The following is a 57,671-nucleotide window of genomic DNA, read 5'->3' on the forward strand; positions in this document are numbered from 1 at the left end:
CCGCTTTCTAACTTCTTTTCCAACTTCAAGAGCTGATCTTGATATTTTCCCAGTGAAATTTGAACGCGAATAGAAAGTAACCCGTCCTTCATTCGATAATAGATTTTGGGAAAGTAACTAATACTCTCCTTGGTTCGACTCCTATTCAAATCTTTGAAAAAACCTTCACTTTGAGTTTGTTTCACTTCATACCAATGGTTTTCTAGAATCATCCGAGCTAGCTTTTGTCGATGCCATAAACTTCGCCAATGATCAGGAAAAAAATGAATATAAAGTAACATCATACTTCCTGACAAAACAAAACTCCCAAGCAGACATACTAAATCTTTCATGGACCAAACGATTTCACTAGTGGAAAATGATAGCTTGGAAAGATCAATTTTTCTAAGCTCTTGAAAATAAAAGACGCTCATCCAACCGATGAACAAAGCAATGAGCCCTCCAAGAACAAAGTGATAAACCAAGTGCTGATCTCCTGCACGTATGCGATGCCCTTTATACATTTTGATGGTTTCCACCCCCAATCAAAAAAGCCCAATAGGATTTCATTGGGCAATTTCAAACCGTTATACTAGTCATTTAATGCTATAGGAAGTTGCTTTGTTTCAACTAATTGTTTTAAAAAGCTTTCAATGGCATCAGGCATCTCCACACCGATTTCTTCTAAGACAGATTCTGCTTCTCGACATAAGTTTTCTTTTGCTTCCACAACCATAAAGAAGGACTCTTCCTCCCCTAACCAATTCAGTACATCAAAGTCTTCTTCGGCATCATTACCTACTTCCAGTAATCCTTGATGCATAATCAGAAACATTTTTTCATCATAGGTTAATGCTTTAGTGAGTTGTTCCTCGGTTAGCTCGCCTTTGCCATATTGATCGAGACAATCTAAAATATGTTCCACATTAATTTCCATATTCTTCACCTATTTCTTTCCTTCATTTTGGTTCGTAGAATTTCCTTGATTCGGTTGTCGTTTTAAGACTAAATCATCCGCCTTAATGAACCAATTGACGGTAGTTCCTTCTCGAAAAACATAATTGGCGACCGTATCCACGATTGGATTGACCAACTCTACCTCTGCATCATAAGCAAACTCGCGTAAGGGTACATTTGCTGGAATACTAACTTGGATCATTCGACCTTGTGCAGAGGATTTCAAATTATAGGTCCGTTCTTTTACCTCATTACTAACCGTTCCGTCCTCATTTTGCTTGCGTACTTCCCGACGTAATGCGGAAAAACGTAATTTCCCAAACGTTAGTCCTGAATCTACGACAATACCTTCTGTTAATCTCATCTTCTTTTCCTCCTATGCTTTCACTAAATCATCAACATACAACACGTAGTCGGTAAACCCACGATTCTCAATCTCATAGCCTTTGGCAACCAAATGGGGATTCACGGCTTTTAGCGGTTGGTCTTGATCAAAATCCTTTTCACCGGCTTCCGCAGCTACTACCACCTCAATATCATCGGCTCGTTGCTTACTGGAATACAAATGGTAACTACGACCAATTATTGTGGTATTCCGTCCATATCCTTCTGTCAAAATTTCGCCTTCTCCGGCATAACTCAACTTTCCAAAGGTTTCGGCCATATCCGGCACAACAAATTTCAATTCCATTTTCTTTTCCTCTTTTCATTGTTAGTTTTGGGTACAAAAATAGCGCGACCACTTTTTTAGGAGGCAGTCGCGCACGTTGCTTCTTCTTATTTACTTGTTTCATCTCATCACCTTAGTTCCGGCGATTCCAGAAATAATAACCCGCCGTCGCAAAGATCAAAGTAAAGCCAACGAACAGTAACACACTGGAAGTTTTCTCCCCCGTTTGTGGGAATGCCTTCACTGCAGGACTAGATTCTTGAGAGTCGCTTGGAACAGTTGGTGTTTCTGGTTTTTCTGGCATACTTGGTGTTGTCGGAACTTTTTTGGGAGTTAAGGTTTGGGATTTTTCTTTCAAATCTTCATTGTGTTTCCCATTGATGTTTCCATCTTTGTCATAGTTAATTTCTTTGAAGGTAAAACTTGTGCCTTCTGGATATTTGCTTGTATCCACTTTTTCTGCAAGCACAGTTTTGGTAAATTCTTTGTCATTCACTTCGTAATCAATTTTGCCAGATTTCCAAATCTCTTTGTTCGTACCATCTGGCAGTAAAACATACAAAATTGTTTCGAAGGCTTCTTTTGAGCCATCCAGTACATCATGGGTAATGGATACATCATCAAACATATCTACCACGTCACCATGAGTGAAAGTTTGCGAACCGTCTTCTAAGTGCGCTTTTGTTTGGATGGAAACATAGCGTTCCACCGTACAATTAACAGTTTGGGCTTGGTTATTCAAACTAGCATCCTTCGCTACTGGCTCATCGCCTGCTTCAAAGGCTTCCTTGTTTTCATACACATAGTTGAACAAGACGATGGTTTTATCCAAAACTTGTTCGGCGGTTAATTTATGCAGAATTTTCCAAGTCCCTGTTTTATCCTTGTTCGCCAAGGTAGCCGTTGTTTCGGCAATTACCACTGGTTTGGCTTTTTCATCTTTTTCTTGGGCAGCTTTTGTGGCTTCCACATCAATGGCTTGTGCTACCACATACCAGTCTTCTTTAATTTCATGCAAGTTATAGCTCAACTTATCAACTAGCTCGGTAGAATCAAGAGAAGTTAATTCTTTGTCCCCGTCTTTCCAAGTCGCAAGGGAAGTCAAGCTATCTTCTTCCTCAGGCAAATCATAGAGCATCAAACGATTCAAACTGACAGAAAATTCTTTATTCGTCAGTTTCTCGTAAGGAACGGTCACCGTCTTAATCGGTTGTTTTTGTCCCTTTTCGGTAATGGTGAAGACATACTCACTCTTGGCGTAATCCTCTTTATTTTCTTTAAAAGTAGAATGGATTTCTAATGGCGTAATCTTTTGAAATCCTTCTGGGGCTTCTACTTCTTCAAGTAAATAATCCCCATAAGGAAGATTTTCAAACTTGCCATAGCCATCAAAGCCTAATTGCTCGTTATAAGCTGTGGTCGCTTCATCCTCAGTACCTGTGATCTCATTGGTTCCTTCCAATGGAGACACTTTAAAGGTCAAATCATTGAAGCCAGTTTCGGCAGTTCCCGCAGCTGATCCGGCGAATTTGAAGAAATCAAACCCAAAGCGAATCACTTGTTCTTTTGCCGTAACATCTCGGGTAATCACAGCATTTTTTTCATTAACATCCACCTTTTTGATGGATACAGGATACTTCGTTTCATCCAAGGTATATCCTTCAGGTGCTTTGGTTTCTTGCCAGTAATACTCGTTGATGGCTAAGTGTTTAACGGCAGCTTGATTCTTTTCATCTAAAGTCAAAGTCACCGTTTCATCAGAAGCTTTCGTTCCTTTCACTAATTCTGGCTTAAAAGCCTCACCCCATTTAACCGCTTTTCCATCCTTAGCAGTAAACAAGGTGTATTCAGCCCCCTCAAAGACTGCCTTGCCTTGTGTTTTATCTCCAGTGTCTTTGTCTTCTTTCATCAAAGTGGTTTCTCCAGTAATTTCTTGGTTTTGCCCTTTTACATTACTGGTAACGAGGGCCACGGTTTGATTGGCATACTTCAATTCGACTTTTACGGGTTTAAAGGTATTTATAAATCCATTACTAGCTTTGGTTTCTGTCACGTAGTAAGTTCCCAATTCCAACGCATTGGCAATTTCTTTTGGTGTTTCCGCATGACCGTTTTCATCCGTGGTCATTTCTTGGACGATTTCACCAGTTGGGCTATCCTTGCGAATGGCAAACGTATTGCCAGCTAAGGAATAATTATCGTTCCAAAGATCATTTCCTGTTTCAACTCCGGTTTTATCCAGAATGATTTGACCTTTTTCTCGCGTATTTTTTGAAGTCACAGAAATGGTTTCACCTGCTTTAATCGTAGCAGTCATGGGTGTGGTATCAATCGTATAAGGCGCTGGCACTGATTTTTCAGTAATGGTTACTTTTGTACCGTGAGGAATCCCATCTAAGGTAGCAATTCCTTCTTTGTCAGTAGTCACGTCTTTTGCAGGCAAAGTTTTTCCAAAGTCTAAATGGAAAACCGTTTCTGGTACAACTTCACCTGATTCTTTATCAACTTTTTTAATCTTTAAAGAACCCTTAGTTTCCACATCAATTTTGATCGTGTAAGTATTCGGTTTATCAATTGCCCCGGCCATTAAAGTTTGTTGGCCAGCCATCTTATAGGCAACCGGTGTTCCCGTACCCGCAGATTTCTTAAGCGTCAATACACCACTTTCTTTTGAATTGGCATTTGGTGTGATTACTAATTGATTGCCATTTACCCGATAATCAATATTTGCGGTATTTTCCACAACCTCATCAAATTCTGACAAGTTCAGATTATTTGTATCTGTCAATGTGGCTGATTGACCTAACACTGTTTTTACTGTGGAATTATGGAAGCTTGGTTTCTTCTGATAATCGGCAATTGCTTGATTAATCTTTGCTTCAATGGCTGCGATATTTACGGCACTACCATCTGATCGTTTGATTGAGTGAAGGGTATAACCGTTAACTTCTTGCCAGATCATCTTCTGTGCCACAATATGAGTATCTACATCTGTACCGGCTTTCTTCCATAAAACGGAAACTAATTTCGCTTTCTCCGGCATATCAGGCAATGGATTTTTCTCATACCCAGGAGTGAACTCATTGTAAATTGGCACCCCTGGTTCAATACAGAAAATATCTTGTTTCACGTCATTGTACACAGCATAATGTGGAACAGTAACTTCTGACATTGGACGGCCGTCACTGAAAGTTCCTTCGACAGCATACTGATGGGCTAAATCAAGTTCCACGGTTACCGTTTGTGGATGTGTGATTTCATCGGCTAAAACAATCGTAGGACCAATCGCTCCACCAATGGTTTGACCTAATAGAGCCAAAGTCGCAAATAATCGCCAATTTTTAAATTTCAGCTTTTTCATAAAATAAAATCTCCTTTCATTTTTGGGTAATAAAAAAAGACGTTCAAATTTTTAGTTTTGAACGCCTTTTTAAGCTTGATACTATTAACTTTTCTTTCGAGATAAATTGTCTCTTTGTTTATAAATTTTGATTTTCCGATAATCAAATCCAATTTCTTCCATTAATTCCTCCCAAGATTTGTTTGTTCTTCTCAATATTGTGATCGCTGACGGAAGTTTATCTGACCTTGATAGCTTACGGAATTTTGTCATTGATAAATCTTCTTCAAGTCCTAATCGAATAATTTCTTCTCTCAGCTCCATCAACAACTGAAAGTCAGTTAATAGATTTTTCTCTTCCTTTTTTCTAAACAGTGACCGTACATCACCAACTAATTTTTTCAACGTACTTAGAGAAGGGACATCTCTACCAACTGATTTTGTTTCGTAATTTCGCTGCGAACGAATTTTTTCATCACTTATAAAACTTTCTACTATTTCCATCAATTTGTCTTCTGGCATCTTAGCCCATTTTCCATAATCATTTTTTTCAAGGCCAATACTCTCTAGCAAGTTATCCCATGACCCATATTTCTGATTGATGAACCAAATACTTGGTGATTCATTGGGATATTCTGCTAACTTTTTCTGATATTGTCTCGTAGATGTAATTCCGTGTTTTTCGATAAAATTATTAATTGTTAAAATCAATTTTAAGTCACTTTGATTCTTCCAAATGATTCGACCATCAATCTTATCCATCAATAAATCTCCTAAATAATATTTAGAGAATATCTATCACACTAACTTTTTATCATCAAAGTATATGTTTTGCCTTTTTTTGAAAACTGGTACCTTTTTATCTTAAGGGGTTAAAAATATGATAAATTCGGTAAATGTTTTGGTATTTCTCGTATTAAATTTGTCGTCAGACTGACTACTAAATTTTGCCCAATTTTGACGATACTGTTAGTCAATATCGGACAATTTAGGACATTCTGGGGGAATATAAGTAAAAAATGGTCCAAAACAGCCAATTCAGGCTTAAAACTGTGATAGAGAAAAAAGAAAAAGCCCTTGATATACAAGGACTTTTCACAGATTTTAGAGATTTTAGGATTTTTCCGTTATTATCTTCTAATTTCTTTGATACGAGCTGCTTTTCCGTGTAATGCACGCAAGTAGTACAATTTTGCACGACGTACTTTACCGTAACGAACAACTTCGATTTGTGCAACACGTGGTGTGTGCAATGGGAAGGTACGTTCAACACCTACACCGTTTGATACTTTACGAACTGTATAAGTTTCGCTAATACCAGCTCCGCGGCGTTTGATAACAACACCTTCAAATAACTGGATACGTTCGCGAGTTCCTTCGACAACTTTCGCATGAACGCGAACAGTGTCCCCAGGACGGAAAGCTGGGATGTCAGTACGTAATTGTTCTTGAGTTAATTCTTGAATCAATGGATTCATCTTTATCATTCTCCTTATTCCCAAACATTCTTAAAGCAATTTGCTCCAGCGGAATATCGTAATAGTTGAGTTTACACTCACTAAAATATCTTACCATAACTTTCCAGCTCATGTAAAGACAAATTTCTTGTCACCAGTGTTTTTTTCCGACATTTATTTTGGCTTTATAAAAAAAGACAACGGACTAGAATGGTTCCCCTAGTATCCGCTGTCGTGGTTTCATTTGATTGCAGTTGTGATTCCCGGAACTGAGATTCTTTACTTTGATTCATCCTCTGACGAAGATTCTTCGGCGATCTCTTGCAGCATTTTTTTCATTTCTGCTGTTAGGGGATAATCCGCCAACATATCAGGTCGTCGCTGATAGGTTCGTCTCAAGGATTCTTTTAAGCGCCATTCTTCGATCAATTTGTGATTGCCGTTCATCAAGACTGATGGGACCGTCATCCCTTGAAATTCTGCTGGTCGCGTGTACTGCGGGTGTTCAAGCAATCCAGTGGAGTGAGAATCCGTCTGGGCAGACGTCTCGTTTCCTAGCACTTCGGGCAACAGACGAACCGTCGCGTCAATCATCACCATTGCGCCTAATTCCCCGCCTGTCAGTACGTAATCCCCCAGAGAAACTTCATCTGTCACAAGCGAACGGATTCGTTCATCATAGCCTTCATAGTGGCCGCAGATAAATACTAAATGCTCTTCTTGTGAAAAGGACTCGGCCATTTTTTGATCAAATTTCTTGCCGGCAGGGTCTAACAAAATAATACGTTTCTTGGTTTGCGGGGTGGCAGTTTCGATCGCTTTTAAATTATCATAGATTGGTTGAACTTTCAGCAACATCCCTGCCCCTCCGCCATAAGGGTAGTCATCGACTGTTTGGTGTTTATTGTCCGAAAATTCGCGAAAGTTTGAGACATTGATTTCTAGAAGCTCTTTTTCCCGAGCTTTTCCAATGATCGATTCCCCCATAGGACCCTCAAACATTCTTGGAAACAGGGTTAAGACATCAATCCTCATCGTCCAACAACCCTTCTGGAATTTCGATAGAAACTTCGCCTTTTTCTAAATCAATTTGTTTTACCACTGATTCAATATAGGGAATCAACGCATCTTTTTTCCCTTTGCGTTGGACTACCCAAACATCATTGGCTCCGGGAGATAAAATCTCTTTGATTTTGCCTAGTTCTCTGGCTTGTTCATCAATGACGGTCAAGCCGATGATTTCATGATAGTAATATTCATTTTCTGCAAGTTGTCCCAACTCATCTTTTGTCACCTTTAAGATACCATCTCGCAAAGGTTCGACATCATTGATCGTGGGGTAACCCTCAAATGTTAATAAATCAAAATTTTTGTGTTTGCGATGACCAGAAACGGTTAGTTCCAGCGGTGCTTTATTTTCTCGAAACAGTGTTAATCGTTGCCCTTTACGGTAGCGTTCTTCTGGGAAATCGGTTTGCGAGATCACTCGTACTTCTCCCCGGATTCCGTGGGTATTGACAATTTTTCCTACATTTAAAAATTCAGTCACGATTGGTCCTCATTTCCTTTATAATCCTTCTCATTTTAGCATGGGCAGTTAAGGAATTCTAGTGTTTTCCCGAGGTGGAACTGCTTGGATCATCAACAAGCATGGATTTTCCGCTCCCCAAAGGGTGGGAAATGTTTCGACAGGCAAAAACCCCATCGCCTGATAAAAACTTCGTGTACGTTGGTAGTTTGGGTCTGGATGCGTCTCTGCCAATGTCTTAACCTGTAAAAAGGCCATCCTTTCTCGTTGGCACCAACGGATGGCTTCTAGAATCAATTGGCTGCCGATTCCTTGATGGTGATTGGCTTTCAATACGCCCATAACATAAATCTCAGCCGTTACTGGGCTTGTTTTAACTAATGTCAAAAAGCCTTTTTCTTCCTTAACGATCATGGTTTGATCTGCACTTTTTTCAATATAATCAGCGGTGCTTTCGGGCAGACCGAACCACTCCGGCAAGTCAGCCAGAATGGTTTGTACGATCTGTTTCTTTTTCTGAGAGTCAGATAAATAGGTAAGCTGCATGACTTCCTCCTACACGTTAGATTGGCTTTTTTATTGATTCATTGAGACCGCCATTTTCAATGCGGATAAAGGATCTTGATGTTGCAAGGTATAAGTGATCTTACCGTCTTGCCAAGAAACGGTGGTAGCCGTGTAATCTGATTTGCCCATATCAACAGTGATTTGCCCAAGATCTGGAGCAGGTAACATGGCTTCTTCTAAGTAGGCCACGATTTTTTTTGCTACTGGTACGGGGTCTTGATTCTCTTGATTGACTGCTCGTACCGTCAAGTTCCAATTGCCTTCTTGCCAACTTAGATAACTGGAACCAGCTGCACCTTGCATATGACCGGTGATAGCATGACCAAGGTCGACGGCTTGTCCACCGTCATCAGGGGTCGCATGCACGGCTTCAGCTGCTTGATTCTTCTCTTCGTAAGTGACTTTTTGATAACTGGCGATTGGCGTTTCGTTGTTCAAAGATGAATCATCCAATTTTCGTTGATCATTTAGCTGATAATACAGAATAGAAAGCTGATTCGTTCCTTGGTGGGTTGCTGCATTCAATGTCTTTTGCTCCGTCATCGGTACCTCTGATGGCAAGCGATCCTGCGGAAAAGCCGCTGACAACTGATCCAGTGTTCCTGCTTGGGTAACTGTCTCACTTGACTCAGTTTGCGCGGCACTGCTGGAGGTTGCCTCACTACTGCTGCTACTGCTTTCAGAAGAAATGGTTGTACTGGTATGAGTGCTTGAATGGGTTGACTCAGACGTATCCGTATTATTTTTCGTGTCACATCCTGCTAACGCCCCAATGGCCAATACTGTCACTAGGAGCCCTATTTCTTTTTTCATGATGATTTCCCCCTTTTTATTGAGCATACCCTTTCCAAAATAAAAAGACAAACAACTTTGCTTGTCTTTAAATACTAGCTGATTACGCTCGAAATCCAATTTTGTAAAGCCTGCCAACCGTCTTTCAGCCATTGAATTCCTTGATCCAGATAGGTTGATAACTGATCCCAGCGGAAATCTCGTGTCCATTGACTAACTTGAGTAAAAATCACATCCCGATAGATCCATAATAAAAAGAGCAAAAACAGCACACCTAGCGTGCGCCAGATAAATGAGCCTATTTTATAGATAAAAACTAAGACTAAAATAAAGATGATCCATGCGACTATTTGTGACATTTTCCCGCCTCCTTTTTTCTTATTATCTCAAAAACCAGCTGTTCTGTCATAGGTCTTGAGCATGAAAGAACAAAAAAGCACCACTCAGCGAGTGATGCTATCCATTACTTTCCATCAATGATATTTAAACGAATCTTTTTAGGACCGTTGGTACGAACCCCATAAACGATCGTCCGGATTGCTTTCGCCACCCGACCTTGTTTACCAATGATTCGTCCGATATCATCTGGTGCAACTGTAAGGTTATATTCAAAGAAATCTTCTGATTCGACCACTTCAAGCTGGATCTCCTCAGGTTTGGTCACTAATGGTGAAACGATCGTTAAGACTAATTCTTGCAAATCATTCATCCGTCGTCACCTTATTTCTTAGTGAATTTAGCTTCGTGATGTTTTTTCATTACGCCTTCTTTAGAAAGAATGTTGCGTACTGTATCAGAAGGTTGTGCACCTTTTGATAACCAATCAAGAATCAAATCTTCTTTGATTGTCACTTCAGCTGGGTCTTGCAAAGGATTGTAAGTACCTACTGTTTCGATGAAACGTCCGTCACGAGGAGAACGTGAATCTGCTACGACAATACGGTAAAAAGGTTTCTTTTTAGAACCCATGCGTTTTAAACGAATTTTAACTGCCATTTTATTTACACCTCCATTGTTTTAATCACAAGAGCTAGTTTAACAGGTTTTACTGATGGTGTAAAGAGTTTTTTCTTTACAGTCTCTTTTTTTACGTTTCTTTTTTCTATAGGTTATCTTTTGCCATATTTTCTTACAACGCGTATCATTAAAGACAGAGACAGCCATTATGAGCGGAACAGCGCTTTTTGACTGAAGTTGATCGACAAATGCATTTTATTTGTCAGCTTTACTTACTTTTGGTAAGATAAAAAATGTAAAAGATATGAGGAGGAATTCAACATGACAAAAAAAATTGGTTTTATCGTTGGTAGTTTACGCGAGGGCTCTTATAACAAGCTAGTAGCGAAAAAATTTGCAGAATTATTACCGGAAGGTTTTGAAGCGGTCTTCTTAGAAATCGGTAACCTACCATTTTACAATGAAGACTTGGAAGTAGAAGGCAAAGTCCCTGCTGAATGGACTGCATTCCGTAATGAATTACAAAGTGTGGACGGCGTTTTCTTCTTTACACCAGAATACAATCGTTCTGTACCAGCAGCATTGAAAAATGCTTTGGATGTCGGCTCACGTCCTTATGGTGCTAGCCTTTGGGGTGGCAAACCTGCTTTAGTCGTAAGTGTTTCCCCTGGTGCAATTGCTGGTTTTGGTGCCAACCATCACCTACGTCAATCATTGGTATTCTTAGACATGCCAACCTTGCAACAACCAGAAGCTTATATTGGGGGTATCATGAACTTGATCGATGAAAACAATACGATCAAAGAAGATACTGTCAACTTCTTCCAAACAATCATTGATCAATACATCGAATTGTTCAACCGTTACAACTAAAAACCTGTCGCGATTTTGTGACAGTCAGATAAGAAACGCACAATCTCTGATCTCTCCCATAAGGGAAACCAGTGATTGTGCGTTTTTTTAGTTAGATGGTTCAATGTAAACTCTGAGTGAATCATAAGGAAGTCTCTGGAACACTGGCAAAAAGAAACTCAGAAAGCCACCCATCTATTTACGCTGATAGTGGATCTCTACGAGTTCACCCATTTGCGTCATATCCACAAATTGTAAACGTGTTTCATAATCTCCTGGTTCAAACAAGCGCTTGCCTTTTCCTAGTAATACAGGAGCAATCTGCACATACCACTCATCAATCAAATCTGCTTCCAGCAAAGGATGCAAGAGATTGCCGCCACCAACTAACCAAACCGCTTTCTCTTTTTTTAACTGTGACAAAAAGACAACCGGGTCTTGATTCACAACCACTGCATCCTTTGGATTGGTCTGCATCTGACGAGAAAATACATAATTTTCTTTTTCCGGATAGAGCATTTCGGTTGCCAGCATTTTTTTGCTTCTTCATACGTCTTGCGGCCCATCGCGATTGCATCAATCGTTTCAAAAAATTTCTCATACGTGGTGCTTGCTCCTGTATCAGTCGCCAACAGCCAATCCAGCTGATCCTCTGCTCCTGCTAAATAGCCATCCAAACTGATCGCTCCATAAAAAACCAGTTTTCCCATATCTGACTCCTCCTCAATGTTTCTCGTCTTCCTTCTAAAGTTCCTCGTAACAGAGACAGCTTGTCAGGTGATCGTTAACCATTCCCACAGCTTCCATGAATGCATAGATCGTTGTCGTTCCTATAAACTTAAAGCCACGAGCTTTTAAATCCTTCGCCAAGCGATCAGAAATTGGTGAATGAGTCGGTACCTCTGCTTGTGATTGAAAATGATTGATCATTGGCTGGTGATCGACATAACGCCATAAAAATTCAGAAAAACTGCCAAATTCTTGCTGGATCTCTAGCACAAGTCGGGCATTATGAATCGCTGCTTCTATTTTTCTGCGATTCCGAATAATACCAGGATCATCCATCAGTGCGAGGATTTTCTCTTCCGAATAATTGGCCACTGTCTCAATATCAAAGTGATCATATGCTTGATCAAAATTTGCCATCTTGTTCAAAATCGTTTGCCAACTCAGTCCTGCTTGATTCATATCTAAAACCAACTTACGAAACAACTGCTGATCATCATACTCAGGTTTCCCCCAAACATGATCATGGTACTCTTGCATTGCGGGACTACTTGTTGCCCAATCACAACGGATCATTGTCACTCCTCCTTTTTGTTTTATTTTAGCAAAAGTTCTTTACTTTTGATAGTGTACTACGTATACTAGTACACATAAACGAAAGGGGCTGAGTATATGGTCATGATCAACAAGACAAGCAGCAAACCTTATTACGAGCAGCTGATATTGAGCATCAAAGAAGACATCTTGCATGGTGTTTTGAGACCGGGTGATCAAATTCCTTCGGTTCGTGAGATGGCCAAACGCTTGTTGATGAACCCAAATACCGTCAGCAAGGCCTACAAAGTATTGGAAAGTGAGCAGGTCTTGATCACCATCAAAGGCAAAGGAACATTTGTCAAAGCACTGGAGAGTGTTCCCCGCGACGAGCGGCGGATCCAGCAATTAAAAGAACGATTGAAAGAATTAGTGATCGAGGCAGGACATTTGCAGATCAGCATCCAAGAAATCACTGCTTGGGTCACTGCATTTGAAGAAGAACTGGGAGGGATCGATAAATGAACCTAGAAGGCGTTACAAAGAAAATTGAAGGGACTACTATTCTAGAAGATGTTACCTTTTCATTGTGCAAAAATGAAATCGTCGGTTTGATTGGGCGCAACGGCTCTGGAAAAACCACGCTTTTCCGTACACTCTCAGGACAGTACGCTTTAGACGGCGGCGAAATCATGATTGATGGTCAATCATTGGCTCAGAAGCCGCAACTAAAGGAAAACTTATTTTATATCGATGAAAAAGAGAATTTTTTAGCGGCGTATTCATTGAAAAAAATCAATGCCTTTTATCGGCTCGCTTACCCCAAATTTGATCAAGATCTTTATCTTGAGATGATGCAGAGCAACGGATTGCCACTTGGCCATTCGTATCGGCGAATGTCTAAAGGCATGCAAGGACTGTATAAGATGATTTTAGCCATTGCTTCCAATGCCGATTATCTATTATTGGACGAACCTTTTGACGGTTTAGATATTATTGTACGCAAAAAGGTCATTGGCCTTTTGTTAGAAAACTTGAGTGAATCTAATCGCACAGCCATCATCGCTTCTCATAATCTAAATGAGCTTGAGAACATTATCGACCGAGCCCTTTTAATCAAAGGAAGAACAATCGCTAAAGATTATCGGTTAGAAACGATGCGGGAAAATGCCCGTAAAATTCAATTCGTCTTTCGTGGGAAACAGGTACCGCCACTAATCAAACAGCATTCAAAATTGATCAATCGTCAAGGTCGGGTGATTGTTGCTTTGTTCGAAGAATACGATGCGGCATTAGAAGAACAGATCCGGCAATTAGAGCCGTTGCTCTTTGAAGAACTCCCATTGACCTTGGAAGATTTATTTGAAGCCAATTTGAGTCAAGAATCCTTGTTGAAAGGTTAGAGGTGAAAGAAAATGTTAAAACAAATTTATCGTCAACGATACGGCAAACTGTTGCTTGGTTTTTGTCTAGTCTTGGTTTTGATTTATGCAGGATTGGGCTGGAACACCCAACGTTCTTGGCACAATCAGAAAACCTATTTTGATTCTGAAACCTTCAAGAAGGATTTCCAAGAGCATCCTGACTACTATATAAAGGACTATCAAGGAGAAAAACCAATCTATTATTCAATCGATGAATACACGGATGAAAACTTGCTTATTTTTAATAAGCCTGTACCAGAGAGTGATGGCGATTATAGGTATCCCTCGAATTTCGCTGACACAGGTGCCTCTTTTATTCTTCCGCTATTACTGGTTTTTGGGTTTCTTAGCTTTTTCATTGACCAAAAGACAAATTTCAATCGCTTTTTATTTTCATTGCCGTTTAAAAAACGACAGATTTTCCGTCAAAAAGCTGTTTTCTTATTGGCTCCGGTCAGTTTCGCTTTAATCATTGGTATTTTGAGCAATATTTGCATTCGCTACTTGATGATTCCCTCCGAATACTTCCAAATTCCGCTATCAGATTTATTCGCATCTGGTGTTGGTACGTTTGTTGGAAATCTGGCAGTAACAGCCATCGGATGCTTTTTAGGGGTGCTTTTAGGTAATCTCTTTTTCGGCCTATTATCAATCGTTTTGATCTTTTTCTTGCTGAGCGGTTTTTACAGCTTTTATTATAATCTACAGGAATATCTGAGCTTTCTTTTCTATGGAAAAGGGGGACACTTAGTTTTGAACAATCTTTGGAATGACTGGCCCAATGGCTTGCCAGTCAATTGGTGGGCAGTTCTTGTCACACTGCTTCTGTCTTTCGTATTGATTGCAGCTGCTCAAGAAGTGTTCGCTCGCATCTCCTTAGAAAACGATGGCGATTACTTAACCGTTCCTGCCTTTCGCTTGCCAGTCTTTTTAGCGATGGCCATTGGGACTTGGTTCTACTTGATCAATATGAATTGGATGCTGGTCCAATTCTATTATGATGACTTTTCTCAAAGGAGAACCATCCTTTCGATATGTATTTATTTAGTGGTCTGCCTTGTTGTCAGCTTCCTCTTGGTTTATCCGAAAGCAATCAAAAAGTGGTGGCATGCTCGTCACTTTTTGAATGATCGGTCCAGCAACTAACATTATTAAGAACGGCGATTTGAAAGCTACGAGTTGACAGAGCTAAGTCGTGATTCGCTCGTTGTTTGACTGTCTTCCTTTTCAAAAGAAAAACAACCGTTAACGAAATCGTTAACGGTTGTTTGAGTTAAATTAGCGGTTAGGCTTGTCTTTATCGTCATGTTTATCAAAGAAATTGTTCACTTTGCGAGAAACATCATCCGCAAAATCTTCTACTTTGTCTTTCACTTTGCCGTACTCGTTTTGGGTTTTGCCTTTTAATTCTTCGGAGTCATCGCCCGTAACTTTCCCTTTTGTTTCAGTAATTTTACCTTCAACTCGATCTTTGTTTGTCATGGTAACTTGCTCCTTTCAATTGCTATAAATAAGCTATAAATAAATAGTAGCACCTATCCGAAAAAAGCACGAATAATTTGCCTTGCCTCGTGTTCAATGAACGAATTCATTGGATTAGCTAGTGGAACACGCTACTCCTACTCAGCCACTATCTAATTAAAGAGCACTGCATCACGTTTCAACAATCGCTCCAACAGATAGGTATTCCCTTACAAATCAAGCAACAGTTGAATAAAAGACTGCAAAAGAAAAAGCAACCCTTGGCCAAACCATCTTCTAGTAGAAATGATCGTGAGATCCTTTCAATACCTTTTCATGGCGAGCAGCAAAACGGTTGCTTGATTATTTTAATTACTTACGTTTTTTCTTTTTCTTCTTTTGTTTTTTGACCATTCGGTTCATGGCCATTTTGCCTAGTTTTCCTTTAACACCGCCGCCAAACATTTGATCCATACCGGGAATATTCATATTTCCTTTGGACATTTGTTGCATCATTTTCCGAGACTCTTTGAATTGCTTGATCATGCGATTGACTTCGACCACGCTATTACCAGATCCCGCTGCGATCCGGCGACGACGACTTGGGTTCAACAAATCAGGATTTTCCCGTTCTGCTGGCGTCATGGAATAAACCATGGCTTTTTGCCGCTCAATCTGTTTCGGATCGACTTTGACGTTTTCGATACCTGGCATTTGACTCATTCCCGGAATCATTTTTAAAAGATCCTCGATAGGGCCCATGCCCATCACTTGATCGATTTGCTCCACAAAATCGTTAAAGTCAAAGGAATTTTCCTTCATTTTTTGGGCTAATTCTTCTGCTTTTTTCTCGTCATAATCTTGTTGCGCTTTTTCAATCAGCGTCAACATGTCCCCCATACCTAAAATACGGCTAGACATCCGATCCGGGTGAAAGACTTCTAAATCTGTCAGTTTTTCCCCAGTACCGGTAAATTTAATTGGTGCACCTGTCACTTGTCGAATCGAAAGCGCAGCACCACCACGAGTGTCCCCATCTAGTTTCGTAATAACGACCCCAGTGATACCCAGCTGTTGATTGAAACTGTCGGCAACATTGACAGCGTCTTGTCCAGTCATCGCATCAACGACTAAGAGGATTTCATTTGGTTGTGCCAACTCTTTGATCTGCTTCAATTCATCCATCAATGTTTCATCGATGTGCAAGCGACCAGCAGTATCGATTAAGACATAATCATTTTTCTTTTCTCTTGCCAATGCCATCCCTTGACGAACGATCTCAACAGGGCTGACATCGGTTCCCATATCAAAGACAGGAACATCTAATTGTTGGCCTAAAACTTTCAACTGATCGATCGCAGCTGGACGATACACGTCTCCTGCGATCATCAAAGGCCGTGCATTTTCCGTTTTGATCAAATGATTGGCTAATTTCCCAGCGAATGTCGTTTTACCGGCCCCTTGTAGACCAGCCATCATAATGACCGTTGGGATTTTTGGTGATTTCTCAATACCGACCGTTTCAGAACCCAATGTTTTGGTTAGTTCTTCATCAACGATCTTGACGATTTGTTGCGCGGGAGACAAGCTGTCTAAAACCTCGGCACCAACTGCCCGTTCCCGAACATTTTTGGTAAATTCCTTGACTACTTGTAAATTAACGTCGGCTTCCAATAAAGCCAAACGAATTTCTCGCATCATTTCTTTTACATCTGCTTCAGAAACTTTTCCTTTCTTACGCAGTTTGCTCATCGCCTGCTGCAGGCGTTCTGTTAAACTTTCAAATGCCATCTTTTTTTCATTCCTTTATTCTTCGATTTCTTGGATCTCTTCAATTAACGAGCGCAATGTCTCATCTTTAGGGTAGTGCGTCTTGGTATATTCAGACAATTGTTCCAACAAGTCTTCTCGCATGATATAGTCCGAAAACATGTGTAGTTTTTTTTCATAGTCTTCAAGAATTTTTTCCGTACGCTTGATATTATCATACACTGCTTGACGACTCACGTGGTATTCTTCTGCAATCTCACCTAATGAGAAGTCATCTGCATAATACAATTCCATATAATTCATCTGTTTTTCAGTCAACAGTGTGGAATAAAATTCAAACAACGCATTCATTCGATTGGTTTTTTCAATCTCCATCATTTTCCTCCTGCTCAGCAAGCCATTCGACATCTGACAGCACAGTCATTCCTTGTTGCTGAAAATACGCACTGGCAACACCGACACCTTCTTTTTTGACTCCTGAAAAATTGCCGTCGTATATGACGCGACTGCCGCAAGAAGGACTTTTTTCTTTTAAAATCAACTGCGTGACTCCAAGCTCTCGTAACTTTTGATAGGCTAGCTTCGCTCCAGCCATAAACTGTTCGGAAACATCTTCTCCAGTGGCAGTCATAACTTTAGCTTTTTGTGCCCAAACTGCATAACCATCCCCGCCAACAATTTCTGCTGGCTCACGAGGAATTGGCAATCCCCCAAGGACTTCCGGACAAACCATCACAGCTTGACCGGTTTGAACAAGTTGGACCAGTTGCGCAACCGCCTGATGCTGCCCATCATAACGGCATAAGACTCCGCCTAAACATGCACTGATTCCAATCATCCCATACCCTCAGCTTTCTTATCAAATCGTCCTTTATTATAGCATTTATTTGTGGCTGACAATAGTACCAATTCTTTATTCATGCTAAAATATAGTAGAACAACCTAAAATGATTGTTCCTTTGTGAAGGAAGGAGTTCATGATGAAAAAAATTCTCGTGGTAGATGACGAACCATCTATCGTTACTTTACTTACATTCAATTTAGAAAAAGAAGGATACCAAGTTGTTTCGGCGGTCGACGGTAAAATGGGGTTTGACCTGGCACTATCTGAAGATTTTGACTTCATTATCTTAGATGTGATGCTGCCGCAAATGGATGGTATCGAAATCACCAAGAAACTACGACAAGAAAAGGTTGAAACCCCTATTTTAGTTTTGACGGCAAAAGATGATCCTATCGATCGAATTTTGGGACTTGAAATCGGTGCGGATGATTATTTGACTAAACCCTTTAGTCCTAGAGAAGTGCTTGCTCGGATGAAAGCAATTTTTAGACGGTTGGAACCACGAGGCACGAGTGATCTTTCGGATCAGCCAGCAGAAATGTTGCAAATTGGCGATATTTTAGCTGACTTAACCAACTATCAAGTCAGTGTCAAAGGGGAAAAGATTTTTCTGACACCAAAAGAGTTTGAACTGCTCGTCTACTTTATGAAACGCAAAGGCCGTGTGATCGATCGCGATACCCTTCTGAACCGCATTTGGAATTTTGACTTTGATGGTCAAAGTCGGATCGTTGATGTGCATATCAGTCATTTACGCGAAAAATTGGAGCGTGATCCGAAACATCCGGAGTACTTAGTGACGGTTCGGGGATTTGGTTATAAATTTCAGGAACCTCAGGCATGAAACGTTTTGGCTATGGACTTTGGAGTCTGCTATTAGCCCTGCTCTTCATCATTTGCTGGCAGTTTCTCAGCAGTTTCTACCACCAGCAAGTGATCGCCCAGCAAGTAGACTTCCTCGAAGAAAAAGCGACGATCTTTTTGAATCTGTCTGATAATCAATCAGCAACATTACAACAATTTGCGAATTCGTATGTACAAGATAGTTCCAGTCGTATCACTTTGTTAGATAAAGAAGGACGGATCGTCTATGATACCTATGACTCCTCCTTGCAAGAAAGTCGAGCAAACCGGCCGGAAGTACAGGCTGTTTTAAAAGGCAGTAATCTAGGCCAGTCTATACGGAAAAGCGCTACTCTTCATGAAGAACTGCTCTATGTTGCAATTCCTGTCAAAGAAGATGGCAATTTGCAGCAGATTTTGCGGATCGCTGAACCTACCGCGCCTTTTTTTGCCAAAAGCCAAACCATTCAACGCTCGATCTTTTTGGTTTATCTTCTGTTTTGTTTATTTGTCAGTTTGCTGACGTTTCATGCGTTGCGTCAAAGAAATCGTCCTGTGCAGACTATTTTACCTGTTCTAAAAAAAATGATCTCTTCACCTGAGCAACAGGCGATCATTATGCAAGAAACCCCTGAACACGATGACCTATACCAAACGATCAACCAATTGAGCGAACAAATGAGTCAAACGTATCAAGCCTATGCTGCTTCCGAACAACAATTATACGGTCTGCTCAATGAACTGATGATTGGCGTTTTCATCATTGATCAAGAAGATCGGTTGTTATTGTTGAATCCTACCATGCAAGAACAATTAGGAATCGAAACGTTGCCTCAGCTGCCTCAACCCTTTACTGAGGTCATTCATGACACACAATTGATCCAACTTATCTATCATATGAACGAACAAATTCCTGCTCTACACGAGGAAATCACATTAAGTGATGACCATCCACGAGTCCTTGATCTGACTTTGCGTTTATTTAATGAAAATGAATTACTGGGCATCTCCTATGACCTGACTCGAGTCCGACAATTAGAAAAAATGCAAAAGGATTTCGTCGGGAATGTTTCTCATGAATTGAAAACCCCAGTTACTTCTTTGATCGGCTTTACGGAAACGTTGCTGGATGGCGCTTTAGAAGATCGGGAAACATTGGTTTCCTTTCTTAACATCATTCAAAAAGATGCCTATCGGTTAGAGAATTTGATCCAAGAAATCATTCTCTTATCCAAAGACAGTCACTCATTTGATTATACTGCGCAAGAAATCGAGCTCCGGGTATTGATTGAGCAGATCATCCGCTCCTACGAGCCAATCGCACAAGAAAAACAGTTGAACTTTACTATCAGTGGTCCTGAAGATTTGGTTTTCATCTCAAAAAGAGAGTTATTGCAGCCCATCTTAAAAAATCTGATCGAAAATGCGGTCAATTATTCCAAATCACAAGGTACCATTCAGATTGATTATTCTTATCGTGCCAATCAATTGCAGCTCTCCGTTCGTGACCAAGGCATCGGCATTGATCGAGAAGATCAAGCCCGTATCTTTGAACGTTTTTATCGAGTGGATAAAGCCCGTACGCGCAATTCAGGAGGCACCGGCTTAGGACTAGCCATCGTTAAAGATTATACAAAACTGTTAGGCGGCACTATCACAGTCGACAGTTTTCCAGGGGCTGGCTCAACATTTACGATCACACTTCCTCTTGAAACAAAAAAAAGTTCAGGACCCGCGTAATCTATACGCAAGTCCTGAGCTTTTTAGTTTACTTGGCGAGTAGCAGATTGATTGATGTAACCTTGCCAGACACCTTTTTTGTCGTAGATAGATAAGTAGCTACTCCCATTAAAGTGACGATAGATATATCTTGCTTCGTATGTTTCTTTTTTCATTGCATCTGTTACAGTGTTTTTCTTTTTCCAGCTAAAGTTTTGCCATAAAGGATAATTTTGCGTAAACTTTATCTTCTTATGATAACTTTGTGTGCTTCCCGCCGCATTACTCGCAACTTTCATTCCATTTGCATTGATGTAACCAACCCAATTATCTTTATTGTCATACAGCGAAAAATAAACGCTGCCGTTTAAATGCTCATAGCGGTACTTAATTTTTAATGTCTGATGCAAATACTTACTGCTAGGTGCGCGTAATTTCCAAGAAAAATTTTGCCATATAGAGTAATTTGCACTAGTAATGGTTGCATACCGTCCATCACTAATTGCTGGCCCTTGATCTCCTTCTGCACTAAGTTTTGAAGATTCGATATAGCCGATCCATTTTCCCTTGAGATCATAGACTGAATCATATACAACACCATTAAAATGATGATATTTTCCCGTAACTTTATAAGTATTCTTCAACATAGCAGCTGTTACTGGTGCGGTTGAATTAAAAGTAAAGTTACGATAGACAGTTCCAGTTGCTTGAAATTTCACATACTTCTGTTTTGACTGCCAAGCACCTTGTGCACCATCGACTGTTTTTGTACCTGTTGAATTGAGATAGCCAATCCATACGCCTGACTGATCGTATAAAGAATAATACGTACTACCGTTACTATGTTCGTAACGATATCTTATTTGAAAAGTTTGACCTAAATAATCTTTTGAATTTCCTTTTTTCTTCCAAGAAAAATTTTGCCAAAGCGAATAATTGTCTTTCGTGATCGTGGCATACCGATTATCTTTGATTGCACTTCCTTGACCTTGACCAATAAAATACCGTTTGTAATCAGAAGACATATCAAATGTTCCACTAAACTCTGGGAAATACAAATTATCCGACCATTGCCAAGCGCTATATTCCGTGAATTTTTGATCTGTAGGAACATAAGGATAGTTTGCGATCCAAACATTGCTGTAACCAAGTGCTGCAGGATCAATCGCTTTTTCTGTGACCCAGCGAACACCTGTATAATGATGTGTATTACTATAACCTAGCTCTTTGATTCGATTAACAAACACTTTTGAAAGCTTCGTATGGTCTGCTTTCCCTATTATTTGGTTATCCTCGATATCATTAACCATTAATGCTGAGATCGGCAGCTTTAATTCTTTGGCATACTTAACAAAATACTCGGCCTCGGCCTTGGCTTGTGCTTCGGTTGTGAACCAACTGTAATGATAAGCATGAACGACTAAACCAGCTGCTTGCGCATTTGCAATTTGAGAAGCAGCTAATGGATTGCGATACGAAGTGGCTTCTGTCAATTTCACAACGACGGAAGTGATCCCGTAGCTTTTCATAATTTTGTATTGATCCACACTAATGATGCCATTGTGAGAAGAAACATCAATAAAATCTTGACTAGGCGTGGAAGGATCTCCTGCTTTGATACGAGCAACACTTACGGAACGAGTGGAACGCTGAAGACTGCCTACCTGTTCTTTCAAATCAGATCGGTTACGCTCTGAGGGATCAATTCCAATTTGAACATCATAAATTTTTTCTGGTTCTTCTTGACGTTCTTCTTTGGATTCTTCGGAAATTTGTACTTCTTCTGAGCTTTCTTGACTGCTTGCTTCTAAACTAGAACTTGAAGACAGTTCTGAATCAGATTGTTCTAGTGAACTGGACTGTACGATTGAGCTATCAAGTATTGAGCTACTTGAATAGCTCGTTTCTTCCTTCTTATCAGTAGTGAGTGGTTGCTTGTTACTTTCAGTTTCTGTCCCCAAAACAGTTCCTGTTCCTAAAGCTAGAACTGTTAAAAATGTAGACACAGATACCAAAAAATTTGTCTTTTTTGACATTTTTTTCCCCTTTCAATCTTACTCCTTTTCATTTTATAGTAAAAAAACAGAAAAATACAGAAAAAAAAGGGTAATCATCTACCCTTTTTTTTGCTATTCGCTTTTGAATTTCGATCTCAGCTTACTTTGTATTCGTAACTTCGCCTTCCACACTGCGTTCAACTTTCATATCTGTAATTGGTAAGTAACCCAATTCTTTCACGACACCTTGTTGGATATCATCACTTAAAATGTAATCAAGGAATTTTTTGACATTTGCATCTGGCTCACCATTGGTATACATATGTTCATAAGACCAGATTTTCCAGTCATTTGTGGCAATGTTTTCTGGAGTTGCTTCGACACCATCAATCGTTAATGCTTGTAATGAATCATCAAGATAAGAAAGAGCGAGATAGCTAATGGCTCCTGGTGTTTCTGCGACAATTTTACGTACGGTACCAGAAGAGTCTTGTTCTTGGGTTTGAATCGTTTCTGCCCCATCAAGTCCCCATTTTTCAAAAGTTGCCCGTGTACCACTTCCAGAAGCGCGGTTGATTACCGCGATTTCTTGGTCTTTTCCACCTAGTTCAGACCAATTTTTGATTTTACCAGTGAAGATACCAATCAAGTCCTGTTTGCTGATATCTTTAACACCAACCTCTTTATTGACTACCGGTGCCATTCCGACAACGGCGACTTTATGGTCTACCAGTTTACTGGCATCTACCCCATCTTTTTCTTCAGCAAAAACGTCAGAATTACCGATCGTTACAGCACCAGATTCTACTTGACTCAATCCTGTGCCACTACCGCCACCTTGAACCGTAATCATATAGTTTGAATTTTCGGATGTAAAGCTTTCTTGTGCAGCTTGAACTAATGGTTGCAGTGCAGTTGATCCAACAGCCAAAATTTCTACATTTCCTGATGCTGCCCCTGAAGCACTTGATTCATTTGATGCTTGACCGCTATCAGCAGATTTGGATCCGCTGTTGCCGCAGCCAGCTAGTAATAGTCCTGTTGCTAAGATTAAAAAGCCCAATTTTTTCATTTGTTAAATCTCCTTTCGTTATATGCTTAGTTTATCAACTCCTTGTAAACCCATGATTGATTTAAAGTAAAGAATAGATAAAGCCATGTAAATCTTTGGTAAACATCAACACATTTTTAGTACGAGGTATTAATAATGTTTCCTTGAATGAATTTGCTTGTTCGCTTCCTTTCTTTAAAAAAGGAAGGATTTGTTTCAAGCTACTTCGCCTACAATTGCTTCTAAGCGCAGTGCGGTAGAACTTGCATGCCACTCTTCCAGGCTCAGTCGCTGTGATTCATTTTAAGGTTACTACACTCTCCTTGTTCGCTCCTGCTCATCATCTGCTCTACCACTCTTTGAGTGTCAGTCGCAGTGATTCATTTCAAGGTTACTATGCTCTCCTTGTTCGCTCCTGCTCATCATCTGCTCTGCCACTCTTTGAGTGTCAGTCGCAGTGATTCGCAGCAAAAGAGCGTCCTGTTTAGGGACGCTCTGGTTGGTTTATTGATTTGGTTGCTTCTTCATGTAATTACTTAGGCGGATCATGGCTTCTTGCAGGTTTTCTTGGCTGGCTGCGTAGCTTAGGCGTACATATCCTTCAGCTTCTGGTCCAAATGCGATCCCTGGGATGATTGCTAGTTGATTTTTTTCTGCTAAATCAACACAGAATGCCATTGAATCTTGTTCATAACCGTCAGGGATCTTGGCAAATAAATAAAATGCTCCTGATGGTTTGGCGATTTCAAACCCTAATGCCGTCATTTTTTCATAGAGAAAATCTCGACGCTGACGATACTCAGCTTTCATGACCGCAGCATCATTGATCCCTTCGACTAACGCTCTTACAGCTGCTTTTTGCGAAATCGTCGAGGCTGCCGTTACTAAATATTGATGGACTTTGATAATTTGCGCAGTCAAGGCAACGGGGGCGAAGATAAAGCCAATCCGCCAGCCAGTCATGGCATGAGATTTTGATAATCCATTGATCAAAATGGTCTGTTCCGGTAAATATTCTGCAATTGAAACATGGGGGGCATCATACGAAAGCTCACTGTAAATTTCATCACTGAGGACAAACACAGGATAATTTTTTAGTACTTCCGCTAATGCTTGGACTTCTTCCCGGGAATAGACCACGCCAGTCGGGTTGCTAGGATAATTCAAGATAACGGCTTTCACTTCTTCCCCGTGCTCATTCAACGCGGTTTCCAACATCTCTGGTGATAAGACAAAATCATTGGCTGTAGTGTCTAAATATACAGGCGTAGCATGTGCCAGCTGAATCACTGGTTCATAGCCTGGATAAATCGGTGCTGGTAAAAGCACTTTATCTCCTGGCTCTAAGATGGCCAATAAAGAAGCCGAAATTGCCTCTGTAGCGCCGATAGTTACCAAGACTTCTGATTGCGGATCATAACTCAGTTGGTATTTTTCTTTTAAAAAAAAGCTCGCGGCTTCTCGTACATCTGTTAATCCCGCCATGCCTGAATAGTGGCTGTAGTTTTGCTCAATGGCGTGGACCCCAGCTTCCTTGACGTGATCTGGTGTATTGAAATCCGGCTCTCCTAAAGTTAATTTCAAGATATCCGGTATACCAGACACCCGTTCATCAAATTTTCGAATCAAAGAAACGGCAATTTGGTAGACTTCTTTGTTAAAACGCTGACTGACATCTGTCATCGTATCACTCCAATCCAAATGAAATTGATCTTTCTTTATTGTTGTTAATCCTATCACATTTTGAATAATAAATTAACACTTTTCCAAAAACTAATAAAAAAGCTTTACCGTTTATTTATTTGCAAACATAAACAACAAATGTTAGTATATAAACAAACGAAAAGGAGGTTAACAAAGATGAATAGTATTTCTACTGCCTCATTGTTGGAGTATGAACAAGGTTATCGCTCCACAGAAAGCCATTTTCATTGCCTTTTCTGCGAGGTAAGCTACGAAAAAGACCAAGTCTACCCTATTGCTGATCGTTTTTATACCGCAAAAAAGTGTCTCTTGTTGCATTTGAATGAGGCTCATGGTGGGTTACTGAATGCATTGCTGTCATTAAGTCGTGAACAAACGGGATTATCAGAAATCCAACAGGAGATTTTATCCTTATTTGCACAAGGACTTAGCGACGCTGTCATCGCCCAACGTCTAGGAATTTCTAATTCAACGGTTCGAAACCATCGTTTCAAATTAAAAGAAAAAGAACGGCAAGCAAAAGTCTTTTTAGGCATTATGAGTCATTTAGAAGAAAAAGATTTTGTCCTCCCTCACACAGGAGCAACCATGTTGGATGATCGTTATACCATTACTCCGGAAGAAAGAGAAAAAATTATTGCGACGTATTTTGATCAGAATGAATTCATTCAGCAATTTCCTAGCAAAGAAAAACGCAAAATCGTCGTGTTAAGTGTTCTGGCACAGAAATTTGATCCCCAAAAAAATTATTCTGAGCGTGCAGTCAATGACATTTTAAAACAGTTTATCGCTGATTATGTCACTGTTCGCCGTTACTTGATCGAATACGGATTCATGCAACGGACCAAAGACGGTAAAACCTATTGGGTGACAGTTTCCTAGCTAGACTATTGGCTAAAAAGCGGAGGCTTTGTGGGCGAAAAGCTCCTTTAAGGTGGATCATTGCACTGCACCACCAGCCTCAGCTTTTTTTCTAAAAACTATTCCTTGAGGATATCGTGTTTTACGTATGCAAAAAACAGTTATGCCGCAGCACAACTGTTAATTTTCTTTGAGAAATATTTTCTTGATGATCAACTTATCAAAAAGCTGTGTTTGATTGTCTTGTTCGCCAATGACTTCGGCACTGACTGATTTTCCATTTGGCTTTTTGCGCAGCTGATAAACGATTTTTCCAGTTTCTTTCAGTTCGTTGATCATATCAACGACACCGCCAAACCCTGTTTTGCGAGTAATAAACCCTAAAGCGACCATTCGTTCGTCCAAATTTTTTGCAGAGATCGTCGCCCCTGTGATCAATGCCTGTCGCATGATCTGTAAAAATTCTTCCAATCCTGCAACCTCTGGCTGATCTGGCTCTTCTTCTGCTAATGGTCGTTGATCCAGTTCCCGTAAAAGTGTTTCATATTGCTCTTGTGTCAGCATGACCCCTGCCACTTTTTCACGATTGAATACATATACTCCTGTTCCCGCTTCTCTCGCTTGATTAAATACATCCATCGGAGATTTTTTTACTTCAGTGATCGAAGTAGTGGGAACCTCTAACTTCTTCAGTTCCATTCTCAACGTCCTCCTTGTCTCAACGAACACATTATAGCATAAAGTGACTAGTCGATTGTAGGTTTATTTCAACTGCTTTATTGATAAATCAACAAAAAACCTCCGATTCAAAGGAATAAAAAAAACCGAATCATCTCACAGCGCGCTCCTACTAAAAAGAAAATCACGTCTCATAAATGATTCGGTTCTTTGTCACTCATCAATTTTGAGAGTCATGGCATTGATTGCTACTACAATCGTGCTTAATGACATCAAAACAGCGCCGACAGCTGGATTCAAAATGATACCAATTGGGGCTAAGACTCCTGCAGCTAGAGGAATCGTCACAATGTTGTATCCTGCTCCCCACCAAAGGTTTTGAATCATTTTTCGTCTAGTCTTATGAGCCAACTCAAGAAAATGCAGAATATCATTAGGATTACTATTGGTCAAGACAACATCCGCAGAATCTATCGCGACATCTGTTCCGGCCCCAATCGCAATCCCGATGGTTGCCCGAGCCAAGCTTGGTGCATCATTGATACCATCCCCAACCATTGCTACCCGTTGTTTCTTATTCAGATAATCAGCAACGATTCGTTCTTTATCTTCTGGCAGTAATTCAGCAAAATACTCCTCGATGCCTAGATATGACGCCACTGACTTAGCAGCTTCTTGATTGTCTCCTGTTAGCATCACTGGTGTAATACCTTGTTTTTTCAATGTTTCAATGAAATTTACCGCTTCTGGTTTGATTTGATCTCCTAATGCCACGAGTCCTTCTACTTGATTGCCTTTCACCAAGTAGCTGATGGTATTTCCTTGTTCTTGATATTTTTTCAGCTGATCCGTGTCAATGGTCGCCTGATACGGTTCGATCCCTTTTTGATTCACGATTTGCCATTTCTCTCCAGCAATCATCCCTTCGATTCCGATACCAGAATGCGCTTGGATTCCAGTCGCTTCCTTAGGTTGAATGTTTTCCTTTTTCGCTTGTGCTAAGATTCCCTCAGCAATGGGATGATTCGCCGATTGTTCCAGTCCTGCTAGATAGGCTAATAGTTCTTCTTTGGTATAGTCGCCAAAGCTTTCAATTCCCGTCACAGAGAAAGTTCCTTGTGTTAACGTACCGGTTTTATCAAGTAATAAGTAGTCCAAATCATGGGCATTTTCCAGTGCATTACGATTTTTCAACAGTAAGCCGTTTTTAGCAGCAATTGATGTCGAACGTGCAACAACCAACGGAATGGCTAATCCAAGTGCATGAGGACAGGCAATGACAAAGACCGTCACCATTCGATCCAATGCCGTTGGCAGATCCGCTGCGAAGAGCCAAATTACAAATGCAGTAATTCCGACGACCAATGCAATATAAAACAACCATTTGGCCACTTTATCTGACAAAGCTTCTAATTTTGATTTATCCGCCTGTGCTTGACGAACCATTTCCATTACTTTAGAAAGATAACTTTCATCGCCGGTTCCTGTTACTTCAATTGTAATCGTTCCATTTCCATTCACGGAACCTCCGATTACCTTGGCACCGGACTCTTTCGCTACTCTACGGGATTCACCCGTAACGGCGGATTCATCAATCGTGGTTGCCCCTTCTTTGATCACACCATCCGTAGGGATTTTGTCCCCCGCTCGAACGATCAAACGATCATTTTTCTTCACTGTGTCCAGTGGTATCTTTTCTTCAGAACCGTCTGCCTTTTTGCGGGTTACTTCATCAGGCAATAATTCAGCTAATTTTTGCAGCGCATTCCCTGCATTGGATACAGCATTCATCTCGATCCAATGGCCTAAAAGCATGATCACGATCAATGAAGCCAATTCCCAAAAGAAATCCATGACATGCGCGCCATGCATGAAATGATTCGCGATAAATGCGTAGATACTATAAACATATGAGACAGTGATCCCCATGGCAATCAACGTCATCATTGCTGGACTCTTTTGCTTTAACTCCATCTTCGCTCCACTTAAGAAAGGCTGACCGCCGTAGAAGAACAAAACTGTAGCTAAAACCAGCACCAGCCAGTCAGAACCTGGAAAAGTGAACTGAAGAGGCAATTCAATCCCCATCATTGGTGATAAAAGAATAATCGGAATTGCTAAAACGAGGGAAAGCCAAAACTTTTGCTTGAAATTCCCCATGTGCATACTATGGTCCATTCCTCCCATATCGTGATCCATATGGCTATGATCCATCTTACTGTGATCCATCTTACTGTGATCCATCTTACTGTGATCCATTTCCGAATGTCCTCCGTCCATTTCGTTATGGCTCATCTCAAACGCCTCCTTTAGACAATAAATTTCTGTACATTGGGCTCAACTGAAGCAGAACCCCGTCACTTTTCGATAATCTAAGTAAATAGGCTTTCCGCTGTAATTCGATTCAAAAATCGGTTGTTATTCCACCGTTGCGGTATAGCCAGTCTCTGTTATTTTAGCGATGATCGCATCCTCTGTGACAAGTTGTTCATCGTATTTGATTTTGGCATTGGCTTTCTTTAAATTCACCTTTGCTTTTTTGACACCTGGCATTTCAGAAACCGCATTTTCTACTCGAGCAACGCAGTGGGCGCAACTCATTCCTTCAATATGGTAGATTTTTTTCATGATTTATTCTCCTTCATTCATCGTACAATGACATTGTCCCGGTATACAGTTGCATGCAATAGTGGCTACCGGTTCTTTTTGTGCCAATGCTTCTTCTAGCATTGCTAAGTCTTCTTTTGTTAGTTCCGATTCACGGATCATCTCGGTTAATGTTTGACCGACTTTTTTAGCACAGATATGCGAAAACAAACTCTCTGTAGCACTTTGGATCGTGGCATCTTCAGAAACTAATGGATAATAAACGAATTTTTTCCCTTGCGTTTCTGTGCGCAAGACGCCTTTTTTCACGAGACGACCTAACAATGTTTTCACGGTTGCTGTCTTCCAGTCTTTGGATTCGCTAAGCAGTGCCGTTACTTCTTGGGCGTTGGATTTTCCTAATGTCCAAATCACTCGCATGATTTCCCATTCAGAATCACTGATTTTTATTGGAGCACTTGCTAATGGCATATTCTCCCTCCTTACTTGTTCACGATTTAAGTTTACATCTGTAATCGAAAATTGTCAAAAAAAAACTCTGCCAGTATCCAAGTTAGCTAGCAGAGAATGTTTTTTTAATAAAAAGCCCGATATCGAGTGACAGAATGGAAAGGTTCCTCTGGGCGTAGCAAGATTTCGCCAAACTGTGGGTATTTTTCCGTTCCGGGAACGCCTTGAGTCTCAATAGCCATTCCACCATGGTTGGCAAAAGGTCCGGTTTTCATTGGTGCCCCTTCTTCGCCATCACGGGTGGTATAAATGACCACTGCTGAACGATCTGTTGTGACAGTAATCGCCACTTTTTCATCAGGGCTTGTTACTTTCAAGTCCCATTCCTGATTATGATCCAATAAGAATGGATCATCTAGCAAAGTGGTACCCATTTTCCGCGCTTCACGAAAATCAAACTTCGTTCCCGCAACCGCCAGTTTATTCCCAGTTGTTGTGACATCAGGATTCGTTTCAGCCACATATTCCGCATTGATTTGAACCATGTGATCATCGATGGGGTTTCTAGTATCCCCAGTCAAATTGAAATAGCCATGATTGGTAGGATTATATAAGGTTGGCTGATCGGTTGTGGCATCATACGTAATCGTAAAGGAATCATCATTTTCCAATGTATAGGTCACTGTATAGGAAACATTGCCAGGAAAGCCACTATCGCCGTCCTTGCGTTCTGTCCGATAGATTACACCAGCAGCTGTCTCTGTTTCAAACGGTTCTGCCTCCCATGTATCGGTATCTAATCCCTTAAAGCCACCGTGGAGTGTATTGCCACCGTCATTATCCTCTGTTTGATACTCTTTCCCATCAATGGTAAAACGGGTTCCTGCGATTCTACCAGCAACCGGTCCAATGGTTGCGCCGTAGTAGCGGGCTTTCTGATGTCCTTCGATCGTATCATATCCCACGACTAAGTCTCTTCCCCCATCAACTGGCACGATCCAGTCCAATAAGCGGGCTCCTTCTGGACTTGTTACAAGTTTGACACCGCTATCATTTTTCATTTCATAAACTGTTCCCATTTTTTCTGTTTCTCGTTGCTGTACACTTGGCATTGACCATCCTTCTTTCTGCATTGAAATAACTTTCCTCATTCAGTATAGACGGTTTTGACCAAATACGTCAATAAGCTGAAAGCAGATTCCTTTTGTTCTGAGGAAAATGCTCTTAGAATGAAAGCAAGTAGAAAGAAGGAGGAATATATAATGGAATTAAATATGTCGCAAGCAGTCATCAATAAACTAGCAGGGTATGACGCCAATGAAGGATCTTGGTTACTTGATCTGGATGACGGGGTCGGACCATATTCAAAATTGGGGATTTGTTCTCTTGATACAAGTTTTCGCCTTTTGCTGGTCTCTGACAAAGAAATCCCCGCGCCTTACACCGTTTCTCTGTCGTCTGCAGTTGGACCTATTTATATTAAAGACTACACAGTCAATTATTTTGACCAAAACCCTAAGCTTAGTTTGAATGAGCGATTCCAATCAATCGTGTTAGAAACAGAATCAGGGGTTGTAGATCGCAATGTCGAGCTGATTGATCTGCGGAAGTAATCTTTCAAATAGGAACGCAAAAAAGAACGATTTTCCTTTGACGTCGTCACGTCATTTGAAAACCGTTCTTTTAAGTGATCGTTTTCGATTACTTTTTATGCTTCCCTCGCCGCTTTCTACGAGATGACCGCGGAGATGCTTCTCCATTGGCCTGTTGAAGGGGCGTTTCATTGAGTGTTTCGGTAGTTTTTTCACTCATGTCTTCATTGTTTTCTTCTAATGAACCCGTTCGTTTTGCCAAAACTTCTTGACGAAAGCGACGATTCCCTAGAAACTTCAAGGCACACATCAACGGCTGTCGATTTTCTCCCACCAAGCCAATCAATTCAATAAATAATTCAATACCAAATATTGTACTAATGATCAACAAGACAATTGCTGTATTACTGGCATAATTCATCAAGAGTGCAATGAAGGAAAACACTAATGCCAGTGCATAGATGGTCAGTACCGCTCCTCGATGGGTAAATCCTAAAGAAAGCAATCGGTGATGAAGATGCATTTTATCCGCAGAGGAGATTTTTTGTTTGTTGAACTTCCGGCGAATCATGGCGTAAACAGTATCGGTGATGGGTACCCCTAAAATCAGCATAGGGGTGATCACAGTAATAAACGTCGCATTCTTTAACCCCTGTAAGGAAAGAACAGAGATCATGAAGCCTAAAAACAGAGCCCCAGTATCCCCCAGAAAAATCGTGGCTGGATAAAAGTTGTAGGGAAAAAAGCCGATAATGGCAGCGACTAATGTAAAAATTACCATCGAAACAGCTACTGAGTCAGGCAAAAAGAAGTAACTAATAATCCCTATGGTCGTCAAACTGATAATTGATACACCACTAGCCAATCCATCTAGACCATCAATCAAATTGACGGCATTTGTGATGGCTAAAATCCACAAAATCGTCATCGGCAGTCCTAACCAGCCTAAATCAAACACCCCAATATAGGGAATCGATACAGTGCTGATTTTGATTCCAGCTACAAAATATATCTCTAGAGCAGCTAACGTCAGACCACAAACTTTTTGTAAGGGAGAAAGCTCGAAGATATCATCCATCAGTCCCGTCACCACAACGATTGCCGCGCCTAAGAGCATTGGCCAGACATAACTAAATGGCATCATCTCACGAAATTCCCAAAGCAGGACAAAGGAAAAAGAAAGAAAAATACTTAAACCTCCTGCCGTAGGCATCGTTTTGGTATTGATCCGTCGTTCTCCTGGGCGATCGACTGCACCAATTTTAAAGGATATCAATTTGATGATGGGCGTCAATATCAGAGAGATAATCATCGTGATGAAAAGACGTACAATAAATTTAAATGCAAATTCCATCGCTCGTTCTCACTTTCATTTATTTTTCCTTATTAGAAAAGGTATCTTCAAGTTTTGATGAGATACGTTCCACGGGATCTTTTCGTTCCTTGATTTCTTGACCTGATACATACTCTTCAACAACTGCGTTGATAATACCGCCTAATATAATGATCGTTGCTGCTAGATTCAGCCAAATCATCAAAACAATAAAACTTCCGATGATTTGATAGCCGCTGATTTTGGCTGCAAAAAAGCGCGCATAGATCCCAAAGACTTGCGACAACAACATCCAACCCGCAGTAGCGAATACTGCTCCGGGAAGTGTCGAACGAAGCTTTACTTTGGCATTCGGTACTAACCAATAGATCAGCATCAAAATAAGCAGCAGAGCAACGATCGTCAACGGCCACTTGACCGTTTGGAAGGTGGCGATCAAATCGTCCTGAATATGGAAGATTGGCTGCAAAAAATCCAATATGATCTTTCCTAATCCAATGACTAACGTCACACCTACAATTGCAATCATAAACAATAGAATAATGACAAAAGAGACCGCACGGACAACAAGAAAGTTTGACCGCTGATCAACACCAAATGCTTTATTCATAGCAATTTGCAATGCGTTGATACTTTGGCTGGCTGACCAAAGAGCAGCCAATGCCGATAGAGACAATAAACCGCCAGAACCGGAAGTCAGCAGATTTTCAATCGCCGGTCCGATAAATTCATACACTTGACCAGGAATCAATTCTTGGACATAGGGTAAGACATTGCTAGGAGCGATCGAAAGAAAAGGCAAGAGATTTCCGATCGCGATCAGCAGCGGAAACAGGGATAACAACAAGTAGTAGGCAACAACTACTGACGTTGTTCCCATTTCGGATTCTGTGATCCGTGTTTGCGTCGTTTCGATAAAACGCATCAGCTTCTGATTGCTTTTCGCCTTATTGAGCCATTTCATTTGTGGTTCCTCCGACATCCGTCCATTCTTCCTAATAAGTTCCTTCTTCTCCTTGAGAAGTCAAGATTCGTGGACCATCTTTTGTAATAGCTAGGCTATGCTCATATTGACAGCTCAAGCCGCCATCAAGGGTATACGCTGTCCAGCCGTTTGGATCCATTTTCATTTTCCAAGTGCCGGTATTGATCATGGGCTCGATCGTAATGACCATGCCCTCTTTCAAGCGTAGGCCTTTGCCTGCTTCGCCATAGTGAGGAATCATTGGTGCTTCGTGAATCGTAGGTCCAATCCCATGACCGACAAAATCGCGAACAACGCCATAACCTTCTCCTTCGGCATAGCTTTGAATCGCATGACCAATATCACCGATGCGATTGCCAACTTGTGCTTGTTCAATTCCCAAATACATGGCTTTTTTCGTTACTTCCATCAAACGATCGATTTCTGGTGTCGATTCGCCAACCACGTAACTCCAGCAAGAATCAGAAATGCCGCCTTTCAGATCAATGCACATATCTACTTTGATCAGATCGCCGTCTTTTAATACTTTTTTACGGGGAAACCCATGACAAATCTCATTATTGATGCTGCAACAAGTCGCATATTTGTAATCTTCAAAGCCGATTTGTGCAGCGATTCCGCCATGGCTTTCAATGTAATCTCTCACAAATACTTCGATATCCCAGCTAGTGATCTCTGGTTTGATGAATGTGCGAAGTTGTTTGTGAACGTCCGCAAGCAAAGCCCCAGACGCAGCCATTTGATCAATTTCTCTGGCAGATTTTAGTGTTATCATTTTCTCGTCTCCCTTATTTAAATTCCTCTTATTTTACCATAGAAAGTAGCTTTTTTACAAAGACTGCTGATTCGGCTAAGATTTTTTTCAAGAATTGTTAATCTTGATTGGGTTTGCTATAATCAGAGAGTGTTTTTATTGTTAACTAAGGATGGGAGGACTTATTTATGACTTTAGCTAAAATTGTATATGCAAGTATGACTGGCAATACCGAAGAAATCGCAGATATCGTTGCAGAAGCACTTGAAAATCTTGACATTGAGGTCGAACTCAACGAATGTACGCAAGTAGATGCAGATGAATTTGAAGATGCGGACATTTGCATCGTAGCTACTTATACATATGGTGATGGCGAACTGCCAGATGAGATTGTTGATTTTTATGAAGATTTACAGGATTTAGATCTTGCTGGAAAAACTTTTGGTGTCTGCGGTTCAGGCGACACGTTCTACGATGACTTTTGTAAATCGGTTGACGATTTTGAAGCCGCCTTTATCAAAACTGGTGCTTCAAAAGGAGCAGAAAGTGTCAAAGTTGATTTAGCTGCCGAAGAAGAAGATATTCAAAACTTAGAAGACTTCGCCAAAAAAATCGCAGCATCGCTTTGATCCACGAATCAAAAAGACTGTATCAAAAGCGCTCAGCTTTAAGAAATTTCAGCTTCATTTTGTAGAAGGGACTGTGCCATAAGTCTCCGACAAGTAAAATCCGAACAGTAACTAGTATTGCTCCTGCGGTGCAGGGGCTCCTCGTCGCAAAAGTCAGAGGAATCTAGAGCAATAGCATATGATTCGGTTTCACTTGTTGGATGATGATTTATGTCACAGTCCCTTCTTTCACTTCTTATCTATATACCCAAAATACCCAAAAATAGAGGGAAAAATCAATCATCGTTGATTTTCCCCTCTTTTTTTAATATGTTTTTCGATTTGGTTCATTCATTTTAAAATGTCTTATAAGAAATATCGATCGGCGTTTCGCGACGAATGATATTCTCTGCAGTTTCGGTCATCAATTTTGCAATTTGGTCTTCTGTCGGATGAAGAATCCCGGAAGACATCAACGCGGCTAATCCCGTGGCAACGATCCATACACCCGTATGCAATGATTTCAGTTCAACTTCTGTTAGGTCCTGATATTTCGGATCTTTTTTAACAGTTTTGACGAATAAATCAAAAGAAAACTTCTGCATGGAATCCCCCCCGCCATACTCTTCAAGGTAAAGCGCGCGATATAAGCCTTTTTCTTTATTCGCAAAACCAATATAATTCAAAGTCAGATCGACGATGACATCTCCACGTCTTTCAACAAGAAAGACTTCCGTTGCCAAATAATCGTAGATTTGATTGATCAAGGCGTTTTTTAGGTCATCCATGTTTTTGAATTCTAAGTAAATTGGCTGGGTTGAACACTTCATTTTCGCTGCAATGTTACGTGCGGTAAAACGTGTGAATCCTTCGGTTGCGACAACTTCATAGGCAGCTTTTAAAATCTGGTCTCTAGTAATAGTTTTCTTTCTTGCCATAATTTTTTAATCTCCTTAATTCTGCTATACATCGCTTTCAGAAAAACCTTTTATTCATTGTATCATGTTTTTTTAAGATTGCAAAACAACTTTTAAGATTGTTGCGGTCACTATTCGCTTCCAATTTCGCACAAAAAAACCTGTTTTTTTGACTTCTCTTTTGTTTGTTTTCAAAAAAAGATAGTGCTATCATAGAGAAAGGTATAGTTAGAAAAATTAGGAGGAATTTTAATGGTTTTACCAAATTTTAATCAAAATCTTGAGAAATATGCCCAACTGATTACAGAAGTTGGCGTCAATGTTCAAAAAGGACATACCATCGTGATCCAAATTGCTGTCGATCAAGCACCTTTGGCACGTCTTTTAACAAAAAAGGCCTATGCATTAGGGGCAGCAGAAGTTATCATTCAATGGACGGATGATGTTGTTCAAAAAGAGTTTCTCGCTCATGCAGACAGTGATCGTCTTGAAACGATTCCTCAATACAAGATCGACCAAACCGATGACTGGGTAGCAAAAGGTGCGAGCCGCATCAGTGTGGTTTCAGCCAATCCCGATGCATTAGCAGGGGTTGATTCAGACCGCGTGGCCATGTATCAAGCGGCTTCCGGAAAAGCGATGATCAACTTGCGAAAAGCAACCCAAGCCAACAAAGTGAGCTGGACAGTAGTGGCAGCCGCTGGTCAAGACTGGGCACAAAAAGTCTTTCCAGATGCCGCCCCAGAAGAAGCGCAAGACTTGCTTTGGGATCAAATTTTCAAAACAACGCGCATCTATGAAGAAGACCCGGTGGCAGCTTGGAAAAAACATGATGAAACATTGCAAGAAAAAGCCAACGAACTCAACGAAGAACAATTCTCCGCACTGCATTATACAGCACCCGGTACCGATATTATCATCGGCTTACCAAAAAATCATTTGTGGGAAGGTGCTGGCAGCTTCAATGCTCGTGGAGAAAAATTCATGGCAAACATGCCAACAGAAGAAGTCTTTACTGCTCCAGATAGCCGCCGGATCGATGGCTATATCTCAAGTACAAAACCATTAAGTTATGCAGGAACCATCATTTCCGGAATGAAATTTACCTTTAAAGATGGAAAAGTCGTCGATTTCTCTGCGGAACAAGGCGAAGAGGTTTTAGCAAAACTGTTAGCTATTGATGAAGGCGCAAAACATTTAGGCGAAGTTGCTTTGGTTCCTGATCCTTCACCTATCTCTCAATCCGGCATCATTTTCTTCAATACACTGTTTGATGAGAATGCTTCAAACCACTTAGCTCTGGGCTCGGCTTATGCCTTCAGCTTACAAGGTGGAACGGAAATGAGCGAAGAAGAATTAGCCGCTGCTGGTCTTAACCGCAGCCAAACCCATGTAGACTTCATGGTAGGATCTGCACAAATGTCCATCGATGGAATCAAAGAAGATGGCACCACAGTCCCAGTCTTTAGAAATGGCGATTGGGCTTAATACGCGAAAAAGGACTGAGAGAATGCATCGTTCTCTCAGTTTTCTTCTTTCTTTGTAAGTTGACAGTAGGAAGCGCCATTTAAGGAAAACGGTTTAGAAAAAACCTTCCCTTTCCTACAGTTTTTTCCGTAGTAATCTACGACTTTTTTTGATAGAATTTACTTTGATAGTCTTTGATAAGAGAGGATGAATACCATGACACCAAACCGCGAAGATTATTTGAAGCTCATCTTGGAATTGGGCGGTGATCAGAAGAAAATCAATAACAAGCAAATCGTTTCTGGTCTGGATGTGTCAGCTGCTTCAGTAAGCGAGATGATCTCTAAGCTTTTAAAGGAAGGCTTAGTTGAACACTCTCCTTATCAAGGCGTTCAATTGACCGAAAGCGGGCTAGCTTCGGCGAGTGCTCTGATCCGTAAACACCGTTTATGGGAAGTATTTTTAGTCGAGCATTTGAACTATTCTTGGAATGAAGTCCATGACGATGCGGAGGTACTTGAACACGTCACATCAGGGACATTGGCTGATCATTTGGAGGCCTATCTAGGACATCCCAAATTTTGTCCTCATGGGGGAATGATCCCGGAACAAGGACAACCTGTTCATGAAGGGGAAAAGACGACGATGAGTGCTTACCCTGTGGGAACCAAAATTCGAATCGCCCGTGTACTGGATGAACGTGAACTGCTGGACTATCTAGTAGCGATCAACTTGAACATTCATGAAGAGTTTGAAATCATTGATACGGCAGCTTATGAAGGGCCTATTACGATCAAAAACGCAGACAAAGAAATTGCGGTCAGTTATAAAGCAGCCAGTACGATTTTTGTAGATAAACTGTAAGGAGTGAAAACGATGGAAAAAAAGGTACTTTTTACTATTTTTGGCGGAACCGGTGACCTTGCACAACGCAAACTTTACCCCTCTCTCTTCCGTTTGTATAAAAAAGGGGATCTTAAAGAAGATTTTGCTGTAATCGGCACGGCTCGCCGCCCTTGGTCAGATGAACATTATCGAGAAGTGGTGATGGGAACGATCGAAGATTTGATCGACTCCAAAGAACAAGCAGAAACCTTTGCTTCACATTTTTATTATCAGTCGCATGATGTCACAGATACCACTCACTATGACTCCTTGAAAGAGTTGGCTGATTCTTTAGATAAGAAGTACCAGCTTGAAGGAAACCAACTGTTTTACCTTGCCATGTCTCCAAACTTTTTTGGTACCATCGTTTCACATTTAAAATCACAAGGTATGCTAGAAACCAAAGGCTATCATCGCGTGGTGATCGAAAAACCTTTCGGTAGTGATTACGAATCTGCGAAACAATTGAATGAAGAAATCAATCACGTTTTCAGTGAACAAGAAATCTATCGGATCGATCATTATCTAGGAAAAGAAATGATCCAAAACATCTCTGCGATCCGTTTTGCCAATAATATTTTTGAATCTCAATGGAACAACCGTTACATCGACAACGTTCAAATCAATATTGCGGAAGACCTTGGTGTGGAAGAACGCGGCGGCTATTATGACAAGAGTGGTGCCTTAAAAGATATGGTTCAAAACCACATCTTGCAAATTCTTTCCTTATTGGCGATGGAACCGCCAGTCGCCTTCTCGGAAAAAGAGCTCCGCACAGAAAAAATCAAAGCGTTGAATGCGATTCGCATCTATTCGGAAGAAGAAGTCAAAACCAATTTTGTCCGCGGACAGTACGACCAAGGACAACTAGAGGATCAGCACTTTGCCGGATATCGGGAAGAAATGAATGTCGCGGAAGATTCCGCAACGGAAACGTTTGTTGCAGGTAAATTTATGATCGATAACTTCCGCTGGTCGGGAGTTCCCTTCTATGTACGGACCGGTAAACGATTAACAGAAAAAGGCACTCGGATCAATATCGTTTTCAAGCAAGTGCCCGTGAATGTCTTTAAAAAAGATGTGACGGATTGCGAAAGCAAAAAGAAATTAGCACCGAATGTCCTAACGATTTATATTCAACCGACGGAAGGCTTTTCCCTTTCTCTAAACGGCAAAGAAATCGGTCAAGGTTTCGACACCCTTCCTGTTAAACTGGATTACCGCAATAGTACCGAAATCGTTGAAAATACGCCGGAAGCCTATGAAAAACTAATCTTAGATGCATTGAATGGTGACGGCACTAACTTTACTCATTGGGATGAAGTTGCTCAATCCTGGCGCATCGTTGATGTCATCCGACATGCTTGGGACAAAGAAACCCCTGATTTTCCAAACTATGCTGCCGGTACAATGGGACCAAAAGCGGCTTATGATCTTTTAGCAGCTGATGGCTTTGAGTGGATGTGGAAACCAGATGAGTGGTATCGCGAACGAAATCTATTAAACAATCAATAAGCAGCAGCCAATTGGATGGGTAAAAAAACAGCCAATTGGCTGTTTTTATTTTGTTCTCGTTCGCTATAATAAAAGAAAAGATTGGATGTGAATGCATGAAACAAGTATTGACTATTGCTGGCTTAGACAGCTTGGCCGGCGGCGGTGCCACTGCAGATATCAAGACCTTTGAAGAATTCAATACATTTGGTCATATGGTGCTAACTTGTGTTGCAGCCATCAACGAGGAAATCACAATTTATGACATTCCTTCTGCAGCATTAAATACTCAATTGGCTTCCATTGCAACTTTCACCGATTTGGCGGCTATCAAAATCGGCTTATTACATTCATTAGCAACCATTGACTGCGTGAAACAGTTTCTAATGACCCAAGACTGCCCGATCATCTTAGATCCAGTCTTAGCTTTTAAAGAAGGACAAACCCAATCCAATCAAGCATATCAGCATGCGCTGCAATCCTTATTTCCCTTGGCGACCCTCGTTACACCCAATTTGGTCGAAGCAGAGTATCTAGCCAATCAAACCATCACTACTCGGGAAGAAATGAAGAGTGCTGCAAAGAAAATCAAAGCGCTGGGTCCTGCTTTTGTACTGATCAAAGGGGGTAACCGGCTTAAAGGTGCAAGTGCCTGCGATTTGCTTTATGATGGCGATGACTTTTTCTTTTTTGAAGCACCAAAATCTGCCAGCAAAACAACGAACGGTGCTGGTTGTACATTATCTGCAGCCGTCACTGCCCTCTTGGCTAGTGACCATTCAATGATGGATGCTGTACAGCAAGCCAAAGCCTTTGTTTTTGCGGGTATCGAAAATGGACTGCAGTTGACCAATGCTTTGGGAAATGTCGATCAACTGGCTTATTTCAGGAAAGGAGCTTCCTCATGCCTACCAAAAAAATAACAACGTTAGCGATGCTGACAGCACTGACTACTGCACTTTCTTTGTTGTTTGTTCTACCAGTTCCTCAGACAAAAGGTGTCGTGACTCTCTGTGAAGCCGGCATCTACACTACGGCGCTTTTATTGGGTGGACCTTCAGGTGCCATCGTCGGTAGCTTGAGCGGCGGCATCATCGACTTTTTGTCCGGCTATCCTGAATGGGCCTTGTTTTCGATTTTGATCCACGGCTGCCAAGGATACCTTACGGGGCGCTTTCGACACTACCCCCTACTCGCTCTTTGTCTGGGAAGCGTGACGATGATTTTAGGCTATGCCGCAGCAACGACCTTCATGTTTGGCTTTGGCGCAGGCATTGCTTCGATTCTTAGCAATAGTGTCCAAAATATTTTTGGTATTCTGGTCGCTTACCCACTGGTCAATTATTTAAAACGCACCCAAAAATTTTCTTTGAATGAGAGGTAAGAGAATGAATGATTTTTATCAACTAAAAAAAGACTTGGAAACCATCACCACGGAAGTAATTGACACAGCACACTTACAACCAAATGATTTATTTGTTTTAGGCTGCTCCACTAGTGAAGTCGTTGGCGGCATGATCGGCAAGAACTCTAGTGAAGAAGTAGGCCAGGTCATTGTGGAGACTCTCAAAGGGGTTTTAGATCCCCTTGGCATTCGCTTAGCCGTTCAAGGTTGTGAGCACTTGAATCGCGCATTGGCTGTAGAGCGCAGCACGGCCCAGCGTTACCAATTAGAAGAAGTGGCAGTTGTTCCTGCCCTTCATGCAGGAGGCGCGTGTTCTGTAGCCGCATTTCACTTGTTTGAGGATCCCGTTGAAGTGGAACATATCGTTGCGAAAGCTGGCATTGATATTGGTGATACTGCCATTGGCATGCATATCAAACACGTACAAATCCCTATTCGGCCAAGTATTAAAACCTTAGGGGCAGCTCATGTGACGGCATTAGGTTCCCGGCCAAAATATATCGGCGGACCGCGGGCACAGTATTAAGAAACCACTAACTAATATCAGCAATAGTAGATTCAACAAAACCGAAGGATACCTGTTAAGCGTAGAGGATTTCTCCTCAGCCCAAGATGGCCCGTCGCTTCTCACTATCCTTCGGTTTATTTGTCGTATCTGTCGCATTTTTTTCGATATTTTTGCTACATTTATTGATAAATCAAGGTCCGCAGCGATTGATCGACTTTCTCCGCAGCCAGACGCCCCTCTCGGATTGCCCAAATCACTAAGCTGGGGCCTCTTTTGGCATCGCCAGCTACCAGTACCCGTTCATTATTAGTCGTATAATCATCATAGATTTCATGGACATTGAAGGCGTCTAACAAGTGGGTTTCTGGCCCTAGAAAGCCCATTGCCAACAAAACTAAATCGGCTTTCATCACTTGCTCTGTACCAGAGATTGGCTGAAAATTTGCATCTACTTTGACGGTTTCGATCCCAATCACTTGTCCTCGCTCTGCCCCTACAAAAGCCGTCGTCGAAATACTGTGATAGGTATCTTCTTGTAGAATCGCGGCAACTTCTTCCTGTCCATAGCCAATTTTTGCTGTCATCGGATATTCAGGCCATGGATTGCCAGCTAAACGTTGTTCTGGAAGCTTTGGGGTGATTTCCAACTGACGAACAGAAGCAGCCCCTTGACGCATCGCAGTCCCTAAGCAATCATTTCCGGTATCTCCGCCTCCGATTACGACCACGTGTTTACCAGCCAAGGATTCATTTGCGGCTTTCCCATAGTTCAACACTTCTTTGGTCGCAGCTGTCAAATAATCAACTGCAAACTGAATCCCTGTCAAAGCCCTTCCCGGGATATCTAAATCCCGCGGGACACTGGCGCCAGCCGAAATAATGATTCGATCATACGCAGCTTCTAATTCATCAGCAGAAATGTCGCGACCGACTTCGACATTCGTTAAGAATGTCACGCCTAGTTCTGCCATCAAATCGATTCTACGCTGAACGACAGCTTTGTCTAGTTTCATATTAGGAATACCATACATCAGCAAACCTCCGCAACGATCACTGCGTTCATAAACCGTCACTTGATGCCCTAACTGATTCAATCGCCAAGCAGCGGAGAGCCCCGCTGGTCCACTGCCGATGATGGCGATTTTGAAACCAGTTGCTGCTTGCGGTTCTCCTGATGCTCGGACCCAATCATTCTCAAAAGCGGTATCGATAATGAAACGCTCATTGTCATGAATCGTGACACCACTTCCATTTAGCGCTTCCGTGCAGCCTTTCTCACAAGGCGCTGGACAAACCCGCCCAGTCATCTCAGGTAATGGGTTCGTTTTTGCTAATCGTTCAAAAGCCGCTTGAAACCTGCCTTGATAAACCAGATCATTCCATTCAGGGATCAAATTATCGTTAGGACATCCAGAAACTGTCCGTTGCTCACCGTAGAAAGAACCGGTATGGCAAAAGGGAATACCGCAATTCATACATCTAGCGGCTTGTTCCTGCCGCTCCCTTGCCGGCAATGGTTCTTGCAGTTCTTGCCAATCAGTGATCCGCTCTGCTACTGGTCGATACGGATTTTCTTTTCGCGGATATTTTAAGAAACCAAAAGGATCTGCCATATTAGTCATGCTCCTTTCCTGGGATTGTCAACTGAGGACCGACAACTGACTCAAACGCTTTAGCGATCAATTCATCCCCGGAGAGACCTTGTTGTGCCAATTGATGAGTCGCTTCCACCATTTGATGGTATTCCTTAGGATAAACTTTGATGAACAACTGCTTATGATGGAGCCAATCACTTAGAATCTCGGCTGCTTTCAAGGAATCTGTATAGGTAAAATGGTTCTCGATCAATTCTTTCAGCACCGCATCATCCCCACTCTCATCTACCTTAAATAATTCCACCATTTCCAAATTGCACTGAGCAGCAAACGTCTGCTCCGGATCGTACACATAGGCGATGCCACCAGACATCCCCGCCGCAAAATTGCGCCCTGTCTTGCCTAGAATAACAGCGACACCTCCGGTCATATACTCGCAGCCATGATCACCGATTCCTTCGACAACCACTTTTGCTCCGCTATTTCGTACACAGAAACGTTCACCTGCTAGCCCTCTGAAATAGGCTTCTCCGCGATTTGCCCCAAAGCATGCCACATTTCCTACGATAGGCGACTGCTCAATATCATAACTCGCGTCCGCTGGCGGAACAATGATCAACCGGCCACCACTTAATCCTTTGGCCACGTAATCATTGGCTTCACCAACCAATCTCAGCTCAAGTCCTTGCGTTGCAAAGGCACCAAAACTTTGCCCCGCGATACCCTGATAATTGAATTGCAGCAACCCTGGAGGAAGTTCATAGTTTCCAAAACGTTCGGCAATCCATCCCCCCATGCGGGCACCAACAGAACGCTGAATATTGTTGATCGGTTGACTGATAACTACAGGATGCTGCTTCTCAATTGCAGCTTTAGCAAAACTATCCAACTCCGGCCATTGCCGTTTCTCCAAAAAGGGATCCGTTACTTTACGCGCAATCGGAAGTGTCGTACCCAAGAGGCGAGTGAAATCCAACGATTTTGCTTTTCCTTTGGCAATGAAACGAGGTGCCAAGACTTCTGTGTGCCCCACCATCTCATCAATCGTACGAAATCCCAATTCTGCCATGATTTCTCTTAGGTCTTCTGCTAAGAAAAACATGGTATGAATAATATGTTCCGGTTTGCCAGCAAAAAACTTTCGTAAAGCGGGATTTTGGGTGGCGATACCTACGGGACAAGTATTCAAACTACAGACCCTCATCATCACACATCCGATCGCCACAAGAGCCAATGAAGCAAAACTATACTCTTCAGCACCCAAAAGTGCGGCAATCGCAATATCCCTCCCTGTCATCAGTTTACCATCGGTTTCTAAGGTCATCCGCTGACGAAGATGATTCAGCGACAATGTTTGATGTGCCTCTGCTAACCCCATTTCCCAAGGCAATCCTGCATCTCTGATAGAATTGCGGGGAGAAGCACCGGTACCGCCATCATAGCCAGATATGACAACCACATCGGCACCTGCTTTGACTACACCAGTTGCAATCGTCCCGACACCTGTGCTGGCTACCAGCTTCACATTGATGCGCGCATACGGGTTGATGGTCTTTAAATCATGAATCAATTGTGCCAGATCTTCAATCGAATAAATGTCGTGGTGGGGCGGCGGTGAAATCAAGCGAACCCCTGGTGTTGACCCACGGATCTCAGCGACCCAAGGAAAAACTTTATTTCCAGGCAGTTGACCGCCTTCCCCTGGCTTTGCGCCTTGTGCCATCTTGATTTGCAACTCATCGGCACTCATCAAATACTCCGCGTTGACTCCAAAACGGCCAGAAGCAACTTGCTTGATCCGACTATTATAATTTTTGCCGTTGACCGCTTTGAAACGCTCGCGATGTTCCCCACCTTCCCCACTATTGGATTTCGCTCCGATAGCATTCATCGCCTCAGCAATACACTTATGGGCTTCCTCACTTAGCGAGCCATAAGACATTGCACCTACTTTGAAACGTTTCACGATTTGAGCAGCAGGCTCGACCTCCTCCAGCGGAATCGGCTGGCGCGCAGGATTGAACGCCCAAAGGGAACGAAGTGTCGTCGGTGTACTTAAAGCTTCCTGATTCATGATCGTTGCGTATTCCTTATACAACTGATAATCTCCTGTTCGTACCGCTTTTTGAAAATGATAGATGGTTTTGGGATTAAAAAGGTGATGCTCGCCATCTGCTTTAAATTGAAAGCTACCGCCTGAATCTAGATAATCCTGTTGTTTTTCACCATAGGCCGCTTTGTAGCGCTCAAAATACTCTTGCTCGATTTGTTTCAACGACAGTCCGCCAATCCGTGAGACAGTCCCGGTAAAATAAGTCTCAATAACTTGCGGCGAGATCCCCACCGCTTCAAAAAGCTGAGCACCATGATAACCGGCAATGGTTGAAATTCCCATACGAGACATGATTTTTATGAGTCCTTTTTCACAGGCCTGACGGTACTTTTCGACATGGTCACTCATGTCATAATGGCGCAGTGTTTCATAAGCACCATAAGGATGGATCCCACTGGCACCGTAGCCAACGAGCATGGCATAGTGATGCACTTCGCAGACTTCAGCCGTGTCAACAATGATTGAGGCAAACCCTCGTTTTCCTTTTCGTACCAAATAATTATGCAAGCCCGAAACAGCTAACAAGATGGGAATGGCCATCTTCCCTGGTTGTGGTGCAATGGGCTCGCGATCACTTAGCACAAGAATCGTCGCCCCTTGATCAATGTTGGCTTCACTTTCCTTAAAAAGCGTGTCTAATGCTTGCTGCAGTGACTGCTCATTACCAGCCACAGAATAAAGAATAGAGAGAACCGCCGCCGACTGTTGCTTCTGATTTAGATGTTTGATTTTCAGATACTCGCTGGTGCCTAAAATCGGACTAGCGATTTTTAATTTGTGGCAATTTTGGCTAAGATCTCTTGTAACATCGCCATCTCGTCCCAGAAACAATTCTGTACCGATCACTAGCTTTTCGCGAATCGCGTCAATCGGCGGATTCGTTACTTGCGCGAATTGTTGCTTAAAGTACGTAAAAAGTGACTGGGGACGTTCGCTTAAAATTGCCAATGGCGAATCAAAGCCCATGGAGATAACCGGTTCCTCTCCTGCAGCCATAGGAATCAACAATGTCCGGATGATTTCCTCCGTGTACCCATGAAGTTTCCATAAACGCTGCAGTGACTCTGCCGATAATCCATCAGAAAAAGCGACTTCCGGTAAGTCATCCAGTGTTAATAAGTTCTCTGTCAACCATTCCCGATAAGGATGTGCTTGGGCATATTTTTCTTTGATCTCTTTATTTCTCAAAATCACGCCATTTTTAGTATCGACCAGAAACATATTGGCTGGGCCTAAAACCCCTTTTTCAATGACTTCTGCTGCAGGTAGATCAACCACCCCTGATTCGGAGGCTACGACAACGAAACCATCCTTCGTGATTGAATAGCGGGAAGGTCGTAATCCATTGCGATCCAAAGCAGCCCCCACCAACTCACCATCCGTAAAGCAAAGTGCTGCCGGTCCATCCCATGGTGCCATAAAACTAGCATTGTACTCATGAAAAGCGACCAGTTCTTCTGGCAAACCCGCTTCTTTTGACCAAGCTTCAGGTACCATCATCAACAACGCTTGAGGTAAATCTCTTCCTTGGCGATACAAAAACTCCATGCAATTCTCAAGTTTTGCGGAATCCGAATTTTCTTCATCATAGACTTCGATTTGATGGCTCTGCATCCAATTTTCAGCGCCTCTTAGGGTATTGATTTCCCCATTATGAGCTAAAAAACGAAAGGGCTGCGCTCGATTCCAGCTAGGGAATGTATTCGTTGAAAAACGAGAGTGAGTCAATGCAATACTGGAAGTCATGCGGGGATCTTGCAAGTCCTTATAAAATAATCCGACTTGGTACGCATGTAACATGCCCTTGTAGACAATTGTCTGGCTAGAGAGACTACAGATAGCTAGTTCCTTGGCTGCATAGGTTTTTTCTAATTGACGCCGCAAACGATACAAGCGATCTTCAAAATCTCTCCCCACTGTCACATCAAGAGGTTTTTCAATAAAGAGTTGGCAAAAATTGGGCATCACTTTTTGTGCTCCTGGCCCACATTGCGAATAGTCATAGGGAACTTCCCGCTGCCACAACACCCGAAAGCCCATCTGTTGAATATCCTGAACAACGGCTGTTCGTAGTTTAACAGCAGATTCATGTTCTTGCGGCAAAAAAACCATGCCTACTGCATAGTGACCTTTCGGGGGCAAAACAATCTCTGCTGCTAGAGCGATGGCTTGAAAAAAAGGATCAGGCAATGCCATCAGCACCCCCGCACCATCCCCCGTATCTGGTTCGGCTCCTGTACCGCCACGGTGATTCATTCGCCCTAACATCGTCAACGCATTTTCAATCAGCTTTCGAGAGTATAAGCCATCTTTTTGTGCGATAAAGCCCATACCACAAGCATCGCTTTCAAAACGAGGCTCATACATGAACGTCTCTTTTTTCCTCATCCCCTCATCCTCTCTTTCAATAGTCTGAATATTCCGATTTTTAATAGTTTACCTTTTCTATGTAAATCTTGCAATCTTTTTCTGCAAGTTGATTGAGGAGTTGGAAAAATGCTGAATGGGTGAAATCAATCGGGAAAAGATGGGCAAAAGACCAGCACCATTGTGCCACCGTTACGTATTTATCTCTGCTGCTAGCGCAGGAAAAAGAACCACAATGCTAAGTGCTACGTCTGCTAGTTGAACTGACCAAAAAAATACGTGCCACTGGAAGATATTGACTCTCCCAATGACACGCGTTTCTTTTTTTGCTTAAACTTCGTTCTTGTTTAATTCTCAAAACCTTCAGCAACAGCTTCTGGGTAATGTTCTTCCACTAGATGCGCACAGCGTCCGCAAAGTGTTGGTAGTTTTTCATCAACCCCGACATCTGTCCGGACTTGCCGGCAACGGTCGCAGACTTCGCCATCGGCTTTTTCGATCAAGATTGCGCCATCTTCAAATTGCAGCGCTGCTTCTGGAGCGGCACTACCTACTTCTTTGATTTCAAAGAAGTCTGGTGAAATGATCAATAATTGGGCAAGATCAGCATCGACAGCTGTTAATAGATCTGCTAACGGTTGTGATGGATAAATCGTCACTTTTGCTTCCAAAGACTTACCGATCAGTTTTGCATTCCGAGCTTCTTCCAATGCTTTTAGGACATTGTCACGGAAGGAAAGGAATGCCGTCCACAGATCAAGCAACTCATCTTGATTGGCAAATGATTGATAGCTTGGCAATTCAGCTAGTTGAACATAGGTTTCTTCTTCTTTTAAGTGAGACCAGATTTCTTCTGCTGTGTGAGGAATGATTGGCGTCAATAATTTTGTCAAAGCCACTGCCGTTTGATAAAAGACAGTTTGCATTGCTCGTCGTTGTGGATCATTTTCAGCTTCGATATAAACAACATCTTTCGCAAAGTCTAAATAGAAAGCAGACAGATCGCCGGTCAAGAAATTGATGATTGTCTTATAGATATGCAAGAAATTGTATTTTTCATATCCATCTTCACGAATGGTTTTGATCGTCTCGTTTAACCGAACTAGCATGTATTTGTCCACAGAGCGTAAGTTTTCATAAGAAACCATATCCGTTTTTGGATCGAAATCAGCGGTATTGGCTAATAAGAAACGCATTGTATTACGGATCTTACGGTAAACTTCGGAGACTTGATTCAAAATATCCATTGAAACTCGGACATCTGCTTCGTAATCCACACTGCTGACCCATAGGCGAAGGATATCGGCACCCATTTGTTTGATTACTTTCTCTGGTGCAATGGTATTTCCAAGAGATTTACTCATCTTACGGCCTTCACCATCCAATGTAAAGCCTTGAGACAAGACTGCTCTGTAAGGTGCTTCCCCATTGATGGCTACACTTGTGGTGATACTTGAGTTAAACCAGCCGCGGTATTGATCGGATCCTTCCAAGTACATGTCAGCTGGGAAAGTCAACTCTGGGCGTTGGCGCAAGACTGCTTCATGTGAAGAACCAGAATCAAACCAGACATCCATGATATCTGTTTCTTTAGAGAATTTGCCATTTGGTGAACCTGGATGGGTAAAGCCTGCTGGCAATAATTCTTCGGCTTCTTTTTCAAACCAGATATTAGAGCCGTGTTCTTCAAATAGTGTCGCTACATGCTCGATGGTTTCTGGCGTGATGATTGCTTCGCCGTTTTCAGCGTAGAAAATCGGCAACGGTACACCCCAGGCACGTTGACGGGAGATGACCCAATCGCCTCGATCACGAATCATGTTGTACAAGCGCGTTTTGCCCCATGGAATGATCCAGTCCACTTTTTCGATCTCATCAAGGATATTTTGACGGAATTGATCGATTGAAGCAAACCATTGTGGGGTTGCCCGATAAATCACTGGTTTTTTGGTCCGCCAGTCATGAGGATAGCTATGGACGAAGAAATCAAGTTTCAATAATGCACCTTTTTCTGCTAACAAATCGGTGATCATTGGGTTCGCTTTGTCATAGAAGATCCCTTCAAATCCTGGTGCTTCTTCTGTAAACATCCCACGACTATCGACAGGAGACAATACATCTAATTTATATTTTTTGCTTACGATGTAGTCATCTTCCCCGTGTCCAGGCGCCGTATGAACCAGTCCAGTACCTGCTTCCAATGTTACATGGTCACCGAGCATCACCAATGAAGTCCGATCATAGAAAGGATGTTGGCCAGTCATGTATTCTAGTTTTTCACCAGCAATCTCTTGCAGGATTTCGACATTTTCCCAACCAATAGCTGCTTGAACGGTTTCCAATAAGTCTTTTGCAATCACAAATTTACGGCCATCAGCTAGCACTTGTAAGTAAGTAAATGTTGGGTTTACTGAAATTCCTAAGTTAGCTGGCAATGTCCAAGGTGTCGTCGTCCAAATAACGAAAGAAGTATCTTCGTCAAGGATGCCTTTTCCATCTGCTACAGGGAATGCGACATAAATCGAAGGAGATTTAACATCTTTGTATTCGATCTCTGCTTCAGCCAATGAAGACTCGCTGGATGGTGACCAGTAGATTGGTTTTAATCCTTTGTAGATGTAGCCTTTTTCTGCCATCTTTCCAAATACCCGGATTTCAGCCGCTTCGTAATCAGGTGTCAATGTGATGTAAGGATGATCCCAATCACCTGAGATGCCTAAACGTTTGAAGTCTTCCCGTTGGGTATCTACTTGTGTTAATGCATACTCTTCACATTTTCTGCGATATTCAGCAAGGGTCATTTCTTTGCGTTTGATGCCTTTGTTTGTCAACACTTGTTCGATTGGCAGTCCATGGGTATCCCAACCTGGTACATATGGTGAGCGGAACCCTGACATGGATTTAGAACGTACAATAATGTCTTTACTGATTTTGTTCAATGCATGACCAATGTGGATATTCCCATTTGCATAAGGAGGGCCATCATGCAGGACAAACGTTGGTTTGCCTTCATTTAGTGCTTGTCTTTGTTGGTAGATATTTTGTTCTTCCCAGTCTTTTTGCCATTCGACTTCACGATTTGGCAAATTTCCCCGCATCGGAAAAGCTGTTTTTCCCAGATGCAATGTTTCTTTCATCTTCATTGTTTTCGCTCCTTCTGATTACTCATAATTATAGATATGTGCGAATGCATTTTATTCAAAACAATTGCCAAGATGCATCCCCACTGAACTTTCCTCATTGGATGAGTCTTGTATGTCCAGTCTTTTTTAAGAAATAAAAAAAACACCTCCATCCCGGAAAGGGACGAACGTGTTCGTGGTACCACCCAAATTTTATTGTCAGAGACAATTCTTTGTTGATCGGTAACGAGATCAAACGTTGGACTCTACCACTTTTTCAAGACCAAGACTAACAGATGATCTAATTTCTTACAGGGTTTTATCTGGCTTCCACTCTCCCAGACTCGCTTTAAAAATATAAGAAATTTTTCTGTTCTGTATATTAGTCATTTGTTTTATTTAATTCATCTAATAATTGACGCGCGTCGTCCAATGTTTTCACTTCTGGATTTTCTTCTACATCAATTTCTTTTTCACTGGATTCCACAACTGCAACTTCAGGACCATCCACTGCTTCTGAGTTTACTTCAGAATCATTTTCGCTGTCAAGTTCTTTTGATAAAACTTCTTTGATTACTTGATGAGAATCTTTTACATAGCTAGAGAATGGTGCTAAGATTTCTTCCCATTCTGGACTCTTTACTTGCTCTAATTGCGTTTGCAACATAACCAAAAGATTGTTGTGGAAGACCCGTGTCTTCTTCTTCAAATCATTGGTTTCAGTTGCCAATTGACGCGCATCGTTCGTGGCACCTGTCAGAATTTCTTTGGCTTTTTCTTCAGCAGCTGTCGTCAATGCATGAGCACGTTTTTCAGCATTCGTAATCAATTCATCAGCTCGATTTTGCGCAGAAGTAACGATCACTTCAGATTCTTTGCTAGCACTGGTTTTCACTTTATCTGCGGTATCTTGAGCAACGATGATTGATTGGTTCAACGCATCCTTCAACTCATTGAAATATTCAAGTTTTTCTTCTGCATGCTTCAGTGACTTTTCTAATTCACGGTTCTTTTGAACGGCTTCTTCGTAGTCACGAACGATCATATCTAGAAAATCGTCGACTTCATCTTGATTGTATCCGCGCATTTTTACTGAAAAGTTTTTGTTTTGAATGTCTAATGGAGTTAATGCCATAAATTTACACCTCTTTGATTTATTTACGTAATACACCTAACAACAATCTAACTTTTTCTTTTTTCGTCGTACCTTCTAACCCCTGAATCTGGATACGTCCAAATCCTCTAATCGATACGATATCCAGTAGATCCAACATAAAATCTGGACGTAACGTTTCTGTCCAATTGACTTTCACTTTGCCAGACTCGATGAGTTGTTTGGAACGCTGGCGCGAAATATTATAGACAGCAGAAATGACTGTATCCAAACGAAGAGAGCTAACGGTTTCTCGTTCTTCGCTCCAACCGTCTTTTGGTATGATCAATTCCGTGTACTTTGTTTCTTCGAGTCGAACTGAGACATTTCCGATTTTATCGACCTGCGTTTGGACAAAGGAACTAATTTCACTTGCCACAAATACTTGCCAATTTTCCCCATCAGAAATGATGTCACCAAAGTATTGCCTTTTGACCCCTGTGCCCATTAATGTTCCTAACACCTTCCCATGACTCAGTACAGTGAATTTTTTGGGATAGATAATGGTAAACAAAACCAAATCAAATTCCTCACTGGTAGGTTGGTAATAATCTGGATAAATGAGACACCGTCTTCTTTCAGCAGCTTCATAACCGCCAAAAAATTGAAAACTCAAATCGGTTGATTGACGAATCAAGCTTTCAAGAATATAGGCTTGACGCGGATCAAGAAAATCTGTTAAGTGAGGGGCGTATTGCATCTGCACTTGTTCGATCCAACCTTGTGCAGAATCAATAAAAGGGTGCTCATCGTTTCGAAAATGTTGATAGACATTTGCGTTCACCGATTTCACCCCTTACGTTAGAATAAGATTGCTTGTAGAATAACGAACAGTCCTTGTGATGCGAGCTGTAGTACAATAATAGCAAACGCAATCGTAAAATCAATGCCGCCAAAGCTCAGCTTCAGACGATCAAATAAACCTAAATACGGTTCACAGATTCTTGATAAGAAGCGGCCAAATGCTGATTGGTATCCTCCCGGAAACCAAGAAAGCAAGGCATAGATCACTAACATTACTGTATAAAGATATACTGCATCACTGAGTAGCTTCAACAACCTAAAGATTAAAATATGCTTTCCTCCTTGACTCAGATATCGAAGAAATTAGTATCTGCCAATGTTTGGGCAGTGCCTTCGATCTCCATTCCTTTTGGCGTACACAAGAAGATTTCATCTCCTACGCGCTTGATATCACCATCTTCAGCGTACACTGTTCCCGTCAAAAAATCAACTATTCGCCGTGCTTGATACTCTTCAATTAAATGAAAATTAACAAGTACAGCATCACCATTGATCACTTGTTTCGCAATTCCCATTGCTTCTGAATAAACCCGTGGTTCTACGATAGTAATCTTCCCTGCAGCCTTGGATTTAATTTCTTTGGTTTTGGGATTACTGCGTTGTTGCGCCATAGAAACAACCTTTTCCTCTGTCTTTGCTGGACGCTGTCTTTCAACAGGACTGCTATATTCCGCACCTACTGCTGCACGCTGCGCCTGCTGTGATGGCATATGGCTTCGTGAAAATGTATTGGTATTTTCAGAGCGTGTCATACGCGGTGCAGCATAAGAACTGCTTTGATTGACTGCGACATTTTGCGGAGATCTTACAGATTCTTGAGCGACTACACTTTCTTCGTAATAATCTTCTTCGTCTGTCAATCCAAAAAAATTAGTCAGTTTTTCTTTTAAAGACATATGTCAACCTCCTTTACTCCTGAAATAATGCGGTGCCGATACGAACAACTGTCGCACCCGCTTGAATCGCAATGGCAAAATCATTGCTCATGCCCATACTTGTTTCTGTACAAGGAGCATGTGCCAAGTGTAGCGCTGCGATTTTTTCTTGTAGTGTTTTTAATTGATGAAAGTACTGCTGTTGCTCTGCTTCTGAAGAAGCAAGTGGTGCCATGGTCATTAAGCCGATAACCTTGATTTTGTCATAAGGTTGCAATTCTTCAATAAATGAGCGAACTGTTTCCGGAGCAATTCCTTGTTTACTTGCTTCTCCTGAGACATTGACTTCCACAAAACAGGCAATTGGTTGGACAGCCCGTTTTTGAATCTCTTGAGCCAACTTCAGTGAGTCTAACGCATGAAAATAATGAATTTCATTTATAATTGATTTTACCTTTCTGCGTTGCAAATTACCAATAAAATGCCACTTGACCTCGGGAAAATCAGCCAATAGCTGCTTCTTTTCCAATAATTTTTCTACACGGTTCTCCCCGCAGTCAGTAACCCCTGCCTCGATGATCTCCCGTGTTTTTTCGCTATCGACAGATTTCGTCACAGCAACCAGACGCACGTCACTTGCTTTTCTAGAAACAAGAGCACAAGAATCCTGGATCTCTTGCTGGATCTTGTGCAAGTTCTCAGAAATCATGTGCTCTGCCTCCTAGCGTTTGCGACGGAAGAATGGGGGTGTACTTAATTCATCGTCGTCATTTGTTTTTACTTCATCTCTGTTAAATGTATCAAATTCTTTTTTCTCAACATTTTCAAATTGGCTTCCTTCTACTTTAGGACGAACATTTTGTTCTTTGCGAATATCCCAATCGCCAAAACCATGATCATCTTCTCCATGTGAAGGTTTCGCTTGATCCATATCTAACGTTGGTTTTTGTGGAATCGAGTGAATTTGGCCTTGTCTACTTGTGCGAGAAGAGCGTTCCTTTTTTGAAGGATCGATCCCTGTAGCAATCACTGTCACGCGAATTTCATCTCCTAGATCTTCATTGATTGAAGTACCTAGAATAATGTTGACATCGCCAGTTGCAGCATGAGCTACGATATCAGAAGCATCTTGTGCTTCAAATAACGTCATGTCCAATCCGCCGGTAATGTTTAGCAAGACTTGTTCTGCACCATCGATCGATGTTTCTAGCAATGGTGAAGAAATGGCTTTTTTCGTTGCTTCGATGACACGTTCTTCACCGCTGGCAACACCGATTCCCATCAATGCTGTTCCTTGGTTTTCCATCACTGTCTTCACGTCAGCGAAGTCCAAGTTGACATAGCCTGGTGCAGTGATTAGATCAGAGATCCCTTGAACACCTTGACGCAACACATTGTCTGCTTCACGGAATGCTTCCAACATCGGTGTCTTCTTGTCAACTACTTCTAATAAGCGGTTGTTTGAGATGATCAATAATGTATCAACATTTTCTTTTAATTTGGCAATTCCTTCCGCTGCAAAACGGCCACGTTTTGGTCCTTCAAAGGTGAATGGACGAGTCACTACGCCGACTGTCAAAGCACCGATTTCTTTGGCCAATTTAGCAACGATTGGTGCCGCACCCGTTCCGGTACCTCCACCCATGCCGGCAGTAATAAAGATCATGTCTGCCCCTTGCAAGGAATCGCGAATAGCGTCTTCACTTTCTTCTGCAGCTTTTTGCCCAACTTCTGGTTGAGAGCCTGCACCTAGACCACGAGTATATTTAGGGCCTAATTGAATAACTGTTTCAGCTTTTGAATTTTTCAGCGCCTGCACATCTGTGTTGGCTGCGATAAATTCGACACCCTTAACGTTTTCTTCGATCATACGGTTCACAGCATTGCCGCCGCCGCCGCCGACACCGATAACTTTGATTACAGCGCCATCATTGATATTGTTATCAATTGAAAATTCCATAGTTTGTCTTCCTCCTGAGTATCGTTTTAGATTATTCAAAGATATTTGAGAAGAAATCTTTTACGCGATTTGGAATTGATTCGCTTTTCTTCTCTTCTTCTGGTTCTTCATAAGTTTCTTCCGGAGCTTCATATTGTTCATAAGAAATCTCTTGTTGGATCGCCACAGGTTGTTGTTGTGTCGTACGCTCACCCGTGATCGCACTTTTAGCCAGCTGATAAACTTCACTTAAATTAGCAGAATAATCAACGATACTGATCACATTAGTGAAAACTGGATTTCTCAATCCCATATGATTTGGTACGTACAATTTAACATTTGTTTCAAAGACTTCTTGGGCTAAATCAACGACACCAGGTAAACTTGCCGCACCACCAGTTAAAATAATACCGCCTGGCAAATCAAAGGCATCGATTTCATCCAATACATCTTTTGATTTATTAAAAATCTGTTCCATTCGTGCTTCAATGATTTCAGCCAGATAGCGTTCATCGATTTTGACAGGTTCAGATTTACCAATGACATCCACTGGAAATTCTTCGCTTGCCGAAGTCCGTTCTGGATAAGCATCGCCATAATTGATTTTTAATGCCTCTGCATTATTGAAAGAAGTGTTCAATACTGTGGAGATGTCTTTGGTTACAAATTCTCCACCTTCTTGATTGACATGGGTGAATTTCAACTGTTTGTCATGCATTACCGAAGTTGTTGTTTGACCGCCACCAATATCAATCACGATCGTACCAAAGTCTTTTTCACCATCTGATAAAATCGACTCAGTCAAAGCTAATGGTGTGATCACAAGTTCGTTGACAATCAAGCCAGACTTTTCAACACATTTGCGAATATTGTGCAAGATGGTTTTAGGGCCGGTGTAAACTACCCCAAACATCTCCAAACGGACGCCAATCATTCCGCGAGGGTCTTTGATTCCTTCAAAGCCATCCACAGTAAACTCTTGTGGTAAAATGGCAATGATTTGTCTTTCAGGAGGTGTAGAACGAACAAGCGCTGCTGATGCTACGTTACGTACATCTTCATCAGTGATTTCTTTTGATTCGCTGTTAACAGCAATCATCCCTTGGCAATTTTCAACTTCTAATAGATTAGCTGGCACTCCTACACTCACGCTGCGAATTTGAATACCTGCTTTTTCTTCTGCTTGTCTTACTGCTCTTTGGATGGCTTGAACCGTCTTGTCAATGTCTACAATGATTCCGCGGTTGATTCCTTCTGATTTTGCATTTCCTACACCAATAATGTTCATTTGGCTATCAACGTATTCAGCTACAACAACTTTCACAGATGTCGTACCAATATCGAGGCCAACATACATTCCCGTTTTTGCCATGGATGGGGTTCCCTCCTACTTAATTTGCATATATCGCGAACCTTGAAAAGTTCGTATTTATATTTAATTAGAATAATTTGTTCACTGTTACCAATTCTACCATATAATAGCGATTTTTAGAAACAAGTTAATGAAAAAAACTCTTGAATTTTTCCTAAGAATCCCCTTCGGTCGATTGTTCTGTGCTTGTTTTACTCTCTTTTGTATTGGAAATCGGATAAGTGAAGATTCCCACTTCCATATCAATGATACTGTCCTCTTTTAAATCCTTTACGATTTGCGGATAATATTGCATTTGACTGACCATATTCGAAATGTTTACAATCACTTGATTGCCATCGTTCATATAGATTGTCAAAAGTTCATCATTGCTCTTACGAGGCGTGTATTTGATCTGAGAAATCCCTTCTCGGATCTCTTGATTTAACTGCTGATACGCAGTCAGAACTTCTTTGATTTTTGACTGATCTGAAAAACTTTCCAAGATAGGAAGGCCTTCCACTGGTTGATCACTTGGTTCTTTGAGCACCGCACCACTTTCCAGAATTGGAGAATATTGGTTATCACTAGCCAATAACGCGACTTCGTGATACTCAGATACCTTGACCTTGAGTT

Annotated in this window: 56 protein-coding genes and 2 pseudogenes (1 of these 58 running past the window's edge); 15 read left to right on the forward strand and 43 right to left on the reverse strand. The window is 41.6% G+C overall.

Translation table 11 applies throughout. From position 1 onward, the window contains the following. The 14 genes and pseudogenes from Q0A12_RS04775 to rpsP form a co-directional block, all read right to left on the reverse strand. Positions 1-503 (reverse strand): annotated as a pseudogene (locus tag Q0A12_RS04775) (ATP-binding protein); the annotation flags it as partial. A gap of 68 nt (positions 504-571) precedes the next feature. Further along, positions 572-916, reverse strand: a complete 345-nt coding sequence (locus Q0A12_RS04780) for a damage-inducible protein J (RefSeq protein ID WP_291291594.1) — start codon at positions 914-916, stop codon at positions 572-574. Positions 917-925: 9 nt separating this feature from the next. Further along, a complete protein-coding gene (locus tag Q0A12_RS04785; RefSeq protein WP_291291528.1) occupies positions 926-1,300 on the reverse strand; it encodes a YdcP family protein in 375 nt (124 codons plus the stop codon). A 12-nt stretch (positions 1,301-1,312) separates the two neighbouring features. Next, positions 1,313-1,627 (reverse strand): YdcP family protein, encoded by a 315-nt coding sequence (locus Q0A12_RS04790; RefSeq protein WP_291291529.1) that lies wholly within the window; start codon positions 1,625-1,627, stop codon positions 1,313-1,315. Between the two features lie 112 nt (positions 1,628-1,739). Further along, positions 1,740-4,967 carry a fibrinogen-binding MSCRAMM adhesin Fss3 gene (fss3, locus tag Q0A12_RS04795; RefSeq protein ID WP_291291530.1) on the reverse strand — a complete coding sequence of 1,076 codons (3,228 nt, stop codon included), beginning with the start codon at positions 4,965-4,967 and terminating at the stop codon, positions 1,740-1,742. 84 nt (positions 4,968-5,051) lie between these two features. After that, positions 5,052-5,708 carry a hypothetical protein gene (locus Q0A12_RS04800; RefSeq protein WP_291291531.1) on the reverse strand — a complete coding sequence of 219 codons (657 nt, stop codon included), beginning with the start codon at positions 5,706-5,708 and terminating at the stop codon, positions 5,052-5,054. 368 nt (positions 5,709-6,076) lie between these two features. After that, a complete protein-coding gene (gene rplS, locus Q0A12_RS04805; protein ID WP_002357176.1) occupies positions 6,077-6,424 on the reverse strand; it encodes a 50S ribosomal protein L19 in 348 nt (115 codons plus the stop codon). 258 nt (positions 6,425-6,682) lie between these two features. After that, entirely contained in the window at positions 6,683-7,438 is a 756-nt protein-coding gene (gene trmD / locus Q0A12_RS04810; RefSeq protein WP_291291532.1) for a tRNA (guanosine(37)-N1)-methyltransferase TrmD, read from the reverse strand. After that, positions 7,428-7,952, reverse strand: a complete 525-nt coding sequence (gene rimM, locus Q0A12_RS04815; protein ID WP_291291533.1) for a ribosome maturation factor RimM — start codon at positions 7,950-7,952, stop codon at positions 7,428-7,430. The genes trmD and rimM overlap by 11 nt, the downstream gene beginning before the upstream one ends. Positions 7,953-8,000: 48 nt before the next feature. Beyond that, complete coding sequence (locus Q0A12_RS04820) at positions 8,001-8,477, reverse strand: GNAT family N-acetyltransferase (RefSeq protein ID WP_291291534.1); 477 nt, start codon at positions 8,475-8,477, stop codon at positions 8,001-8,003. 30 nt (positions 8,478-8,507) lie between these two features. Then, positions 8,508-9,311, reverse strand: a complete 804-nt coding sequence (locus Q0A12_RS04825) for a hypothetical protein (RefSeq protein WP_291291535.1) — start codon at positions 9,309-9,311, stop codon at positions 8,508-8,510. A 74-nt stretch (positions 9,312-9,385) separates the two neighbouring features. Beyond that, positions 9,386-9,649: a hypothetical protein gene (locus Q0A12_RS04830; RefSeq protein WP_291291536.1), complete on the reverse strand. Its 264-nt coding sequence runs from the start codon at positions 9,647-9,649 to the stop codon at positions 9,386-9,388. A gap of 104 nt (positions 9,650-9,753) precedes the next feature. After that, positions 9,754-9,999 (reverse strand): KH domain-containing protein, encoded by a 246-nt coding sequence (locus tag Q0A12_RS04835; protein WP_291291537.1) that lies wholly within the window; start codon positions 9,997-9,999, stop codon positions 9,754-9,756. An 11-nt stretch (positions 10,000-10,010) separates the two neighbouring features. Next, entirely contained in the window at positions 10,011-10,286 is a 276-nt protein-coding gene (gene rpsP / locus Q0A12_RS04840; protein ID WP_003127685.1) for a 30S ribosomal protein S16, read from the reverse strand. Positions 10,287-10,568: 282 nt separating this feature from the next. On the opposite strand from rpsP, the gene Q0A12_RS04845 reads away from it, so the two are divergent. Next, positions 10,569-11,120: an NAD(P)H-dependent oxidoreductase gene (locus Q0A12_RS04845; RefSeq protein WP_291291538.1), complete on the forward strand. Its 552-nt coding sequence runs from the start codon at positions 10,569-10,571 to the stop codon at positions 11,118-11,120. A 174-nt stretch (positions 11,121-11,294) separates the two neighbouring features. On the opposite strand, the pseudogene Q0A12_RS04850 reads toward Q0A12_RS04845, so the two are convergent. After that, positions 11,295-11,809: pseudogene (locus tag Q0A12_RS04850) on the reverse strand (dihydrofolate reductase family protein). 34 nt (positions 11,810-11,843) lie between these two features. Further along, positions 11,844-12,401 carry a DNA-3-methyladenine glycosylase I gene (locus tag Q0A12_RS04855; protein ID WP_291291539.1) on the reverse strand — a complete coding sequence of 186 codons (558 nt, stop codon included), beginning with the start codon at positions 12,399-12,401 and terminating at the stop codon, positions 11,844-11,846. Positions 12,402-12,497: 96 nt separating this feature from the next. On the opposite strand from Q0A12_RS04855, the gene Q0A12_RS04860 reads away from it, so the two are divergent. The 3 genes from Q0A12_RS04860 to Q0A12_RS04870 are packed head-to-tail and all read left to right on the forward strand — an operon-like array spanning position 12,498 to position 14,929. Next, entirely contained in the window at positions 12,498-12,884 is a 387-nt protein-coding gene (locus Q0A12_RS04860) for a GntR family transcriptional regulator (protein ID WP_291291540.1), read from the forward strand. Then, positions 12,881-13,762 carry an ABC transporter ATP-binding protein gene (locus Q0A12_RS04865; protein ID WP_291291541.1) on the forward strand — a complete coding sequence of 294 codons (882 nt, stop codon included), beginning with the start codon at positions 12,881-12,883 and terminating at the stop codon, positions 13,760-13,762. Before Q0A12_RS04860 ends, Q0A12_RS04865 begins: the two co-directional genes overlap by 4 nt. A gap of 12 nt (positions 13,763-13,774) precedes the next feature. Further along, the gene (locus Q0A12_RS04870; protein WP_291291542.1) at positions 13,775-14,929 is read left to right on the forward strand and encodes an ABC-2 transporter permease; all 1,155 of its coding nucleotides are present in this window, start codon (positions 13,775-13,777) and stop codon (positions 14,927-14,929) included. A gap of 132 nt (positions 14,930-15,061) precedes the next feature. Here the strand turns inward: Q0A12_RS04870 and Q0A12_RS04875 are convergent, their stop codons facing one another. The 4 genes from Q0A12_RS04875 to Q0A12_RS04890 all read right to left on the reverse strand — a co-directional run bounded on the left by Q0A12_RS04875 (position 15,062) and on the right by Q0A12_RS04890 (position 17,852). Further along, positions 15,062-15,265: a CsbD family protein gene (locus Q0A12_RS04875; RefSeq protein ID WP_060815207.1), complete on the reverse strand. Its 204-nt coding sequence runs from the start codon at positions 15,263-15,265 to the stop codon at positions 15,062-15,064. A 351-nt stretch (positions 15,266-15,616) separates the two neighbouring features. Next, positions 15,617-17,035 (reverse strand): signal recognition particle protein, encoded by a 1,419-nt coding sequence (ffh, locus tag Q0A12_RS04880; protein ID WP_291291543.1) that lies wholly within the window; start codon positions 17,033-17,035, stop codon positions 15,617-15,619. Positions 17,036-17,050: 15 nt separating this feature from the next. Beyond that, a complete protein-coding gene (locus tag Q0A12_RS04885) occupies positions 17,051-17,389 on the reverse strand; it encodes a putative DNA-binding protein (RefSeq protein WP_291291544.1) in 339 nt (112 codons plus the stop codon). Beyond that, on the reverse strand, positions 17,379-17,852 hold the full coding sequence (locus Q0A12_RS04890; protein ID WP_291291545.1) for a DUF523 domain-containing protein: 474 nt from the start codon (positions 17,850-17,852) through the stop codon (positions 17,379-17,381). The genes Q0A12_RS04885 and Q0A12_RS04890 overlap by 11 nt, the downstream gene beginning before the upstream one ends. Before the next feature lie 142 nt (positions 17,853-17,994). On the opposite strand from Q0A12_RS04890, the gene Q0A12_RS04895 reads away from it, so the two are divergent. Continuing rightward, positions 17,995-18,702, forward strand: a complete 708-nt coding sequence (locus tag Q0A12_RS04895) for a response regulator transcription factor (protein WP_291291546.1) — start codon at positions 17,995-17,997, stop codon at positions 18,700-18,702. Continuing rightward, positions 18,699-20,441, forward strand: coding sequence for a two-component system histidine kinase PnpS (gene pnpS, locus Q0A12_RS04900; protein ID WP_291291547.1), 1,743 nt, complete (start codon positions 18,699-18,701; stop codon positions 20,439-20,441). The genes Q0A12_RS04895 and pnpS overlap by 4 nt, the downstream gene beginning before the upstream one ends. Before the next feature lie 23 nt (positions 20,442-20,464). Here pnpS and Q0A12_RS04905 read toward each other — a convergent pair whose 3' ends face one another. The 3 genes from Q0A12_RS04905 to Q0A12_RS04915 all read right to left on the reverse strand — a co-directional run bounded on the left by Q0A12_RS04905 (position 20,465) and on the right by Q0A12_RS04915 (position 25,151). Continuing rightward, a complete protein-coding gene (locus Q0A12_RS04905) occupies positions 20,465-22,456 on the reverse strand; it encodes a GH25 family lysozyme (RefSeq protein ID WP_291291548.1) in 1,992 nt (663 codons plus the stop codon). Positions 22,457-22,577: 121 nt separating this feature from the next. Next, positions 22,578-23,489 (reverse strand): phosphate ABC transporter substrate-binding protein PstS family protein, encoded by a 912-nt coding sequence (locus tag Q0A12_RS04910; RefSeq protein WP_291291549.1) that lies wholly within the window; start codon positions 23,487-23,489, stop codon positions 22,578-22,580. A 483-nt stretch (positions 23,490-23,972) separates the two neighbouring features. After that, the gene (locus Q0A12_RS04915; protein WP_291291550.1) at positions 23,973-25,151 is read right to left on the reverse strand and encodes a pyridoxal phosphate-dependent aminotransferase; all 1,179 of its coding nucleotides are present in this window, start codon (positions 25,149-25,151) and stop codon (positions 23,973-23,975) included. Between the two features lie 177 nt (positions 25,152-25,328). Between Q0A12_RS04915 and Q0A12_RS04920 the strand changes: the two genes are divergently transcribed. Then, positions 25,329-26,054 (forward strand): DUF2087 domain-containing protein, encoded by a 726-nt coding sequence (locus Q0A12_RS04920; RefSeq protein WP_291291551.1) that lies wholly within the window; start codon positions 25,329-25,331, stop codon positions 26,052-26,054. Positions 26,055-26,213: 159 nt separating this feature from the next. On the opposite strand, the gene Q0A12_RS04925 is transcribed toward Q0A12_RS04920, so the two are convergent. The 5 genes from Q0A12_RS04925 to Q0A12_RS04945 form a co-directional block, all read right to left on the reverse strand. After that, the gene (locus tag Q0A12_RS04925) at positions 26,214-26,732 is read right to left on the reverse strand and encodes a type II toxin-antitoxin system Phd/YefM family antitoxin (RefSeq protein ID WP_291291552.1); all 519 of its coding nucleotides are present in this window, start codon (positions 26,730-26,732) and stop codon (positions 26,214-26,216) included. Between the two features lie 192 nt (positions 26,733-26,924). Continuing rightward, positions 26,925-29,006, reverse strand: a complete 2,082-nt coding sequence (locus Q0A12_RS04930; RefSeq protein ID WP_291291553.1) for a copper-translocating P-type ATPase — start codon at positions 29,004-29,006, stop codon at positions 26,925-26,927. A gap of 123 nt (positions 29,007-29,129) precedes the next feature. Beyond that, positions 29,130-29,339, reverse strand: a complete 210-nt coding sequence (gene copZ, locus Q0A12_RS04935) for a copper chaperone CopZ (protein ID WP_291291554.1) — start codon at positions 29,337-29,339, stop codon at positions 29,130-29,132. 3 nt (positions 29,340-29,342) lie between these two features. Further along, complete coding sequence (locus Q0A12_RS04940) at positions 29,343-29,789, reverse strand: CopY/TcrY family copper transport repressor (RefSeq protein ID WP_291291555.1); 447 nt, start codon at positions 29,787-29,789, stop codon at positions 29,343-29,345. A gap of 104 nt (positions 29,790-29,893) precedes the next feature. Further along, positions 29,894-30,880, reverse strand: a complete 987-nt coding sequence (locus tag Q0A12_RS04945; protein WP_291291556.1) for an aldose epimerase family protein — start codon at positions 30,878-30,880, stop codon at positions 29,894-29,896. A 150-nt stretch (positions 30,881-31,030) separates the two neighbouring features. Between Q0A12_RS04945 and Q0A12_RS04950 the strand changes: the two genes are divergently transcribed. Then, positions 31,031-31,381 (forward strand): iron-sulfur cluster biosynthesis family protein, encoded by a 351-nt coding sequence (locus Q0A12_RS04950; RefSeq protein ID WP_291291557.1) that lies wholly within the window; start codon positions 31,031-31,033, stop codon positions 31,379-31,381. 88 nt (positions 31,382-31,469) lie between these two features. On the opposite strand, the gene Q0A12_RS04955 is transcribed toward Q0A12_RS04950, so the two are convergent. Genes Q0A12_RS04955 through map form a run of 3 tightly spaced genes read right to left on the reverse strand, consistent with a single transcriptional unit; the run spans position 31,470 to position 34,453 of the window. After that, entirely contained in the window at positions 31,470-32,714 is a 1,245-nt protein-coding gene (locus tag Q0A12_RS04955; protein ID WP_291291558.1) for an MraY family glycosyltransferase, read from the reverse strand. 19 nt (positions 32,715-32,733) lie between these two features. Then, entirely contained in the window at positions 32,734-33,657 is a 924-nt protein-coding gene (locus tag Q0A12_RS04960; RefSeq protein ID WP_291291559.1) for a YihY/virulence factor BrkB family protein, read from the reverse strand. A 31-nt stretch (positions 33,658-33,688) separates the two neighbouring features. Then, complete coding sequence (map, locus tag Q0A12_RS04965) at positions 33,689-34,453, reverse strand: type I methionyl aminopeptidase (protein WP_291291560.1); 765 nt, start codon at positions 34,451-34,453, stop codon at positions 33,689-33,691. A 167-nt stretch (positions 34,454-34,620) separates the two neighbouring features. Here map and Q0A12_RS04970 point away from each other — a divergent pair, with 167 nt between their 5' ends. After that, positions 34,621-35,061 (forward strand): flavodoxin, encoded by a 441-nt coding sequence (locus tag Q0A12_RS04970; protein WP_291291561.1) that lies wholly within the window; start codon positions 34,621-34,623, stop codon positions 35,059-35,061. A gap of 335 nt (positions 35,062-35,396) precedes the next feature. Here Q0A12_RS04970 and Q0A12_RS04975 read toward each other — a convergent pair whose 3' ends face one another. Next, entirely contained in the window at positions 35,397-35,978 is a 582-nt protein-coding gene (locus tag Q0A12_RS04975) for a TetR/AcrR family transcriptional regulator (protein WP_291291562.1), read from the reverse strand. Between the two features lie 231 nt (positions 35,979-36,209). Here Q0A12_RS04975 and Q0A12_RS04980 point away from each other — a divergent pair, with 231 nt between their 5' ends. The 6 genes from Q0A12_RS04980 to Q0A12_RS05005 all read left to right on the forward strand — a co-directional run bounded on the left by Q0A12_RS04980 (position 36,210) and on the right by Q0A12_RS05005 (position 41,734). Then, positions 36,210-37,445, forward strand: a complete 1,236-nt coding sequence (locus Q0A12_RS04980) for an aminopeptidase (protein WP_291291563.1) — start codon at positions 36,210-36,212, stop codon at positions 37,443-37,445. Positions 37,446-37,640: 195 nt separating this feature from the next. Continuing rightward, on the forward strand, positions 37,641-38,288 hold the full coding sequence (locus Q0A12_RS04985) for a metal-dependent transcriptional regulator (RefSeq protein WP_291291564.1): 648 nt from the start codon (positions 37,641-37,643) through the stop codon (positions 38,286-38,288). Positions 38,289-38,300: 12 nt separating this feature from the next. Next, positions 38,301-39,824, forward strand: coding sequence for a glucose-6-phosphate dehydrogenase (gene zwf, locus Q0A12_RS04990; RefSeq protein ID WP_291291565.1), 1,524 nt, complete (start codon positions 38,301-38,303; stop codon positions 39,822-39,824). Positions 39,825-39,919: 95 nt separating this feature from the next. Continuing rightward, positions 39,920-40,726 carry a bifunctional hydroxymethylpyrimidine kinase/phosphomethylpyrimidine kinase gene (thiD, locus tag Q0A12_RS04995; RefSeq protein WP_291291566.1) on the forward strand — a complete coding sequence of 269 codons (807 nt, stop codon included), beginning with the start codon at positions 39,920-39,922 and terminating at the stop codon, positions 40,724-40,726. Further along, on the forward strand, positions 40,708-41,187 hold the full coding sequence (locus Q0A12_RS05000; protein ID WP_291291567.1) for an ECF transporter S component: 480 nt from the start codon (positions 40,708-40,710) through the stop codon (positions 41,185-41,187). The genes thiD and Q0A12_RS05000 overlap by 19 nt, the downstream gene beginning before the upstream one ends. A 4-nt stretch (positions 41,188-41,191) precedes the next feature. Further along, positions 41,192-41,734 carry a TIGR01440 family protein gene (locus Q0A12_RS05005; RefSeq protein WP_291291568.1) on the forward strand — a complete coding sequence of 181 codons (543 nt, stop codon included), beginning with the start codon at positions 41,192-41,194 and terminating at the stop codon, positions 41,732-41,734. Positions 41,735-41,895: 161 nt separating this feature from the next. Here the strand turns inward: Q0A12_RS05005 and Q0A12_RS05010 are convergent, their stop codons facing one another. The 11 genes from Q0A12_RS05010 to Q0A12_RS05060 form a co-directional block, all read right to left on the reverse strand. Then, complete coding sequence (locus Q0A12_RS05010) at positions 41,896-43,329, reverse strand: glutamate synthase subunit beta (RefSeq protein ID WP_291291569.1); 1,434 nt, start codon at positions 43,327-43,329, stop codon at positions 41,896-41,898. 1 nt (position 43,330) lies between these two features. Beyond that, positions 43,331-47,812: a glutamate synthase large subunit gene (gene gltB, locus Q0A12_RS05015; protein WP_291291570.1), complete on the reverse strand. Its 4,482-nt coding sequence runs from the start codon at positions 47,810-47,812 to the stop codon at positions 43,331-43,333. A gap of 326 nt (positions 47,813-48,138) precedes the next feature. Then, positions 48,139-50,934, reverse strand: a complete 2,796-nt coding sequence (gene ileS / locus Q0A12_RS05020) for an isoleucine--tRNA ligase (RefSeq protein WP_291291571.1) — start codon at positions 50,932-50,934, stop codon at positions 48,139-48,141. Between the two features lie 361 nt (positions 50,935-51,295). Beyond that, complete coding sequence (locus Q0A12_RS05025) at positions 51,296-52,048, reverse strand: DivIVA domain-containing protein (RefSeq protein WP_291291572.1); 753 nt, start codon at positions 52,046-52,048, stop codon at positions 51,296-51,298. A 19-nt stretch (positions 52,049-52,067) separates the two neighbouring features. Next, the gene (locus Q0A12_RS05030; RefSeq protein ID WP_291291573.1) at positions 52,068-52,850 is read right to left on the reverse strand and encodes an RNA-binding protein; all 783 of its coding nucleotides are present in this window, start codon (positions 52,848-52,850) and stop codon (positions 52,068-52,070) included. A 17-nt stretch (positions 52,851-52,867) separates the two neighbouring features. Then, the gene (locus Q0A12_RS05035) at positions 52,868-53,083 is read right to left on the reverse strand and encodes a YggT family protein (protein ID WP_291291595.1); all 216 of its coding nucleotides are present in this window, start codon (positions 53,081-53,083) and stop codon (positions 52,868-52,870) included. A gap of 74 nt (positions 53,084-53,157) precedes the next feature. Next, positions 53,158-53,766, reverse strand: coding sequence for a cell division protein SepF (sepF, locus tag Q0A12_RS05040; protein WP_291291574.1), 609 nt, complete (start codon positions 53,764-53,766; stop codon positions 53,158-53,160). Between the two features lie 13 nt (positions 53,767-53,779). Beyond that, entirely contained in the window at positions 53,780-54,454 is a 675-nt protein-coding gene (locus tag Q0A12_RS05045) for a YggS family pyridoxal phosphate-dependent enzyme (protein WP_291291575.1), read from the reverse strand. 12 nt (positions 54,455-54,466) lie between these two features. Further along, positions 54,467-55,705, reverse strand: coding sequence for a cell division protein FtsZ (gene ftsZ, locus Q0A12_RS05050; protein WP_291291576.1), 1,239 nt, complete (start codon positions 55,703-55,705; stop codon positions 54,467-54,469). Positions 55,706-55,736: 31 nt separating this feature from the next. Beyond that, complete coding sequence (ftsA, locus tag Q0A12_RS05055; protein WP_291291577.1) at positions 55,737-57,056, reverse strand: cell division protein FtsA; 1,320 nt, start codon at positions 57,054-57,056, stop codon at positions 55,737-55,739. Between the two features lie 154 nt (positions 57,057-57,210). Further along, positions 57,211-57,671, reverse strand: partial view of a cell division protein FtsQ/DivIB gene (locus tag Q0A12_RS05060; protein WP_291291578.1) — the 3' end only. The gene runs 505 nt beyond the window's last position; 461 of the gene's 966 nt are visible here — the last part of the coding sequence; its start codon lies off the right edge, out of view — the gene reads right to left on this strand; the stop codon is at positions 57,211-57,213.

It is taken from the genome of Enterococcus sp. (assembly GCF_022711995.1).
GTDB lineage: Bacteria > Bacillota > Bacilli > Lactobacillales > Enterococcaceae > Enterococcus_D.

Excerpts from the sequence above, each read along its gene's own strand:
- Q0A12_RS04780 (WP_291291594.1), bottom strand. The coding sequence starts at position 916 with ATGGAAATTAATGTGGAACATATTTTAGATTGTCTCGATCAATATGGC.
- Q0A12_RS04785 (WP_291291528.1), bottom strand. The coding sequence starts at position 1,300 with ATGAGATTAACAGAAGGTATTGTCGTAGATTCAGGACTAACGTTTGGG.
- Q0A12_RS04790 (WP_291291529.1), bottom strand. The coding sequence starts at position 1,627 with ATGGAATTGAAATTTGTTGTGCCGGATATGGCCGAAACCTTTGGAAAG.
- fss3 (WP_291291530.1), bottom strand. The coding sequence starts at position 4,967 with ATGAAAAAGCTGAAATTTAAAAATTGGCGATTATTTGCGACTTTGGCT.
- Q0A12_RS04800 (WP_291291531.1), bottom strand. The coding sequence starts at position 5,708 with ATGGATAAGATTGATGGTCGAATCATTTGGAAGAATCAAAGTGACTTA.
- rplS (WP_002357176.1), bottom strand. The coding sequence starts at position 6,424 with ATGAATCCATTGATTCAAGAATTAACTCAAGAACAATTACGTACTGAC.
- trmD (WP_291291532.1), bottom strand. The coding sequence starts at position 7,438 with ATGAGGATTGATGTCTTAACCCTGTTTCCAAGAATGTTTGAGGGTCCT.
- Q0A12_RS04820 (WP_291291534.1), bottom strand. The coding sequence starts at position 8,477 with ATGCAGCTTACCTATTTATCTGACTCTCAGAAAAAGAAACAGATCGTA.
- Q0A12_RS04825 (WP_291291535.1), bottom strand. The coding sequence starts at position 9,311 with ATGAAAAAAGAAATAGGGCTCCTAGTGACAGTATTGGCCATTGGGGCG.
- Q0A12_RS04830 (WP_291291536.1), bottom strand. The coding sequence starts at position 9,649 with ATGTCACAAATAGTCGCATGGATCATCTTTATTTTAGTCTTAGTTTTT.
- Q0A12_RS04835 (WP_291291537.1), bottom strand. The coding sequence starts at position 9,999 with ATGAATGATTTGCAAGAATTAGTCTTAACGATCGTTTCACCATTAGTG.
- rpsP (WP_003127685.1), bottom strand. The coding sequence starts at position 10,286 with ATGGCAGTTAAAATTCGTTTAAAACGCATGGGTTCTAAAAAGAAACCT.
- Q0A12_RS04845 (WP_291291538.1), top strand. The coding sequence starts at position 10,569 with ATGACAAAAAAAATTGGTTTTATCGTTGGTAGTTTACGCGAGGGCTCT.
- Q0A12_RS04855 (WP_291291539.1), bottom strand. The coding sequence starts at position 12,401 with ATGATCCGTTGTGATTGGGCAACAAGTAGTCCCGCAATGCAAGAGTAC.
- Q0A12_RS04860 (WP_291291540.1), top strand. The coding sequence starts at position 12,498 with ATGGTCATGATCAACAAGACAAGCAGCAAACCTTATTACGAGCAGCTG.
- Q0A12_RS04865 (WP_291291541.1), top strand. The coding sequence starts at position 12,881 with ATGAACCTAGAAGGCGTTACAAAGAAAATTGAAGGGACTACTATTCTA.
- Q0A12_RS04870 (WP_291291542.1), top strand. The coding sequence starts at position 13,775 with ATGTTAAAACAAATTTATCGTCAACGATACGGCAAACTGTTGCTTGGT.
- Q0A12_RS04875 (WP_060815207.1), bottom strand. The coding sequence starts at position 15,265 with ATGACAAACAAAGATCGAGTTGAAGGTAAAATTACTGAAACAAAAGGG.
- ffh (WP_291291543.1), bottom strand. The coding sequence starts at position 17,035 with ATGGCATTTGAAAGTTTAACAGAACGCCTGCAGCAGGCGATGAGCAAA.
- Q0A12_RS04885 (WP_291291544.1), bottom strand. The coding sequence starts at position 17,389 with ATGGAGATTGAAAAAACCAATCGAATGAATGCGTTGTTTGAATTTTAT.
- Q0A12_RS04890 (WP_291291545.1), bottom strand. The coding sequence starts at position 17,852 with ATGATTGGAATCAGTGCATGTTTAGGCGGAGTCTTATGCCGTTATGAT.
- Q0A12_RS04895 (WP_291291546.1), top strand. The coding sequence starts at position 17,995 with ATGAAAAAAATTCTCGTGGTAGATGACGAACCATCTATCGTTACTTTA.
- pnpS (WP_291291547.1), top strand. The coding sequence starts at position 18,699 with ATGAAACGTTTTGGCTATGGACTTTGGAGTCTGCTATTAGCCCTGCTC.
- Q0A12_RS04905 (WP_291291548.1), bottom strand. The coding sequence starts at position 22,456 with ATGTCAAAAAAGACAAATTTTTTGGTATCTGTGTCTACATTTTTAACA.
- Q0A12_RS04910 (WP_291291549.1), bottom strand. The coding sequence starts at position 23,489 with ATGAAAAAATTGGGCTTTTTAATCTTAGCAACAGGACTATTACTAGCT.
- Q0A12_RS04915 (WP_291291550.1), bottom strand. The coding sequence starts at position 25,151 with ATGACAGATGTCAGTCAGCGTTTTAACAAAGAAGTCTACCAAATTGCC.
- Q0A12_RS04920 (WP_291291551.1), top strand. The coding sequence starts at position 25,329 with ATGAATAGTATTTCTACTGCCTCATTGTTGGAGTATGAACAAGGTTAT.
- Q0A12_RS04925 (WP_291291552.1), bottom strand. The coding sequence starts at position 26,732 with ATGGAACTGAAGAAGTTAGAGGTTCCCACTACTTCGATCACTGAAGTA.
- Q0A12_RS04930 (WP_291291553.1), bottom strand. The coding sequence starts at position 29,006 with ATGAGCCATAACGAAATGGACGGAGGACATTCGGAAATGGATCACAGT.
- copZ (WP_291291554.1), bottom strand. The coding sequence starts at position 29,339 with ATGAAAAAAATCTACCATATTGAAGGAATGAGTTGCGCCCACTGCGTT.
- Q0A12_RS04940 (WP_291291555.1), bottom strand. The coding sequence starts at position 29,789 with ATGCCATTAGCAAGTGCTCCAATAAAAATCAGTGATTCTGAATGGGAA.
- Q0A12_RS04945 (WP_291291556.1), bottom strand. The coding sequence starts at position 30,880 with ATGCCAAGTGTACAGCAACGAGAAACAGAAAAAATGGGAACAGTTTAT.
- Q0A12_RS04950 (WP_291291557.1), top strand. The coding sequence starts at position 31,031 with ATGGAATTAAATATGTCGCAAGCAGTCATCAATAAACTAGCAGGGTAT.
- Q0A12_RS04955 (WP_291291558.1), bottom strand. The coding sequence starts at position 32,714 with ATGGAATTTGCATTTAAATTTATTGTACGTCTTTTCATCACGATGATT.
- Q0A12_RS04960 (WP_291291559.1), bottom strand. The coding sequence starts at position 33,657 with ATGAAATGGCTCAATAAGGCGAAAAGCAATCAGAAGCTGATGCGTTTT.
- map (WP_291291560.1), bottom strand. The coding sequence starts at position 34,453 with ATGATAACACTAAAATCTGCCAGAGAAATTGATCAAATGGCTGCGTCT.
- Q0A12_RS04970 (WP_291291561.1), top strand. The coding sequence starts at position 34,621 with ATGACTTTAGCTAAAATTGTATATGCAAGTATGACTGGCAATACCGAA.
- Q0A12_RS04975 (WP_291291562.1), bottom strand. The coding sequence starts at position 35,978 with ATGGCAAGAAAGAAAACTATTACTAGAGACCAGATTTTAAAAGCTGCC.
- Q0A12_RS04980 (WP_291291563.1), top strand. The coding sequence starts at position 36,210 with ATGGTTTTACCAAATTTTAATCAAAATCTTGAGAAATATGCCCAACTG.
- Q0A12_RS04985 (WP_291291564.1), top strand. The coding sequence starts at position 37,641 with ATGACACCAAACCGCGAAGATTATTTGAAGCTCATCTTGGAATTGGGC.
- zwf (WP_291291565.1), top strand. The coding sequence starts at position 38,301 with ATGGAAAAAAAGGTACTTTTTACTATTTTTGGCGGAACCGGTGACCTT.
- thiD (WP_291291566.1), top strand. The coding sequence starts at position 39,920 with ATGAAACAAGTATTGACTATTGCTGGCTTAGACAGCTTGGCCGGCGGC.
- Q0A12_RS05000 (WP_291291567.1), top strand. The coding sequence starts at position 40,708 with ATGCCTACCAAAAAAATAACAACGTTAGCGATGCTGACAGCACTGACT.
- Q0A12_RS05005 (WP_291291568.1), top strand. The coding sequence starts at position 41,192 with ATGAATGATTTTTATCAACTAAAAAAAGACTTGGAAACCATCACCACG.
- Q0A12_RS05010 (WP_291291569.1), bottom strand. The coding sequence starts at position 43,329 with ATGGCAGATCCTTTTGGTTTCTTAAAATATCCGCGAAAAGAAAATCCG.
- gltB (WP_291291570.1), bottom strand. The coding sequence starts at position 47,812 with ATGAGGAAAAAAGAGACGTTCATGTATGAGCCTCGTTTTGAAAGCGAT.
- ileS (WP_291291571.1), bottom strand. The coding sequence starts at position 50,934 with ATGAAGATGAAAGAAACATTGCATCTGGGAAAAACAGCTTTTCCGATG.
- Q0A12_RS05025 (WP_291291572.1), bottom strand. The coding sequence starts at position 52,048 with ATGGCATTAACTCCATTAGACATTCAAAACAAAAACTTTTCAGTAAAA.
- Q0A12_RS05035 (WP_291291595.1), bottom strand. The coding sequence starts at position 53,083 with ATGTTAGTGATCTATGCCTTGCTTTCTTGGTTTCCGGGAGGATACCAA.
- sepF (WP_291291574.1), bottom strand. The coding sequence starts at position 53,766 with ATGTCTTTAAAAGAAAAACTGACTAATTTTTTTGGATTGACAGACGAA.
- Q0A12_RS05045 (WP_291291575.1), bottom strand. The coding sequence starts at position 54,454 with ATGATTTCTGAGAACTTGCACAAGATCCAGCAAGAGATCCAGGATTCT.
- ftsZ (WP_291291576.1), bottom strand. The coding sequence starts at position 55,705 with ATGGAATTTTCAATTGATAACAATATCAATGATGGCGCTGTAATCAAA.
- ftsA (WP_291291577.1), bottom strand. The coding sequence starts at position 57,056 with ATGGCAAAAACGGGAATGTATGTTGGCCTCGATATTGGTACGACATCT.